57 protein-coding genes and 1 riboswitch (2 of these 58 cut by a window edge) are annotated in these 56,139 nt (G+C 46.9%); of the genes, 30 read left to right on the forward strand and 27 right to left on the reverse strand.

All coding sequences use genetic code 11. The features are described from left to right. Window positions 1–1,272, forward strand: the 3' portion of a protein-coding gene (locus IQE94_RS06485) for a macro domain-containing protein (protein WP_212716934.1). It extends 495 nt beyond the left edge of the window; only the last 1,272 of its 1,767 coding nucleotides appear in the window; its start codon lies beyond the left edge, outside the window; the stop codon is at window positions 1,270–1,272. Window positions 1,273–1,509: 237 nt separating this feature from the next. On the opposite strand, the gene IQE94_RS06490 is transcribed toward IQE94_RS06485, so the two are convergent. Both IQE94_RS06490 and IQE94_RS06495 read right to left on the reverse strand, forming a co-directional pair. After that, the gene (locus IQE94_RS06490; protein ID WP_223342944.1) at window positions 1,510–2,001 is read right to left on the reverse strand and encodes a transposase; all 492 of its coding nucleotides are present in this window, start codon (window positions 1,999–2,001) and stop codon (window positions 1,510–1,512) included. A gap of 41 nt (window positions 2,002–2,042) precedes the next feature. Continuing rightward, on the reverse strand, window positions 2,043–2,465 hold the full coding sequence (locus tag IQE94_RS06495; protein WP_370630537.1) for a transposase: 423 nt from the start codon (window positions 2,463–2,465) through the stop codon (window positions 2,043–2,045). Here IQE94_RS06495 and IQE94_RS06500 point away from each other — a divergent pair. Further along, window positions 2,426–2,602 carry a hypothetical protein gene (locus tag IQE94_RS06500; RefSeq protein WP_212716937.1) on the forward strand — a complete coding sequence of 59 codons (177 nt, stop codon included), beginning with the start codon at window positions 2,426–2,428 and terminating at the stop codon, window positions 2,600–2,602. The two genes, IQE94_RS06495 and IQE94_RS06500, sit on opposite strands and share 40 nt — an antisense overlap. Here the strand turns inward: IQE94_RS06500 and IQE94_RS06505 are convergent. Together IQE94_RS06505 and IQE94_RS06510 are read right to left on the reverse strand one after the other, a co-directional pair. Further along, a complete protein-coding gene (locus IQE94_RS06505; protein ID WP_223342945.1) occupies window positions 2,594–3,055 on the reverse strand; it encodes a DUF29 domain-containing protein in 462 nt (153 codons plus the stop codon). The genes IQE94_RS06500 and IQE94_RS06505 overlap by 9 nt on opposite strands. Window positions 3,056–3,101: 46 nt before the next feature. Next, window positions 3,102–3,563, reverse strand: a complete 462-nt coding sequence (locus IQE94_RS06510) for a DUF29 domain-containing protein (RefSeq protein ID WP_212716939.1) — start codon at window positions 3,561–3,563, stop codon at window positions 3,102–3,104. Window positions 3,564–3,742: 179 nt separating this feature from the next. On the opposite strand from IQE94_RS06510, the gene IQE94_RS06515 reads away from it, so the two are divergent. The 3 genes from IQE94_RS06515 (at window position 3,743) to IQE94_RS06525 (ending at window position 7,215) form a co-directional block, all read left to right on the forward strand. After that, window positions 3,743–4,708, forward strand: a complete 966-nt coding sequence (locus IQE94_RS06515) for a DUF362 domain-containing protein (protein WP_212716940.1) — start codon at window positions 3,743–3,745, stop codon at window positions 4,706–4,708. Window positions 4,709–4,985: 277 nt separating this feature from the next. Further along, the gene (locus tag IQE94_RS06520; protein WP_212722298.1) at window positions 4,986–5,366 is read left to right on the forward strand and encodes a hypothetical protein; all 381 of its coding nucleotides are present in this window, start codon (window positions 4,986–4,988) and stop codon (window positions 5,364–5,366) included. Then, complete coding sequence (locus tag IQE94_RS06525; RefSeq protein WP_212716941.1) at window positions 5,335–7,215, forward strand: ABC transporter substrate-binding protein; 1,881 nt, start codon at window positions 5,335–5,337, stop codon at window positions 7,213–7,215. Before IQE94_RS06520 ends, IQE94_RS06525 begins: the two co-directional genes overlap by 32 nt. Here the strand turns inward: IQE94_RS06525 and IQE94_RS06530 are convergent. The 3 genes from IQE94_RS06530 to IQE94_RS06540 all read right to left on the reverse strand — a co-directional run bounded on the left by IQE94_RS06530 (window position 7,187) and on the right by IQE94_RS06540 (window position 10,451). Continuing rightward, window positions 7,187–7,984 carry a hypothetical protein gene (locus IQE94_RS06530; RefSeq protein WP_212716942.1) on the reverse strand — a complete coding sequence of 266 codons (798 nt, stop codon included), beginning with the start codon at window positions 7,982–7,984 and terminating at the stop codon, window positions 7,187–7,189. The two genes, IQE94_RS06525 and IQE94_RS06530, sit on opposite strands and share 29 nt — an antisense overlap. A 264-nt stretch (window positions 7,985–8,248) precedes the next feature. Next, complete coding sequence (gene hemA, locus IQE94_RS06535) at window positions 8,249–9,532, reverse strand: glutamyl-tRNA reductase (RefSeq protein ID WP_212716943.1); 1,284 nt, start codon at window positions 9,530–9,532, stop codon at window positions 8,249–8,251. A gap of 133 nt (window positions 9,533–9,665) precedes the next feature. Next, window positions 9,666–10,451 carry an alpha/beta fold hydrolase gene (locus IQE94_RS06540; protein WP_212716944.1) on the reverse strand — a complete coding sequence of 262 codons (786 nt, stop codon included), beginning with the start codon at window positions 10,449–10,451 and terminating at the stop codon, window positions 9,666–9,668. 38 nt (window positions 10,452–10,489) lie between these two features. Here IQE94_RS06540 and IQE94_RS06545 point away from each other — a divergent pair, with 38 nt between their 5' ends. From IQE94_RS06545 to IQE94_RS06555, 3 genes are read left to right on the forward strand one after another with little or no spacing between them, the layout of a single operon-like run. After that, window positions 10,490–11,002 carry a Ycf51 family protein gene (locus IQE94_RS06545; RefSeq protein ID WP_212716945.1) on the forward strand — a complete coding sequence of 171 codons (513 nt, stop codon included), beginning with the start codon at window positions 10,490–10,492 and terminating at the stop codon, window positions 11,000–11,002. Then, a complete protein-coding gene (gene sppA, locus IQE94_RS06550) occupies window positions 10,999–12,825 on the forward strand; it encodes a signal peptide peptidase SppA (protein WP_212716946.1) in 1,827 nt (608 codons plus the stop codon). Before IQE94_RS06545 ends, sppA begins: the two co-directional genes overlap by 4 nt. A 23-nt stretch (window positions 12,826–12,848) precedes the next feature. Next, a complete protein-coding gene (locus IQE94_RS06555) occupies window positions 12,849–13,619 on the forward strand; it encodes an SDR family NAD(P)-dependent oxidoreductase (RefSeq protein WP_212716947.1) in 771 nt (256 codons plus the stop codon). 37 nt (window positions 13,620–13,656) lie between these two features. Here IQE94_RS06555 and IQE94_RS06560 read toward each other — a convergent pair whose 3' ends face one another. Further along, window positions 13,657–15,873, reverse strand: a complete 2,217-nt coding sequence (locus tag IQE94_RS06560; protein ID WP_223343205.1) for an MASE1 domain-containing protein — start codon at window positions 15,871–15,873, stop codon at window positions 13,657–13,659. 248 nt (window positions 15,874–16,121) lie between these two features. On the opposite strand from IQE94_RS06560, the gene IQE94_RS06565 reads away from it, so the two are divergent. The 3 genes from IQE94_RS06565 (at window position 16,122) to IQE94_RS06575 (ending at window position 17,960) form a co-directional block, all read left to right on the forward strand. Continuing rightward, window positions 16,122–16,754, forward strand: coding sequence for a response regulator transcription factor (locus tag IQE94_RS06565; protein ID WP_194013936.1), 633 nt, complete (start codon window positions 16,122–16,124; stop codon window positions 16,752–16,754). A 49-nt stretch (window positions 16,755–16,803) separates the two neighbouring features. Next, complete coding sequence (locus IQE94_RS06570) at window positions 16,804–17,088, forward strand: DUF427 domain-containing protein (RefSeq protein WP_190599342.1); 285 nt, start codon at window positions 16,804–16,806, stop codon at window positions 17,086–17,088. Window positions 17,089–17,213: 125 nt separating this feature from the next. After that, a complete protein-coding gene (locus IQE94_RS06575) occupies window positions 17,214–17,960 on the forward strand; it encodes an SDR family NAD(P)-dependent oxidoreductase (RefSeq protein WP_212716949.1) in 747 nt (248 codons plus the stop codon). 16 nt (window positions 17,961–17,976) lie between these two features. Here the strand turns inward: IQE94_RS06575 and IQE94_RS06580 are convergent, their stop codons facing one another. After that, a complete protein-coding gene (locus IQE94_RS06580; RefSeq protein WP_212716950.1) occupies window positions 17,977–18,900 on the reverse strand; it encodes a DNA adenine methylase in 924 nt (307 codons plus the stop codon). Between the two features lie 38 nt (window positions 18,901–18,938). Next, a complete protein-coding gene (locus IQE94_RS06585; RefSeq protein ID WP_223342946.1) occupies window positions 18,939–19,763 on the reverse strand; it encodes a hypothetical protein in 825 nt (274 codons plus the stop codon). Between the two features lie 240 nt (window positions 19,764–20,003). Here IQE94_RS06585 and IQE94_RS06590 point away from each other — a divergent pair, with 240 nt between their 5' ends. After that, window positions 20,004–20,882 carry a Tab2/Atab2 family RNA-binding protein gene (locus tag IQE94_RS06590; protein WP_223342947.1) on the forward strand — a complete coding sequence of 293 codons (879 nt, stop codon included), beginning with the start codon at window positions 20,004–20,006 and terminating at the stop codon, window positions 20,880–20,882. 218 nt (window positions 20,883–21,100) lie between these two features. Here IQE94_RS06590 and IQE94_RS06595 read toward each other — a convergent pair whose 3' ends face one another. Beyond that, window positions 21,101–22,306 (reverse strand): aminotransferase class V-fold PLP-dependent enzyme, encoded by a 1,206-nt coding sequence (locus IQE94_RS06595; protein WP_223342948.1) that lies wholly within the window; start codon window positions 22,304–22,306, stop codon window positions 21,101–21,103. Between the two features lie 111 nt (window positions 22,307–22,417). On the opposite strand from IQE94_RS06595, the gene IQE94_RS06600 reads away from it, so the two are divergent. From IQE94_RS06600 to IQE94_RS06610, 3 genes are all read left to right on the forward strand, one after another. Next, window positions 22,418–23,962, forward strand: a complete 1,545-nt coding sequence (locus tag IQE94_RS06600; protein WP_223342949.1) for a glycosyltransferase family 39 protein — start codon at window positions 22,418–22,420, stop codon at window positions 23,960–23,962. Between the two features lie 259 nt (window positions 23,963–24,221). Beyond that, a complete protein-coding gene (locus tag IQE94_RS06605) occupies window positions 24,222–24,650 on the forward strand; it encodes a deaminase domain-containing protein (protein ID WP_212716956.1) in 429 nt (142 codons plus the stop codon). A gap of 44 nt (window positions 24,651–24,694) precedes the next feature. Next, the gene (locus IQE94_RS06610) at window positions 24,695–25,429 is read left to right on the forward strand and encodes a hypothetical protein (protein ID WP_212716957.1); all 735 of its coding nucleotides are present in this window, start codon (window positions 24,695–24,697) and stop codon (window positions 25,427–25,429) included. A gap of 156 nt (window positions 25,430–25,585) precedes the next feature. Here IQE94_RS06610 and IQE94_RS06615 read toward each other — a convergent pair whose 3' ends face one another. The 3 genes from IQE94_RS06615 to IQE94_RS06625 form a co-directional block, all read right to left on the reverse strand. Beyond that, window positions 25,586–26,092, reverse strand: coding sequence for a DUF3368 domain-containing protein (locus tag IQE94_RS06615; RefSeq protein ID WP_212716958.1), 507 nt, complete (start codon window positions 26,090–26,092; stop codon window positions 25,586–25,588). Beyond that, entirely contained in the window at window positions 26,089–26,334 is a 246-nt protein-coding gene (locus tag IQE94_RS06620; RefSeq protein ID WP_223342950.1) for a UPF0175 family protein, read from the reverse strand. The genes IQE94_RS06615 and IQE94_RS06620 overlap by 4 nt, the downstream gene beginning before the upstream one ends. A 72-nt stretch (window positions 26,335–26,406) precedes the next feature. Then, window positions 26,407–26,619, reverse strand: a complete 213-nt coding sequence (locus tag IQE94_RS06625) for a hypothetical protein (RefSeq protein WP_223342951.1) — start codon at window positions 26,617–26,619, stop codon at window positions 26,407–26,409. A 134-nt stretch (window positions 26,620–26,753) separates the two neighbouring features. Between IQE94_RS06625 and IQE94_RS06630 the strand changes: the two genes are divergently transcribed. Further along, complete coding sequence (locus IQE94_RS06630; RefSeq protein WP_212716961.1) at window positions 26,754–27,005, forward strand: hypothetical protein; 252 nt, start codon at window positions 26,754–26,756, stop codon at window positions 27,003–27,005. Between the two features lie 411 nt (window positions 27,006–27,416). Here the strand turns inward: IQE94_RS06630 and IQE94_RS06635 are convergent, their stop codons facing one another. The 7 genes from IQE94_RS06635 to IQE94_RS06665 all read right to left on the reverse strand — a co-directional run bounded on the left by IQE94_RS06635 (window position 27,417) and on the right by IQE94_RS06665 (window position 34,836). Next, complete coding sequence (locus tag IQE94_RS06635) at window positions 27,417–29,201, reverse strand: hypothetical protein (RefSeq protein WP_223342952.1); 1,785 nt, start codon at window positions 29,199–29,201, stop codon at window positions 27,417–27,419. Between the two features lie 221 nt (window positions 29,202–29,422). Beyond that, window positions 29,423–30,943, reverse strand: a complete 1,521-nt coding sequence (locus IQE94_RS06640) for an AAA family ATPase (protein ID WP_223342953.1) — start codon at window positions 30,941–30,943, stop codon at window positions 29,423–29,425. 150 nt (window positions 30,944–31,093) lie between these two features. Then, window positions 31,094–31,303 carry a DUF2997 domain-containing protein gene (locus IQE94_RS06645; protein WP_212716965.1) on the reverse strand — a complete coding sequence of 70 codons (210 nt, stop codon included), beginning with the start codon at window positions 31,301–31,303 and terminating at the stop codon, window positions 31,094–31,096. A gap of 10 nt (window positions 31,304–31,313) precedes the next feature. Then, the gene (locus tag IQE94_RS06650) at window positions 31,314–31,697 is read right to left on the reverse strand and encodes a DUF1257 domain-containing protein (protein WP_212716967.1); all 384 of its coding nucleotides are present in this window, start codon (window positions 31,695–31,697) and stop codon (window positions 31,314–31,316) included. A 4-nt stretch (window positions 31,698–31,701) separates the two neighbouring features. Next, entirely contained in the window at window positions 31,702–33,294 is a 1,593-nt protein-coding gene (locus IQE94_RS06655; protein WP_223342954.1) for an Hsp70 family protein, read from the reverse strand. 3 nt (window positions 33,295–33,297) lie between these two features. Then, window positions 33,298–33,834: a nucleotide exchange factor GrpE gene (gene grpE, locus IQE94_RS06660; RefSeq protein ID WP_212716971.1), complete on the reverse strand. Its 537-nt coding sequence runs from the start codon at window positions 33,832–33,834 to the stop codon at window positions 33,298–33,300. 90 nt (window positions 33,835–33,924) lie between these two features. Next, window positions 33,925–34,836, reverse strand: a complete 912-nt coding sequence (locus IQE94_RS06665) for a methylenetetrahydrofolate reductase (protein WP_249213895.1) — start codon at window positions 34,834–34,836, stop codon at window positions 33,925–33,927. Between the two features lie 207 nt (window positions 34,837–35,043). Between IQE94_RS06665 and IQE94_RS06670 the strand changes: the two genes are divergently transcribed. Continuing rightward, window positions 35,044–35,163, forward strand: a complete 120-nt coding sequence (locus IQE94_RS06670; protein ID WP_010872352.1) for a photosystem II protein Y — start codon at window positions 35,044–35,046, stop codon at window positions 35,161–35,163. Here the strand turns inward: IQE94_RS06670 and IQE94_RS06675 are convergent. Beyond that, window positions 35,146–35,322, reverse strand: a complete 177-nt coding sequence (locus IQE94_RS06675; protein ID WP_212716975.1) for a hypothetical protein — start codon at window positions 35,320–35,322, stop codon at window positions 35,146–35,148. The two genes, IQE94_RS06670 and IQE94_RS06675, sit on opposite strands and share 18 nt — an antisense overlap. A 79-nt stretch (window positions 35,323–35,401) precedes the next feature. On the opposite strand from IQE94_RS06675, the gene IQE94_RS06680 reads away from it, so the two are divergent. The 4 genes from IQE94_RS06680 (at window position 35,402) to IQE94_RS06695 (ending at window position 38,408) form a co-directional block, all read left to right on the forward strand. Continuing rightward, window positions 35,402–35,659 carry a chlororespiratory reduction protein 7 gene (locus tag IQE94_RS06680; protein ID WP_212716977.1) on the forward strand — a complete coding sequence of 86 codons (258 nt, stop codon included), beginning with the start codon at window positions 35,402–35,404 and terminating at the stop codon, window positions 35,657–35,659. A 134-nt stretch (window positions 35,660–35,793) separates the two neighbouring features. Next, window positions 35,794–37,719 (forward strand): DNA topoisomerase (ATP-hydrolyzing) subunit B, encoded by a 1,926-nt coding sequence (gene gyrB / locus IQE94_RS06685; RefSeq protein ID WP_212716979.1) that lies wholly within the window; start codon window positions 35,794–35,796, stop codon window positions 37,717–37,719. Between the two features lie 148 nt (window positions 37,720–37,867). Next, window positions 37,868–38,146: a hypothetical protein gene (locus IQE94_RS06690; protein WP_223342955.1), complete on the forward strand. Its 279-nt coding sequence runs from the start codon at window positions 37,868–37,870 to the stop codon at window positions 38,144–38,146. A 70-nt stretch (window positions 38,147–38,216) separates the two neighbouring features. Further along, on the forward strand, window positions 38,217–38,408 hold the full coding sequence (locus tag IQE94_RS06695; protein WP_223342956.1) for an HNH endonuclease: 192 nt from the start codon (window positions 38,217–38,219) through the stop codon (window positions 38,406–38,408). A gap of 378 nt (window positions 38,409–38,786) precedes the next feature. On the opposite strand, the gene ispG is transcribed toward IQE94_RS06695, so the two are convergent. Together ispG and IQE94_RS06705 are read right to left on the reverse strand one after the other, a co-directional pair. Next, window positions 38,787–39,998: a (E)-4-hydroxy-3-methylbut-2-enyl-diphosphate synthase gene (gene ispG / locus IQE94_RS06700; RefSeq protein ID WP_212716981.1), complete on the reverse strand. Its 1,212-nt coding sequence runs from the start codon at window positions 39,996–39,998 to the stop codon at window positions 38,787–38,789. Between the two features lie 57 nt (window positions 39,999–40,055). Beyond that, a complete protein-coding gene (locus tag IQE94_RS06705) occupies window positions 40,056–40,655 on the reverse strand; it encodes a HupE/UreJ family protein (RefSeq protein WP_223342957.1) in 600 nt (199 codons plus the stop codon). A gap of 25 nt (window positions 40,656–40,680) precedes the next feature. Continuing rightward, window positions 40,681–40,824, reverse strand: a riboswitch (cobalamin riboswitch). 172 nt (window positions 40,825–40,996) lie between these two features. Between IQE94_RS06705 and IQE94_RS06710 the strand changes: the two genes are divergently transcribed. The 8 genes from IQE94_RS06710 to IQE94_RS06745 all read left to right on the forward strand — a co-directional run bounded on the left by IQE94_RS06710 (window position 40,997) and on the right by IQE94_RS06745 (window position 49,463). Beyond that, window positions 40,997–42,283, forward strand: coding sequence for a pitrilysin family protein (locus IQE94_RS06710; protein WP_212716983.1), 1,287 nt, complete (start codon window positions 40,997–40,999; stop codon window positions 42,281–42,283). 18 nt (window positions 42,284–42,301) lie between these two features. After that, window positions 42,302–43,609 carry a pitrilysin family protein gene (locus IQE94_RS06715; RefSeq protein ID WP_212716985.1) on the forward strand — a complete coding sequence of 436 codons (1,308 nt, stop codon included), beginning with the start codon at window positions 42,302–42,304 and terminating at the stop codon, window positions 43,607–43,609. Between the two features lie 184 nt (window positions 43,610–43,793). Continuing rightward, on the forward strand, window positions 43,794–45,152 hold the full coding sequence (gene murD, locus IQE94_RS06720) for a UDP-N-acetylmuramoyl-L-alanine--D-glutamate ligase (protein WP_212716987.1): 1,359 nt from the start codon (window positions 43,794–43,796) through the stop codon (window positions 45,150–45,152). Window positions 45,153–45,310: 158 nt separating this feature from the next. Next, entirely contained in the window at window positions 45,311–45,931 is a 621-nt protein-coding gene (locus tag IQE94_RS06725) for a 7-carboxy-7-deazaguanine synthase QueE (RefSeq protein ID WP_223342958.1), read from the forward strand. 388 nt (window positions 45,932–46,319) lie between these two features. Continuing rightward, window positions 46,320–47,276, forward strand: coding sequence for an RNA polymerase sigma factor, RpoD/SigA family (locus tag IQE94_RS06730; RefSeq protein ID WP_194013520.1), 957 nt, complete (start codon window positions 46,320–46,322; stop codon window positions 47,274–47,276). A gap of 159 nt (window positions 47,277–47,435) precedes the next feature. Next, complete coding sequence (locus IQE94_RS06735; protein WP_212716991.1) at window positions 47,436–48,023, forward strand: DUF1997 domain-containing protein; 588 nt, start codon at window positions 47,436–47,438, stop codon at window positions 48,021–48,023. 53 nt (window positions 48,024–48,076) lie between these two features. Further along, window positions 48,077–48,790, forward strand: a complete 714-nt coding sequence (gene sfsA / locus IQE94_RS06740; RefSeq protein WP_212716993.1) for a DNA/RNA nuclease SfsA — start codon at window positions 48,077–48,079, stop codon at window positions 48,788–48,790. Between the two features lie 58 nt (window positions 48,791–48,848). Further along, the gene (locus IQE94_RS06745; protein ID WP_223342959.1) at window positions 48,849–49,463 is read left to right on the forward strand and encodes a DUF3782 domain-containing protein; all 615 of its coding nucleotides are present in this window, start codon (window positions 48,849–48,851) and stop codon (window positions 49,461–49,463) included. A 169-nt stretch (window positions 49,464–49,632) separates the two neighbouring features. Here the strand turns inward: IQE94_RS06745 and pta are convergent, their stop codons facing one another. The 3 genes from pta to hemC form a co-directional block, all read right to left on the reverse strand. Further along, a complete protein-coding gene (gene pta / locus IQE94_RS06750; RefSeq protein ID WP_212716997.1) occupies window positions 49,633–51,726 on the reverse strand; it encodes a phosphate acetyltransferase in 2,094 nt (697 codons plus the stop codon). Window positions 51,727–52,375: 649 nt separating this feature from the next. Then, window positions 52,376–54,268, reverse strand: coding sequence for a GNAT family N-acetyltransferase (locus IQE94_RS06755; RefSeq protein ID WP_212716998.1), 1,893 nt, complete (start codon window positions 54,266–54,268; stop codon window positions 52,376–52,378). A 146-nt stretch (window positions 54,269–54,414) separates the two neighbouring features. After that, entirely contained in the window at window positions 54,415–55,377 is a 963-nt protein-coding gene (hemC, locus tag IQE94_RS06760; protein ID WP_212717000.1) for a hydroxymethylbilane synthase, read from the reverse strand. An 84-nt stretch (window positions 55,378–55,461) separates the two neighbouring features. Here hemC and IQE94_RS06765 point away from each other — a divergent pair, with 84 nt between their 5' ends. After that, window positions 55,462–56,139: the 5' portion of an AZOBR_p60025 family cell surface glycopolymer formation protein gene (locus IQE94_RS06765; RefSeq protein ID WP_223342960.1), read on the forward strand. Its footprint extends 543 nt past the window's final position; 678 of the gene's 1,221 nt are visible here — the first part of the coding sequence; its start codon is at window positions 55,462–55,464; its stop codon lies beyond the right edge, outside the window.

The following is a 56,139-nucleotide window of genomic DNA, read 5'->3' on the forward strand; positions in this document are numbered from 1 at the left end:
CATGGTTTAGCCCAACGGGGAGCTAGTACCACCACCCTGGGGTTAGGGGATGATTACAACGAAGATTTGCTAGAAGCCATGGCCCGCAGTGGGGACGGTAATTATTACTACGTTGCCGATGCGGAACAACTACCAACTATTTTTGAGCGGGAATTGCAGGGTCTTGTTTCTACCTATGGCAATGGAGTGACGTTGACGGCTACTTCCCAGGCCGGTGTGCAGGTTTTAGATCTGTTGAATGATTTTGAGTCGGACAACCAAGGCCGCTCCCAGCTTCCCAATCTCATTTATGGCAATCCCATTGATGTGGTGGTGCGGCTAAAAGTCCCGGCTCTGAAACAGGAACAGTCCCTGGGGACAGTGATGCTCAGTTGGATAAATGGAGAGAGGCAGGAACAGACTGTAACCGCTAGCTTCCAGTTGCCAGTGCTGACTAAAGCGGAATTTGAAGCCCTACCCCTCAACCAAGAAGTGCAACAACAGGTGGCATTAATGATGTCGGCCCGGGCCAAAAAGGAAGCCATGGAACGGGTGGATCGGGGAGACTATGGTGGAGCTGGTAAGGTGTTACAGTCAGCTCGACAGGAGATTATGGGAGCTAATTTACCGATGTCTGCCCCGGAAGCGGCGGCATTGGAAGATTTGGAAGAAAAGCTGAATGAGCGACAGTTTAAGTCTTACCGCAAGATGTCCAGTGCCCAGAATTATCGACGCAATCATAATCGTTCTGCGGGGCATTCTGACTTACTTTATGCTTTCCAAAAGGGCCCTCGCTTGGGGGATATTACCAAGGAAAAAGTGGAAGCTGTTATTAATTCTACGGATTGTAATTTGTCCGATAGTGGTGCTTTGTCCAGGGCTATTCATCGGGGGGCGGGGCCAGAATTGTTGCAGGCTTGCCGGGATTTACAGGGTTGTACGGTGGGCGGCGCTAAATTAACCCCTGGTTTTAATCTCCGGGCCAAGTGGGTGATTCATACTGTTGCTCCAAAATGGAAAGGGGGGAACCACGGTGAGGAAGAGTTATTAATTAGTTGCTACCAAAATTGTTTGCAGTTGGCGATGTCCCAGGGGATTCGTAGTCTGGCTTTTCCGGCGATCGCCTGTGGTGCCATGGGTTTTCCCCCGGAAATAGCGGCTCGCATCGCTTTAGAAACTGTTAGTAATTTTCTCCTTTCTAATCTGGCGATCGGTTTGGTGGCTTTTGTTTGTGCCGATAAGGAAACTTTGCGGTATTACCAAGAGGCATTTCAACGGGTTGTGGCTTGGTAAAGCCTAGCAACTATTCAATCGAAAATACCCAGTGTAAAATTTTACAAAATATAAACAAAGGTTCGCCAATTTGATCCGTCTTTTTAAGACTGGTATGGCATTATGGCAATTGGGCACAAAACGGCGATCGCCAAGGCTGACATCGCTACTATCCATCCAGGACTAGAACCATAAAATGTATTGTTTTTCCCTATCTTCAATTGATAAACACTTAGAGGTATACGGCGGATTTCGCGTCTAAGTATAATAGTAGCAACAATGAGTAAAATAGTTCCGTCTAATTGTGGCAGAATTTAAAATAATGCCGATTGCTGTTAAGTTTTCAACAGATTCTTTGTCTTGAGGTCTAAATCTCCGAATAAAAGCCTTGAGTTCCCACCAAAAATGTTCAATGGGATTAAAATCTGGGGAGTAGCGTTGTAAATAAATCACCTTGGCTCCTGACGCTTCGATCATTTCTTTGACTCCTTGAACTTTATGAGCATTGAGATTGTCCATAACAACGACAGCACCTTCCCAGAGTTGTGGGATGAGTTCTTCTTTGACAAAATCTATGAACAGTTCTCCATTCATAGATTTAGGTAATAATTTTAAGCATAAAATCCCCAACAAACTCATCGCTCCTGCATAGTTGAGACGGGTGCCCCTGTAGACAGAATCAAAGTCATAGGCTCTAGTTCCCATAAGACTTCTCGGCACATCTCGCATAATTCCCAGTAAGATGCCCATTTAGTCAAGAAATACTAAATTTTCAGGTTTCTCTTTCACAATTAAATGCCAATATTCCTTTCTTGTTGAACTTCTTCTGAGCTAGCTTTGCGATTCCTTTTTGTTTTTTTTCGTGTTAATCTCAGGGTTTGTAAGAAGCGACACATGGTAGATTCGCTAATTTTAATACCAGTTCTTTCTAGCCATAGCTCACAGTATTCTGAAAGAGTATAATCGGGATGTTCTGTCACCATTGCTATACCCTGCTCTTCTCTCCCCATCAGCTGACTAGGTTTCCCTCCACTTGGAGCTTTTGGACAAACTTGTCCCGTTTCTCGTTTTAGTTTAAGCAAATCCTGTACCGTTGTTTTGCTCACTTGAAACTGCTTTGCTACTTTTCTAATCGAGGTTTGACCGCCTTCATAGGTCTTGACTATTCTCTCTGATGTCCACTGATAGAGCAGGCATTTTACTTTTCGGTGAATTTTTACTTATGTTTGTCACCCATTTTACCACTTTGTCATGGAATCCGCCGTACTGGCATCATTCATTAAATAGTGGCTTCCGGCAATCTACAATCTTCAACCTACCCCAAAAACCCAACGGCGATCGCCTAGGGTAACCAATCTTCATCAATTGCCTGTTCAAGCGTAGCAATAGGGTGTTCGGGAAATGTACTAAGTGGAAGTTGGGAGTGTTTGGCCGCTAATTTTCTGCCTCTTTTATACCCCTCAGCTAAATAATCCCTTGCATAATTACGCAAACTCGGACTATCCTCCAATACTTGAAGAAATTGTAAGCGAAAATTTAAGATTTCCCTTTCCCAATGCTCTTGATTCCGAACAAGTTCTGCTTGCCAGTAAACAATCAAAAGGAGATGTTCAAAAATATGATTGAGAAGACTTTGTAGTTTATGTTTATCGCGCCGACTCAAGTCTTCTATCTCCTCAATCAAATTTTCCCAGTCTAGATCATCTAAGTCTTTATTCTTTAGTTTGGCAACGGTTTCCAAGACCCAAAGATTGTAATCGGCATTATAAAGATTTGTATTAGTTTTGCCGAGTTCAGCACCCATAACATCTACCTCATTGATTAGTTATAAACTTAATTCTAGTTTTCGTCTATTCCGGTAACCAATCCTCATCTAGTAAATCTTCCAGGGTCGTGATGGGAGCTTCTGGGAAAGTGCTGAGGGGAAGTTGAGAATGTTTGCTTGCCATTTTTTTTCCATCTAAGTAACAAGAATGAAATTTATTGTTCAGATAATTATTAAGACTAGGACTGTCTGCTAAAAGACAGTTAATTTGTTTACGATAATTAAAGATTTCCCGTTCCCAATGCCCCCTATTTCTGTACTTTTCTGCCTGCCAATACTGCAAAATTAGGAGGTGTTCAATTAATTTCATGAGCAGACTTTCAAGTTTTCGCTTATCTCGCCGGCCCAAATCTTCTATCTCCTCAATTAAATTTTCTAAGTCTAGGGCAGAAAATTCTTGCCTTTTAAGTTTTGCCGCCATATCTAACACCCAGAGGTTATAGTCGGTGTCATACAAAGTTTTGCTTTCGGTGAGTTCTACAACCATACTTTTCACCCCAATCAGTTAATCGATTATAAACGGGATTTTTGGTGATTATTAAGGGCTTATCGTTCTCAAAGTCCCGATATTAGAGACTGTCCCCCAAACTGGCATCTTGAGTCTGATGTGACTAGAATCGGAAATAGGTTTATGTTCACATTTGTTTACAATCACTTACCGCTACCATGGTCAAACCCGTTAGCTTGCTCCGTGCCCAATCCTACGAAGCAGTAAGTTTACTGGCTTCCCTGAGAACTTTGCTCGAACCCTTGGGGGGCATGGGCAACTTTGTTAAGCCAGGCGATCGGGTTTTGCTAAAGCCCAACTTGTTAACTGGCAACCGACCGGGCAGAGAATGTATTACCCGTCCCGAAATAGTGGCCGCCGTGGCCCAACTGGTGCAGGAAGCAGGCGGTAAGCCTTTTATGGGGGATAGTCCTGCGTTTGGGTCAGCCCGAGGTGTGGCAGAAAATAATGGCTATTTACCCCTATTGCAGGCGTTGGACATTCCCATTGTAGAATTCCGAGGAGGGCGCTACGCCACTGATAGTGATAATTTCAACCATTTACGTCTATCCAAGGAAGCGATGGATGCAGACGTGGTGATCAACCTACCCAAACTCAAATCCCATTCCCAATTGACCATGACCATGGGGGTGAAAAACCTATTTGGTTGCGTCCCCGGCAAAATGAAGGCTTGGTGGCACATGGAAGCTGGCAAGGATGCGAATCGCTTTGGGGAAATGCTGGTGGAAACTGCCAAGGCGATCGCCCCGGATTTAACTATTTTGGATGGCATTATGGCCCATGAAGGCAATGGCCCGATGCACGGTGACCCCAGGGAAGTGGGGTTATTGGCCGCTGGCCCCGATGTGTTTGCCCTGGATTTTGTCATCACCGATATTTTGCAACTAGACCCCGCTACTATTCCCACCATGGCCGCCCAGGAACGCCTAGGACTCAATCCCACCGCCGCTGAATTGACCTTTCCTCTCGCCCATCCCCGGGATTTCCTAGTGGAAAATTGGAAACTACCGGAAGTGTTGATGCCTATTGATTTTGGACTGCCCCGGGTATTGCGATCCACGTTCAAACACTTTTACATTCGCTTTGTCAAGGAACCCTTACATATCTATACGGGGAAAGCTTAGTTACGGCAACTTTCGTCAAATAGGCTACATAAAGCCCGCCGTTCCGGCCTTAACCTGAAGATAAGACATAAAGTCAATATCACCCTCCGATTGCTAGAGGTCGCCCATTGCTTCAGTGGCGGCTTTCTTTTTCGTGTTTATCCATGCTTTAGAAATGAACATTCATGGCTGAATTTGGGCTGAATTTAAATTTTTCGTTACTGCCCACTAGGGGCGATCGCCGTGGTGGGGGGCAGGGGTTTTGTTAAGATCCTAAAAACTTCAAATAGCGCTCCCCATGCTCATGGACTGGATTCCTTTCGAAATTCCCATCAATACGGCGATGATTGCCGGTGCTACCCTATGGGCATTGGGGCTTTACCTAACCTGGGGCGCCGGGCGTAATTGGCTGATTGAACAGTTGCAACGATGGTTTAATTTTGCGGAGCGTTCCCTCTACACTTCTGTGGAGGAATATGAGCGTACCAGGGAAGCGAGGGAAGCCCAGAATGCTTTCTATGCTTCGGTGATGAGTATTTTGCCCTTCCTCGTCCTGGGAGCCCTCTGTAATTGGGGCGTTAAATGGGGCTTAGGGGGGAGTTGGTCCATTAGCTTGGCCATATTGACGGTGTTCACGGGGGCAGTTTATGCGTTGGGTAAACAAAATAGCAATGAGTAGGGTGGTGGAGCAAAGAAAGACGGTGATCGCCAGGGAAAAAAATCCAGGCCAGCAAAATTATCCGTCCGGTCGGAGTTGGGGGCAAAAATTAATCAGTACGGTGTTGTGTTGCCTAGTCATGGCCTTTTCCCTGGGAGGGTGTTTTTCACCGGAACTGAAGGACCAGGTGGTTTTTTCCGTGCTCAGTGACCCCAAAACCTTCAACGCGGTGCTGTCCCAGGAATCCCCCAACGTTTTTGGTTATATCTACGAAGGGCTAATCAGGGAAAATCCCCTCACTGGGGAAAGAACACCAGCTTTGGCACAAAGTTGGGAAATTTCGCCGGATAATTTGACCATCACTTTTACCCTCAGGGACGGTCTACGCTGGTCGGACGGAGAACCCCTCACCGTCGATGACGTACTATTTTCCTACAATGATCTTTATTTAAACCCCAAAATTCCCAATAATTACCGGGACGGTTTGAAGGTGGGAGAAAGTCAGGCCGAACCGAAGATCACAAAAGTAGGCGATCGCCAGGTGGCTTTTAACATCCCAGAACCCTTTGCCCCCTTTTTAGACACAGCCCAATTTCCGATTTTGCCCGCCCATATTCTGCGGGAAACGGTGGAAAAGACCGATGAAAATGGTAATCCTTTACTTTTGAGCACCTGGGGCACCAACACTCCCCCGGATCAAATTGTGGTCAACGGTCCCTATAAATTAGCCCGCTACGTCACCAGCCAACGGGTAATTTTTAGTAAGAATCCCTACTACTGGGAAAAGGGCCCCAACGGTGAATCCCTACCCTATATTCCCCGGGTGGTGTGGGCCATTGTGGAAAGCACCGATACATCCCTGCTGCAATTTCGTTCTGGTAGTTTAGATTCCCTGGGAGTGCCGCCGGAATCCTTTTCCCTGCTCAAACAGGAAGAGGAACGGGGTAATTTCGTCATTTACAACGGTGGTCCTACCTACACCAGTACCTATTTAACTTTTAATCTCAACCAAGGTAAGCGCCAGGGCAAACCCCTCGTGGACCCAATTAAATCTCGCTGGTTTAATAATCTTAATTTCCGCCAGGCGATCGCCTATGGCATTGACCGGGAAAGAATGGTTAATAACATTTATCGGGGACTGGGGGAAAAGCAAAATTCCTTCATTCCTGTGCAATCTCCCTTTTTTAATCCCGATGTCAAAGTCTATAGCTATGACCCAGAAAAAGCGCAAGCATTACTAAAAGCCGGGGGGTTTACCTACAACAATCAACAACAATTATTGGATGATCAGGGTAACCGTGTCCGCTTTGTGCTCAACACCAACGCCGGCAATAAAGTGCGGGAAGCTTTGGGTACCCAAATTCAAGAAGATCTAAGTAAATTGGGCATTCAGGTGGACTTTAGTCCCATCAGTTTTGGCGTGTTAGTGGACAAATTAAGCAATAGTTTGGAATGGGATGCGGTGGTTTTAGGACTGACCGGGGGCAACGATCCCCATATACCTAATGTTTGGTACGTTAAGGGCAATTTGCATATGTTTAACCAGCATCCCCAGGCCGGCGCCCAGCCGTTGCAAGGACAAACGGTGGCTCCCTGGGAGCAGAACATTGCCAATTTGGCCCTAAAAGCTTCCCAAATTATTCCCCAGCAAGAACGCAGTCTGGTTTACGACCAAATGCAGATGGAGGTGCAGGAATATTTACCCTTTATTTATTTGGTGAGTCCCTATTCCCTTTCGGCGGTGAGGAATCGCTTTTGCGGCATTGAATATTCCGCCCTAGGGGGAGCGTTCTGGAATTTACCTTCCATTAGTTTTTGTGACCATCCACCACTGGCGGAGACTAGTTCTGCTGGGCCGGGGGAGGAGTAGGGGCTGGGGTCGGCACCACAATGGGGGGAGTTTGATATTCTTTGACCTTATCCTCTAGATATTTAAAGCGGGCTTGTAACTTATTGAGGCGATCGCTGCTCTGACGATTTTCTTGCCGTTGCTGATTTAGAGCAGCTTCAAACTCCCGCCGTAGGGCTTTCTGCTCCCCAATCAGTTGGGCAATGGTGTCGTTTTGACTTTTGATAGTGTTTTGTAAATCTTCCAAACGGGCCTTTTCTTCGATTACAAACGGCAGTCCCCCCTGGAGAAAATAGTATATTCCCCCCCCGCAAAGCACAGCCCCTGCAAAGATCAGACCCCCCATTAAAGTGCGGAAATAGCTCCTCTGCCGCCGTCGAAATTCCCCCAGCAAATTCAGCGCTTCTTCACAACTAGGGTCTAAAGATAGACATTGGCGCACCCGTAAATGCATTTGATCCGCATCCTGGCTACGGTGATGGTATTTCCACTTACCAAAGTGGGCCTGGGCGGAACAGAGCAAAAACTGGGACTTTCCCGGGTTAAAGGCGATGGCATCGTCCAACTCCGCAATGGCATCATCCCAATAGCCCAAACGCATATAGCCCTGGGCCCTGGTGAAATGGTCGGTTGCCTGTTTTTGGGCGGCCTGGATCTCCTCCGGCTCAATGCCCAACTCCCCGGCGATCGCCTCTAGTTCAGCGCTGGTGGGAATGCGCTGGGTGGATTGACTTAACTCGGTCACCCGTTGGATATAGTTCTCAATTACCCCGCTGTGAACCAATGCCATGGCCTAGTTGTCCTCGGCGCTAATCTAATGTCTTCCTCGATAATTCTAGCTTAGGAGTTTGGCTGGGCCTTTGGGACGGGGACCAAAAGGGAAAACGACTCCATGGAAGAACAGGGAGATAGGTTTTGGGTACTCAACAACCGGAAACGGGAAACAATTCGGGTTTAACCCCCCTGTAACCAACGAGTGGGGGAGTCTTGCAACTTTTACAAGCGGAAATTCCCCTTCCTCGCTTTACTAGGGAGGAATAGCTCTTAACAAGTTCTAACCAAACTGTTCTTCTACCTCCAAATCAAACAGCATTTTGAGGGAGCGCAGGCATTGTTTACGGGCTTCAATGTCTTGCTGGGCCCGCAGTTGCACCATGGGTTCGTGGAGAATTTTGTTGACAATGCCCCGGGTGAGGGCTTCAATCACTTCCTGGTGTTTTTCGGCAAACTCGCTACCTAGGCGGGAGAGCGCTTTTTCCAATTCCTGCTCCCGGATGTCTTCCACTTTACTGCGAAGGGAACTGATGGTGGGGACCGTTTCCAGCGATCGCCACCAGAGGTCAAAGGCGGCAATTTCTTCTTCCAGTAACCCCTCTGCCTGCCTGGCCATCTGCCGACGGCTGGCTTGGTTTTGGGCCACCACTTCCTTGAGGTCATCCACATTGAAAGCTCGCACTTGTTCCATGCCATGGACATCGGCCGCCACGTTCCGAGGCACGGAAATATCCACTAGCATTAAGCTCTTGCGGTTAACTACACAGCTAGTCAAGTTCTGGCAATCCAAAATTGGTTCCGTCGCCCCAGTGCTGGTGAAGACAATGTCCCCAGCGGTGATCGCCGTAAACATCTCGGTGAGGGGACAGAGGGTCAGTTGGGCTTGGGGAAATTGATTAGCTAAATCCTGGGAACGGCGTTGGGAACGGTTAACAATGGTGATGTCTGTAGCTCCCTTGGCCAACAAATGTTTCACCAGCAAGCAAGCCATTTTACCAGCCCCGATAATGACAGTTTTTTGGCTCGATAAATCTACCTGACGATGGACTAATTCCACTGCGGCGGAACTGATGGACACAGCCCCCGTACCAATATCCGTTTCAGTTCTGACCCGACGACCGGCGGTAATGGCCTGTTTAAATAGGCGATCGAGCAGACGACCCACCCCTTTATATTTCTGTCCTAACTTATGGGTAGTACGCACTTGGGCGAGGATTTGCCCTTCCCCCAGCACCAAACTTTCCAGCCCAGCGGCGACCCGCATCAAATGGCGGACCGCATCTTCGTGGAGGAGGGTAAACAAATAACGACGTAGGGTTGCCAGGGGAATATTGCCAGTTTCGGAAAGGAATTGGGTAATTTCCACCACCCCCTTTTCCGTGTCCGTCACCACCGCGTAAATTTCCAGGCGGTTACAGGTGCTAATGACAGTGACTTCTTCGATGTGGGGATAACTCCGCAGATGGGTTAACGCTTCCTCCAACTTAGCTTCTTGGATGCTGAGTTTTTCGCGAATTTCCACCGGGGCTGTCTTATGGCTCAGTCCCACAACGGCAATATTCATGGGTTCTCCTAAAGGATTCTCTAATAAGGTGGTGGTCGCAAAAATTACGACGTTTTTTGTTAAACAAGTTTCTCTAATCTTTGCAATGTAGTCCGAATGGCAGACCACAATCAAGGGTCAATCCCGCCGGGGCTCATGAATTTTTGTTAAGTAAAACTAGCTCCGGTAGCCATTGGGAACTTTGCAAAATCTTTTGTAGGGATAATTCTTTTTCCAGCAAACAGGCGTGGCCGCTGTGGGGCAATATTTTCACCATCGCCTTGGGAAGATGGGCCTGTAACTTGTGAGCTTCTTCTACGGAGGGCAGTAGTAAATCCCGACCACTGGCCAAAATTAAGCTGGGGGCACTGATTTTTCCCAGGTCCAATCCCTGTTGGTTGAAATTTTGCAATAGAGCTAACCGTTGGGCCACGATCGCCGGGGGAATGGAGCGCATGGCATTGAGCAATTGGCGACGATCCCGGGGCTGTAACCGTTCTACGGCGGCTAAAAAGGGTAACCCGGTGAGGGTAGTGACCGTTTGTAGAGCGCTGGGCAACCACTGATGGAAAGGAATGCCCCACTGTAACCAAGGACGACGGTCAAAGGCGGTGGCGGGATTGACCAAAATCAACTTGGCCACTTCCTGGGGATATAAACAGCTATAGGCCAGAGCTAGGCATCCCCCGAAGGATTCTCCACAGAAGTAGAGGGGCAACGTTAACCCCTCCTGTTGCTGGATTAATTGGTGTAATCCCTTGGCGATCGCCGACCAATCGTCTGGAAGAGGCCCTGGAGTCAGGCGCAGAGCTAGCAGGTTAAAGTAATCAAGCAACTCCGGCCGCTGCCGATAAAACAATTTACCCGTGCCATCCAACCCAGGTAAATAAAGCAAGCTTGGCCGTTGACGATCGGGGGGATGAAGATTAACTAACTGCATTTTCTGTTAGATTTGTTGACGTAATTCTCTCCCTACCTATGGACGTTACCATTTATCTTCGTTGGTCCGCCTACGCTACGATCGCCAGTTTTATTTTCATGGTGCTGGCCTTTATCTTCCGTTGGGGATTTCGCTTTCGCCTGGTGGGGGTGACGAGCTTCATGACGGTTTTAACAGTGGGTATTTTTGGCCTCGGTTTAGGCATGTTTGACCGCCCAGCGGTGGAAGGGTCGGTGCGCTTCAATCGGGTGTATGACAATGGTGCTAATCAACTTGTCATTAGTGTGCCGGTGACCGTATCCCCCACGGAAGTGGAAGCCACCCTCAAACAGGCCGCCAATAATTACTTTTCCCTCGGCCGCATTTCCACCGATGGCAATGAACAAATGGTCATTCGGGCTAGGACTTTAATCCATCCCCAACCTGGTTTAACCAAACCCCTCTATCTAGGCTCCGCCTACCGCACCCTAGGCACCAAGGAAAACGATCAAATTGAGATTAAACTTGACCGTAAAGCCCTCCAGGAATTAGCACGCAGTCAGCCGGCATGAAGAATTTTTTCCAGCAAATGGTGGCTAGTTTCTTGGGAACACTGGCGGCCATTGTGGTTCTGCTTAGCCTTGGGGCTAGCAGTTTGGTGTTGTTGTTCGTACTGATTGCGGCTGAGGCAGACCCCGTACTGGAGGAAAAAACTGCCCTCATTCTCGATCTAGCTACCCCCATTCGGGACACCAGCCCCACCCTCAATTTACAGCAGGGTTTACTGGGCAATCGGGAAGAAATATTGCCCCTGCGAACGGTGGTTAATGCCATTGAAAAGGCCGCCGGAGATGACCGCATTGTGGCTCTGTTAATTGATGGTCGTCGCAGTAACCAAGTGGAAGGTTATGCCAACTTAAGTGAAGTGCAACAGGCCTTAGCTAAATTTAAACAATCGGGCAAAAAGATTATTGCCTACGGCCTTAACTATAGTGAACTAGGCTACTATTTGGCTTCCACTGCCGACTCCATTTTAATTAATCCCATGGGTGGGGTGGAAATGAACGGCTTGGGAACCCAGCCAATTTTTTTTACTGGAGCGTTGGCCAAGGCTGGCATTGGGGTCCAGACCCTGCGGGTAGGTAGCTACAAAGGGGCCATTGAACCTTACACCAGGGAAAACCTAAGTCCAGAAAATCGCCAGCAACAACAGCTCCTGCTAGAGCAAATTTGGCAAATTTATTTAACCAGTGTTGCTGATAATCGTTCATTAACAGTGCCCCAACTCCAGGCGATCGCCAATGAAGAAGGTTTACTCTTTGCCGACATAGCCCTAAGGGAAAATTTGGTGGACAAAGTGACCTATTGGGATGAAGCTTTGGCGGAGTTAAAACAGTCAGGGGTTTGGATTAATGACTCCGATGAAGCGGACGAAGAAGAAGAACAGGAGTTTAGAAAAATTAGTTTGGCTGAATACCATCGGCTGCAAACATGGGAAGCCGAAAGCCACGACCAAGGCCCCAAAGTAGCCATTGTTTACCTAGAAGGTTCCATTGTTAATGGTAGGGGGACTTGGGAAAATATCGGCGGCGATCGCTATGGGGAACTATTACGGACCATTCGTCAGGATAATGACATTAAAGCGGTGGTACTCAGAATTAATAGTCCCGGTGGTAGCGCCAGTGCGGCGGATACTATCTGGCGGGAAGTGGAGCTTTTACAGGCCCAGAAACCAGTGATTATTTCCATGGGCAATGTGGCGGCTTCCGGTGGTTACTGGATTGCCACCGCTGGGGAAAAAATTGTTGCCCAACCCAACACTGTCACCGGTTCCATTGGGGTATTTAGCATTCTCTTTAACGTGGAAAATTTAGGCGATCGTCTGGGGTTAAACTGGGACGAAGTGGCCACTGGAGAGTTGGCCAATGTGGGTTCCAGCATTAAACCCAAAACCGAGTTGGAGTTAGCTATTTTCCAACGGGCGGTGGATAGAGTTTACGACGTTTTTTTAGACAAGGTAGGTAGTGCCCGCAATTTACCCTCCGTCGCCTTGGATTCCGTGGCCCAGGGGAGAGTTTGGACTGGGCTGGAAGCTCAAAAAGTTGGGCTAGTGGATCAACTGGGGGGACTGCAAACGGCTTTGACCTTAGCGGCGGCCCAAGCAGAGTTGGGAGAGCAATGGCAAGTAAAGGAATATCCTACTCCAAGGGGGCTAAATTCCCTCCTATGGAGCAATCTCAGCCATAGTTTCACCCAGAACTCCGTCGTCCTACCACCATTTCTGCAAAGCAATTGGCAACAGTTGGAGCGAGAATTGACAGAGTTGGCCCAATTCAATGATCCCCAGGGTATTTATGCCCGCTTGCCCTTTACCTTCCATTTCCTTAATCCTTAACCATTTTTTGGTTGGTTGAATCCATGGCAAACCAGAATTTTCCAGCCCACAATCATCCCCAAACGGTGGTCATAGTGGGGGCATCCGGGGGCATTGGTTTAGGTTTTGTGCGTTATTTCCTTACCCAAGTTCCCTTTCCGGTCAAAATTTGGGCCACCTACCGCCAGGCGATCGCCGAGTTGGAAAATTTAGCTAGGGAAAATCCTGACCGTTTAACCCTAGTGCCGTTGGATATTACTTCAGAAAGCCAGATTGCACAATTCAGCCAGCAGTTGGGCAAAACCGAAGTTAATTGGCTAATTAATTGTGTGGGCATTCTCCATGTGGAAGATAACCCACCGGAGAAAAGTCTGCGCCATTTACAATTATCCCAATTACAGCAATATTTTGCCGTTAACAGCATTGGCCCAGTGTTGTTAGCCAAACACTTTCTACCCCATTTTCGCCATGCTTCCCCCAGTGTTTTTGCCACCATTTCCGCTAAAGTGGGGAGCATCGGGGACAACCAGTTGGGTGGATGGTACGGTTATCGAGCTTCTAAGGCGGCGCTGAATATGTTCTTGAAAAATACGGCGATCGAATATCGTCGAGTTGCGCCCCAATGTGCAGTAATTTTGCTCCATCCTGGTACCACTGATACCTCTTTGTCCCAACCATTTCAGAAAAATGTTCCCCCGGAAAAGTTATTTACTGTGGAGCGCACTGTTAAACAATTAATGGCAATTTTATTGCAGGTAAAACCGGAAAATAGTGGTACATTTTATAGTTGGGATGGCACAACTTTGCCTTGGTAAGTTGTTAATAGAAGATCCCAATCAAAGATTCAAATAACTAAATTGCTAAGGGGAGGGTAAACCAAAAATGGGAACCTTGCCCCGGACTGCTGGTAACACCAATATGGCCGCCGTGGGCTTCGACAATTTGCCGGGACTGATAACACCCCAAACCAATACCGGTCAATCTTTGGTTATGGCGGTTGCGTAAATAGAGCCGGAAAAGATGCTCGCACTGGTCTTTGGCCATGCCTTTACCGTTGTCACTGAGGGTAAAGCGCACCATATTGCCCTCCGGTTGAACCGCCAGGGTGAGGGCAATACCTGGGGGATTATGGTTGAGAGCATTGCCCAAAAGGTTGTCGAATACCTGCTTGATGTAGTGGGGGTCTCCCTGGAGAGGAGGTATGGTCTCGTCACATTTTAGGTTGAGATTTACCTGATGTTGCTCACAGGCCGATCGCCATTGGTGACAAATTTGTTGCAAAAAGGGTTGGAGTTGCAGAGCTTGGGGGGCAAGATGGAGGGGGCGACATTCGGCAGTTTGTTCTTCACAGAGGGCATTGAGGAGAGTTAACTGGCGATCGCCACTGCGGATCAGACTATCGAGGAGATGGCGGGGCAGGGTTAGGCTATCCCCTTTGGCGGTTAATAAATTTTTCAGCACCATCAGTAAGCCCATGACGGAAGTGCGGAGGTCGTGGGAAATGGCCTGGACAAAGAGAGCTTTCATTTGCTGGAGATCCTGTAATTCCGCCATTTTGTCCTCTAACTCGGCGGTCCGTTGCCCCACTTGCTTTTCCAAATTGGCATTCAAGGTTTGTACCCGTTGATAAAGTTGGGCCTGCTGAATGGCGATCGCCACTTGGGTGGCCAATTGTTCTAGTAAACGCACCTCAGCCTTTTGCCAATGGCGGGGCTGTTGACAGTGATGAACCACAATCATGCCCAACCTGCCATCCACCGTAGCGAGGGGAATGGCCAGCAAGCTTTTCACCTGATAACGCAAAAAACTACGCCGCAGTGAGTCCCCCTTGGTCAATTGGTCAGGATGATGGACCACCATTGCTTCGCTAGGAATGGTTTCAATTATCATTTCCTCTGACTTTTGGGAAGCCCTATTCTGAGCATTGAGGGGGACGGTATAGTCAGGACTGCAGGACTCAGCCACCACTGCCAACGGACTATGCCCCTGCAAAAGAGCGATATAAACCCGGTCAGTGTGCAATAAATGGCGCACTTCCGTCACCGTAGTTTGGAAAATGGTGCCCAAATGCAACGACTGCCGCACCCGTAGGGCCACCTCCGCCAATAATCGTTCCCGTTCCCAACTGCCCCGCAATTGCTCTTCGGTGCGGCGCCTTTCCCTCACTGCCACCGATAACAATAGACTGGTGGTGCCTAAAACCAAAAAAAACATCTGCAGGAGAATCATGGCCCCGCTTTGGTCGGCACTTTGGACGTTAAAAGAGCCATGGCCCTGCACCGTAGCGGCGATCGCCAACAGGGCCAAGCCTGAAGTGGAGAGAATTCCCCCCCAGGCCGGAAAGCGAATGCTGGCCCAAACCACAACGGGAAAGGGTAAATACTCCAACCGTTGGGTATAGATGGCTCCCCGATCCGCCAAGGGAATGAGGTCATCCCCGGTAAAGATTAGCCTGGCTAACATCAACAAAAGACCAGCACAGACCAGGGCTTCCAAGCGTCGGAGCCGATCAATCTGGGTTGACCAAGGCCAAGTCCAGCGACTATATCTAAGCTTGAACAGCAGGGGAGTGGCTAGCAAAATGCCGGTGGCACTACCCAACCAGGCCAAAGCCCCTGTCCACCAAATACGACTATCCCCCTGCCAGAGAGATAACAACAGCGCGGCGATCGCCGTTAGAGTGGCCCCCAGCCCCACCCCCGCTAGCAAAAAGACCATGCCATCCTGGAGCCGTTGACCCTGGGGGGAAAACTCCAGCATATTCAGTCCCCAACCGGCTAACAGCACCACCACTGTGCTAATCATCCCTAGGGCCAATGCCAGGGGGGGATCTCCTAGTACTATCATAGGGGCAATGGTTAACCCCAAAGCCAGAGCCATAATGTTGGTGCCCTGCCACCAGAGCGCTAGGGCTATGCCCTGTCCCAAGCCCAAACTAAGCCATTGTTGCCCCCGGCCTAACATTCCGTAGGCTAATGCCGTGCACAGGCTCAGGGCGATCGCCAATGCTAAAGACGGCAAAGTTTTGGCCAGCCTCCGGCGGAGGGACTTGGGTAAGTAAATCAGCATCAATGAAAAATCTGACAATGGGCGACGGGGCACACTGTTTTATTTAATATGGTCAATATTTCTTCCCCCCCATGGGGATAATGCGACAGTGGGCAAATCCCCTTTCTGCATCGACACCCCTACCGTGATAGTAATCACCGATGAAGTACAAAGAATTGCTAAGCACTGGAGATTACTATCTAAACTTTGCCTACACTGGAATGGATTTTACTTCCCCCCATAGGGTGAAAATCGAGCCTTGCCCGCCTATGAAAATTTTGATCGTTGAAGATGATCCATTGATGCAATTAGGGTTAGAGCAAGCCTTGGGGGCCCATGAGCGTTTTGAAATTATCGGTCGAGTAGATAATGGCTATGGTGCGGTGCAACAAGCGGCGGCCCTAAACCCAGACTTGATCGTGATGGACATTGGTTTGCCTGGGCTAGATGGCATTGAAGCCACCAAACAAATCAAACAAGCTTCCCCTCAGATTCATATTGTGGTGTTAACTTCCCACACCCTGCCCAATGAGATTATCGCCGCTTTATCCAGTGGGGCCGATGCCTATTGTGTGAAAGGGGCCACCTTGGAGCGCTTAATTTTGGCGATCGCCGCCGCCCAGGATGGAGCCACCTACCTAGACCCCCAAATTGCCCGGGTAGTGGTGGAAAATCTCAAACCGCCAGTGCCGGAAGGCCAAGCCGACGTGTCGAGCCTCTCGGAAAGGGAAATTGACGTATTGAAATTGATTGTGGAAGGAAAAAGTAACCAAGAAATTGCCCAAACCTTATATCTAAGCACCAACACAATTAAAACCCATGTACGAGGCATCATGAATAAATTGTCCGTCGATGACCGAGTGCAGGCCGCCGTTATCGCTCTGCGTTCCGGTTTGGTTTGATTGCAGAAAGGGCTATAATCCAAGGCGTTTACTTTACCCGTCCTAAACCATGGCCAAAGCAATCTGGAATGGGGTCGTCCTCGCTGACAGCGATCAATGTGAAGTGGTGGAAGGCAACTACTACTTTCCCCCCGACAGCATCCATCCCCAGTATTTCCAGCCCAGCAACACCAACACCGTTTGCGGTTGGAAAGGCACCGCCAGTTACTACACCGTAGTGGTGGACGGCCAAACAAACCCCGATGCAGCTTGGTATTACCCCGATCCCAAACCCAGGGCGGAAAACATTAAAGGCTACATTGCTTTTTGGCGGGGTGTAAAGGTTGAAGCCTAAATTATCTTCCATTTATTGGCAATTATTTTGACTACATAGCCATGCACAATGGCAAATTTGTTTTTGTGTCTGCCCACCCGACTCAGTTTGTAATCGCCCAAGGCTCAGGAATTTAACTAACTACGATGGAATTAACTGGAAAAACAGCCCTGGTCACCGGGGGAGGCATAAGGGTTGGTCGGGCCCTAGTTGTGGCACTGGCAGAAGCGGGGTGTAACGTCTTCATTCATTACGGCAATTCACAAGCAGGGGCCCTGGAGGCTCAGCAAGAGGTGGAGGCATTGGGCCGGAAAGCTTTTGTCTATTCTGCTGACTTGAGCGATGCCCAGGCGACCCAAACGGTTATTCCCAAAGCTCAGGAAGTATTTGGTCAGGTGGATATTCTGATCAACAGTGCCTCGGTTTTTCCCCTGGAAGATAAATTCTTTCAAGTGGATCTCGATCTCTGGGAATGGATTTTTGCGGTTAACCTCCGGGCTCCCTTTCAGTTGTCCCAGGCCTTTGCCCAGCAGGTATCCGGCGATCGCCAGGGGAAAATTATTAATATTAACGATGCCCGTATTCCCCGACCCCGGCCAGACCATTTTGTTTACCGTCTCACCAAACGGGGTTTGTGGGATATGACGGAAATTTTAGCCCTGGAATTAGCCCCCAATATCACCGTCAATGGCCTCGCCCTGGGGCAGATTTTAGAAGCTCCGGAAGCCCCGGATCCGGAACAGTTTATGCGGGATTATGCGGAGCGACGTATTCCTTTAAAAATGACCGGCAATCCCAAAGTAGTCACCGATGCGGCGCTATATTTACTACAACAGGATTTTCTCAGTGGCACCACCATTCGTTTAGATGGAGCAGAGTATTTGAAGTTTTAAGGAAGATTGACAAGACTTAGTAGTTGGTAATTAACAATTCGTTGAGTTTGCCCCGTTTATCTGCTTGACTGTTAATCATGCGGGCGGCACTGACTCTTTCAATACGAAAATCTTGGTATAATTCTTCGAAAAAATTATCATTCTCATCTACATTTTTAGGATCGGAATTGCTCAACATGAGCTTGGCTTTCTTGTCACTAAGTACACGAAAATAATCCACCAATCTTGATTGTTCCTGATCGTTAAAATCTCCCTGGGCATAGGAAGTAAAACTAGAAGTTTTATTTAAGGGACGGTAGGGCGGGTCAAAATAAACAAAAGTTGCAGAATCAATAAAATTGTTGCTCGCCCTGAAATCAGCAAATTTTATTTCTGTTTTTGCAAGTAAACCAGCTACTAATTGAAGATTTTCAGCATCACAAATCTTGGGATTTTTATAATCCCCAAAGGGTACATTAAATTCTCCTTTGGAGTTTACTCGAAATAAACCGTTAAAACAAGTGCGATTTAAAAATATTAGTAAGCCAGTTTGTTCTATCCACAATTTACTAAACTTCTCTAAATTTATTTCGGCAACATTCTTATTAAATATTAATCGCTGCTGATAAAAAAAATCTTTTCTTTCATCTTGATCGAAACAATAATATTTCTGCTGTAACTGATTTAGAAAATCAACTAGATCATCAACATTTTGCTGAATAGTTTTATAAGCCAAAACTAATTGCTGGTTGCAGTCAGAGATAAAGAATTTTTCTATCTGGGGGTAATGCTGAGCAACATAAAAATACAACGCCCCACCACCAATAAAAGGCTCCGCGTATTTAGTCAATTGACCAGTGGTGATTTCCGGGGGAAAGAAATTAACCAATTGTTCAATTAACTTTCCCTTACCCCCAGCCCATTTTAGGAATGGCTTGGCAATAGTTTGCTTAATTTTCACATTCTCCAACCAATTTTCTCGTCACCATTAAAGTTTCTCTAGGGAACAACGGCCAAACGCTGGGTAACCAACACCATACCTTCTGGAGTGACTAATAGAGCGGACAACCACTGGGGATCATCGCCGGCGATCGCCCGTTTGAATAACCCCCCGGCCTGCAATAATTCCAATTTCACCTGGGAAGGATCAATGTAGTTATTAGGGTCTATTTTTTGACTAAAGGCCGTGCCCGCCAGGAGGTCATCCCCAATGGGTTGCCGCAAAATAACATCGAAATCGAATTGTTGGCCCGCCTGCACTTGCTGGGGCAGATTAACGTCCACTTCCGGTGGATTTTCCCCGGCAGTGAGGGTCATTTTTTCGGTCAACACTTCCTGGCGCAGCAATTTGTTGTCCATAAAGGTTTGGCGGGAAGTAATTTCTCCATTCAGTTGGGCAGTGCGACCCAGCCAAGGCCGTTCACCCTTGATGGTAGTCAAAGTTTCCACCACCACTGCTTGCCCATCCTGTTTCCAGCTTTTTAGTTCAGTGCTGTAGGTCAAATTGCCATAGGTTTCCCAGAGTTGTTGCAAGGTTGTTTCCATTTGGGCAAAGGTCAGACCGTCGCTGTTGCTAAATTCAGGGCTGTAAATTTCCCCCAGGCGATCGGTGTCGTGCTGGTTGGCCACCGCATCAAATTGTTCGATCAAGGCGCGGACTTGGCGTTCTGTGACGGTGCCCTGGGCCATGGTGACCGCCGTTACCGGTATTGACCCCAACGCCATTAAACCTACGCCCCAACCCAACACCATTAACCAACGGGCTGGGAAAAAACGGAAAGAAGAACGGTTAAGGCGGGCAAATCCTTGGGGCTGGGAGATCATATTTGGTAAAGTTCTAGGGCGATGGAGGACGAAAACAGAGGCAGTGGAATAATTGTGCAGAGCTTGGATGACTTACCTCCTGTTTCCCAAGATATCTTAAGCTCAGTGGCCTTGGTCCGACAATGGTGATGAGGGCAGTTATAGGCCTGGGCCATGGAACGATGGCAACCCGGGGACAATTGCTTGATAGGATAGCGGTTAGCTCTTTTGGGCTGGCTTTGACAAACATTTAATTGATATATGGGCGTTACCTGGGAATTGGATTTTTATTCACGGCCGTTGTTGGACGATGAAGAAAAAAAGGTGTGGGAAGTACTAATTTGTGAATCTCCCCAGTCCGTGCAACAGTCGCCAGGGGATTTGTTCCGCTATAGCCAATATTGCCCCAGTTCCACCGTCAATTCCGTTTGGCTCCGGCACGCCATCGAAGCGGCGATCTCCGAAGCGGGTCAGATGCCCCAAAAGATCCGTTTTTTCCGGCGGCAGATGAGTAACATGATCAGCAAAGCCTGTGAAGAAGCTGGCATTCCCCCGGCCCCCAGCCGTCGTACCTATGTGCTGGAGCAATGGTTGGGCGATCGCCTAGAAAATTTTTATCCCCAACAACCGGACTATGACCCCAAGTTGGCCTCCTCCACGTCGGTGCAGTATCCAGAACTCAATGCCATTGCCTTACCCGATGCAGTGCGGGGCGATCGGGGTGACCAGTGGGCCTTGGTCAGTTTAGCCGCCGCCGATTTCAATGATTTACCCGATTGGGAAATTAGCTTTGGGGAAAGTTTTCCTCTCTCTCCCTACAAGTTGCCCGCCGATTGTCGCATTCCCGGTCTGATCCTTTTTTCCCCCAGGGCCTTACCCTTTGCGGCTTGGTTATCAGGATTGGAATTGGGCTATTTGCAATACAACACCAACCCCCGACCCATTATGCGCCTAGAAACCGGAGCTAGCGATAGCTGGATTGTGGCCAATGTCACCGATAAAATCAGTGAACAGGAAGCCCAGGGATTTGAACAGGCGAAAAAATTAGCCCAGGGCATTCACTTTTTAGCCATTCAAGCCAGCCCGGACAGTGAAGCTTTTGCCGGCTTTTGGTTGTTGCAGGAAACAGGACAAATTTAGGGTCTTTCCCAAAAGCGTTCCTAATCTGCAAGTTTCGGTAAAAGTTCGTCATTATTGCTTGAGTGGGCTGATTCGAGCACGGAATCAACGGGGTCTTATACCAATTAGTTAAATTCCGGCGACGGCTCAAGATATATCCCCCCTAGCCCCCCTTCTTAAGGGGGGAAGCCGATAGGCGGGGGATTAGGAATCGTAATCTATCATTTTAAGATTTAGTATTAGGGGGTAAATTCAGCTAGTTTGCTCAATAAATGCTCAATTTCCTCTTCATTGGTGATGTAGTGGCAACAGGCCCGGATGCAGTCAGGGTCAGCAATGGTGCGGAGATAAATGCGTTGCTCCTCCAGTTTCTGGACGATCGCCCGGTGGCCTAGGGGAGAATCTACCGTGAAGGAGACCAAACCTGCTTGGGGAGCCGATGTGGCCAAACAACGAACGTGGGGTAACTGGTTTAAGCCCTGCCACAGTAGTTGACTGCGTTGACAGATTGCTTGGTAACGCTCCTGGGCGGTGCCTTGCCGTTGGTGTAACTGGAGAGCGGCTAATAGACCGGCATATTGGGGATAGGCGGAGGTGGCCACTTCAAACCGTTTGCCCCCTTCGGCCCAGCCAGTGGGTTCCCCTTTCGTACCATAAGTAATACTACGCCAGCCCACATAGGTCGGGTTAATTTCCCCCAAGCGTGCGGCGATCGCCATGCCTTTGGCATCGCCATGGATATACAGCCCCCCCACTCCAGCGGGGCCGGCAAACCACTTATGGCCCGTAAAGGCGTAATAGTCCACCTCTAGCTGGGAAAAATCTAGGGGTAAGGAACCAGCTGATTGGGCTCCGTCCACTAAGACCCGCACTGGATAATCCCCTTGGTGGCGGCGGCAAACGGCCATGATTTCTGCCAGGGGCAACACCTGCCCCGTGTTCCAAAGTAAATGGCTGAGAATGACCAAGCGGGTTTTTGGCTCCAAATGATCAGCTAAAACTGCGGTTGCATCCCCCTGGTTTAAGGTCTCTGCCACCGGAAAAAAGCGGTATGTAATGCCAAACCGAGCGGCGATCGCCTGGACAATGGCAATGATGCCGGGATGTTCACAGTCGGTGAGCAAGATTTCATCGCCCTGGTGCCAGTCAATGCCCCAAAGCACAATGTCACAGCCAGTGGTGACGTTATCGGTGATGGTGATTGTGTTGGGATTAACGTTAAAAGTTTCCCCCAAAGCTTGGCGGAGTTCGGCAATTAACTGCTGAATGTACTGGTTAGCCGCAATGGAAAAGGGGCCATTTTCCTGGAGATAGCCATACATGGCCATAATTGCTTCTAAGGCTACGGTGGGTAAAATACCCTGGCCGCCAAAATTGAAATAGGTTTTATTTGTTAAGCCGGGGAATTGGTGGCGATCAGGCATCAGGTTCACAGGGTCAGCCATTGGTTGGGGGTAACATCAACAAAATACTTTAACAAAACCCTAAAGTTCCCCCAAGAACATGGGAAAATGCCCCCCAAGTCCAATCGTTAATAATGCCCCCAAATTCCGCCCTTGAACTTTCCTGCCCTTAATAATGATCGCAAATATTTACTGCTACTCACGGGAGCGGCCCTGATTCTGGCGATCGCCGGCTTGGGTAATGTGCCCCTGCGGGATTTTGACGAAGGTTATTACGCTACTACAGCCCAAGATACTTACCTCAGGGGAGATTGGCGTTTTCCCACCTATCTAGGACAACCCTTTTTATCCAAACCACCTCTGATTACTTGGTTAGTGATGGGCAGTTACCATCTGCTGGGCATCAGTGAATTTACCTCCCGTTTACCATTGGCTCTGGGGGCAGCCCTGGCAGTGCCTTTGTTATATCTAGTGGGTAAGGAAATTTTTTCTGCCCCTAAAGCGGCCTTGTGGAGCAGTTCGATCTTGTTAACCCTGCTTCCCACTGCTCGTTTAGGTCGTTTAACCATGTTGGATGGGGTGATTAATACCTGTTTGCTCTGGTCCTTACTTTGTTTGCTGCGGGGACGGAAACAGCCCCATTGGTTAGCGGGCATCGGCATTGGTTTAGCATTAATTGCCTTAGCGAAAGGATTGTTGGTGCTGGCCTTGGCCATGTTGTTGGGAATTTTAATTCTCTGGTTGGGGGCCGGTCAGATTTTTCAACGCTGGCAATTGTGGTTAGGGCTGGCGATCAGTTTTGCCCCCGTGTTGTGGTGGTACCAACTGCAATTTGCTCAGTATGGGGAAACCTTCTGGCAAATTCATTTTGAGTTCCATAGTTTTAACCGAGTTACCCAGGAATTAGAGGGCAATACGGGCCCCCCTTGGTATTACCTGCTAGAAATTGCCAAATACACTGCGCCTTGGCTATTTTTCCTAATTCCCGCCATGGTAATGACCATCAAACAATGGCGAGAGGACTGGGCTAAGGTAGCCATCATTTTTGGCTTGGGCTTTTTGGCAATTATTTCCGCTATGGGTACTAAATTGCCTTGGTACGTCCTTCCCTGCTATCCCTTTTTTGCTCTCATGGGGGGGCACTATCTGGCGGATTTACAAAATCGTCAGCGTTACCCTCTGCTAATTGGTTATCTACTGGCTTTCACCGCCGGGGTCGGCTTGGTGGGGGGGCTATACGCTGGCCTCACTGAGCGAAGACCAGTGATCATCATCATGGGACTAGCGTTATTTATCGGCGTGGGATGGAGTGCCAGGCAATATCTGAACCATTCTGCCAAATTTGTTAAAACCTTGGTGGTGAGTTTATATGTAACTCTCCTATTTCTTTTTTCCAGCCCCCTCTGGAATTGGGAAGTGAACGAGGCTTTTGCTGTTAAACCGGTGGGGGAATTAATTAAACAGGCGACTTCCGTGAATACTCCCGTTTATACTTCCTTTGCCTATAGCCGCCCCAGTTTAGATTTCTACGGCGATCGCCAGGTGATTGCGATGAATGATGACCAGTTACGCACCAAGGCGGAGGAAGGAAATTATTTATTGCTCGACCAAGATGCCCAGGGACGGTTGGCCCTGCCTGGTCTACAACCACGGGGGCAAGCGGGGGACTTTAGTTTATTTTTTAGTCCTGGGGAATAGTGGTCATTAAGGCGACGAACCTATCGCTAAAATCCCCCCCCTCCATTAAACGACCCTTGAAGTAAGGAATTACAAAGGGTAGACCATAAATTATTGATGATGTTATTTATGTAGTGAAAAATTAACGATAAATTAAGTATTTTATGCCCCTGTTTTCATTGCTTGTATAACACTACCGACAAGTATGACTTATCAAATTGTCTAGTTTATCGACTAGGTGTTGATCATATGACATGTATATTTTTGTTAATAGTCCTCGATGACACAACAAGACATAGCGGAAGATGCCGCTCTTATCCGTCGCATTTATCTCGATCGGGATTTTCCCGCAGGAAATGTAGCGGTTGCCGAATTATACTTTCCTGATGGTAGATGTTTTGGGATGGGAGCCACATCAAGAGCGATGAGTCCAGCACCAAAGCCTATCCCACGCTCCCAAGGGGGAATTTTTGAACCCAGTATGGATTCCCACAGTGATCGCATAATGGATACTGATGCCGAGTATAAGGTTCTGTCGGCAATTGCTGATGTTTTGGAGACCCATTACAATCAAGATATTCAGGGTAAGCTTTATCTGTACACGGAGAGGCAATCCTGCGAAAGTTGTCAACAGGTGCTCCAGCAGTTCAATCAGAAATTTCCTAATATTGAGGTTGAAATTGAATGGAGCTATCCTTATCCTCCCTAAATTTCTATTTAAGCTACATTGATCTATCTACCAGTTAGTAAATAATGACGGCTATTTTAGTTCGTTCTCATCAATCAGAAGTAAAGTATTTCCAGCAAGTGCCTGATGGTTTGCAGGTCGCTATTCAGCAGGTCAGCGAATGGCGTTACCGAGAGTTGTATGAAGAGAATCCAACCCCAGGACTCAGTCTAAAGGAAGCTTTAAGAACTGTTTTAGAGAAATTAAATCAATTTAGTCAAAATTCCCGATTTAGTTATTTTTGTTTGGCGATGATTTTGGGATTAACAGTTCGACCTACCGTACGCTGTTATTTACCTAATGAAAGTTTTACACGACTTTTTTTTCAAGAATTATTTCACAGTTTTTTTGAACAAAAAAAAGTTGAGGATTTTAAGGGCTACTATGAACCTTTTTTGGGGAAATATCAAGCATTGGATGAAGCTATATTGGTATTGGAGAAAATGTTACAGGTCAGTGATCCGTTACAAGCCGGTAGCAAGTTACTCGATATATCAGAAATTTGTTTGGAAGGTTATGCTATTTTTCCTGGGTCAGCCGAGCGACGGAAGCTCTTTGATTGGTGGTTATTAGAGGCTATTCCTGCGGCTTGTTTACAAATTTTTCCAAGTCATATTTACACAATTAAGGGTTTGGGACAGAGGCAGGAGTCGCTAAAACGGTTACGGTCTTATTTCTGGGCTGTAGTTCGTCAGGAGCGAGAAAAAAAATTAAATGATAGTGGCTCTCTGGAAAATTTATTGGCCTTTATGGCTGGCTAGGATTTTTTTATTGTACTCCCAGACTGATTTGCCTAGCGAAGATGGAATTAGAATTGACTGAATTACCGAATCGCAAGGTTGATTTGGAAACGGCAGAGGATCTAAGTCCCCATTTTGCCAAGAAATTATAGCATCAGCAATGAGGCAATATGTTTGTCATTGATGACCGTACTTTTCTTCTGCTGTATTTAAAATATCGACATACAAATCCTGACTGACTCGAAAACCAGCTTCCATAATTAGTGCATCCATCACCGGACGAACCAATGGAATTAATCCTCGGTGTTTTGCAACTAATAAAATGCCTAACACTCCAGTAATTGCTAATCCCCGGCGGGTGGCTTCGCGCCGTCCTAAACGTTCATCAATCAACAATTCATTTGCGTTAATTTCCAATGCCAAAGCGATCGCCTCTGCCTCTCCCCGATCTAACAAATAATCATTTCGTAACTCGACAATAAGTTCTAGATTTGTAGACCGCTGAACTTTAATCCAATCTAAGGACAACACCGCAGTAATTCGCGAATCTTCACCTTCAGCTTTGGATAACTTATCTGCTACTGCCTGGGGAATCACAACAGTGTTGTAAATCTCCTTCAACAAAAATAAACAATCTACCAATGCCAAATTGCTCAGAGGAGAGGTGTCACTGATTATAATCATAACCAGCCTTTTTTCTGGAGATACTGTAAATCTTCCTGAAATTCAGCCACATCATAGTGGACACAGATACGGCGATCGCCAAGTAAGCGTTGCAACCGAATTTGGTTTATCCCTAATAGTTCGCTTGCTTTTCCGAGGCTGATTTTATCTTGCTGAAATAACAAAATCACAATTTCCAACAAAAGATCGAATTCAGTCAAGCCACTGGCCTTCAGAATTTCATCTGAAATTACTAAACTCATACTTGTTTTGCTTCCTTTGCTAAATAATAGGCTTTTGTCTCTACCATAGCCGAAAACCCGAGAATAACGATCCTAAGCATCGGCGATCGGCCTCCTCTTCACCAAACAATTGAAGCTGAGTACAAGGCGATCACCAGCATAATCCCTAGCCTTTTTATCCTTATGTTGGGGGCCATCAATCTGGAGAATGACACACTTACCCTGATGGAAGATCAAAAAGTCAACTTGCCATGGGGAAAAACTCCGCTTCCGCCAAGGGGACATACAAATCCGGGAATACGTCATCGAATGTCGCATTAACGCTGAAGATCCAAAACAAAACTTCCGGCCTCACCCAGGCAGAATCAGCGGGGCAACAAATAGATTTATTTCTTGGGCAGATCGCATAGGCTAGTAGTGTTCATCAACACTCAAAAAAAATGTTTTTTCTCGAAAATCTTGAAACTCATGAGTTTATCACTCTTAACAAGGTTAGAAATGATGATGGCTTTTTTAGTCTTGCCTTTCCCAATGGAGCCTTAGTTTACAGGTCTGAGTATAGCCCAGATAACCGCTTGGACTTCAATCAGGTTTTGGTTGCCCTGGGTGAAACTGCAAGGGAGCCGTGGCAAGATGATGAGGTCAGTTATGGTTTCCATTCCCAAGACCTGTTGTCATATTTCCTAGTCTAAACAATATGCAAGGACGGCTATAAATTATAGCCAGTTATGATCAAGTGCTTCATTTAAAGAGGTTTTTATTCGGTCATTTTTATTTTGCAAGCTTAAATACTGTCGTGCAATTAGGCTATCCAAAACTATAAATTCCACTGTTTGGCAATAGGGACATTTTCTTTGTAGATTCATTGTTTGTCCACACTGTAAACATAAAAATAAGCTTGATGATTCCGCTGAAGGAACATTTTTAAATTCAATACAAATAAGTCTCAAGACTTTAATGATTTGTTCATGAACAGGGTGCTGATTTTGAAATTTAATTAGGGGCATATGTCTTATTTGAACTATAATGCAGTGGTTTACAAATTTAAACTAATAGAGTTTAATTAATGATATGGTCTTAAAAGAGTGATTTCTAATATCATATCATTCAATTTCAATGTTGAATGTTTCATCACTGTTAAATTCGTACAAATCTGATTCTATTTCAATATCAAAACTAGAATTTAGTACAAGTAAGCTATATATAAAATTTAGCCATTCTTTTTCGTTACTGGTGTACATTCCCGAATTTAAATGCCGTTTAATAACATCAGCTTTACTTGGATTAATCTTATTAATTGGGCATAACATAGAGTCTATATTTAGCGTTATTTTTTCCCTTGTTTCATTGTTTTTAAAGATAATCAATCTTGAATCATCACTTATTCCGTCTACGTTGAAATTTAGATCAATATCAATTTCTATTTTCTCTGTATGACAGATTTTATTATTTTCAATATTCAAAAAAGTAACGTCTAAATAATGACCTTGATCTAAATAATGACAGAATAATATTATAAAATTTTGACATACTCTGATCGACCAAACATTATTAACAATATCGATTTTTTTATTATACTTTAAGTACTGTTTTGTATCTACATTATAGATAAATAATACCGTGTCAATGAAAATTAATAATCTTTGATTTTCTGACCAAAAAAAATGTAAGTTTTCAAACCCATATTTCAAGTTGACTGAAGTTCTAGTTTCTTCATTTTTTTTATCTGTTAAATTTTTCTGAACTAACATTGTTACTTTAGAAGTTCTTGAGCTTTTTATGTAATACCCTCCATAGTCATATTCATAATCATAATGGGTTATTTTTTTTGTTTCTATACTTACCTCATCTATAATTGATGCTGTGTATATGGATGTTTGAGAATCTTTGTTTTTATCCCATACATCTTTCGTAGATCTTAGATGTAGTAGCTCCATTTTTTTGAAAGATACTGGTATTTGATAAACCAATTTTTCGTTAGTTGTGACTACTTTATTGTATGTGCCGATACAAATGAAGGGTATTTGATTTATATCAAAAGACTTTATTGATATTTTCATCGCTTGTTCACTGAGATTCATGAATTGTAAATTTGTTAGAATTTTTAAACCATTTTTGGTTGGCTGCCAATTGTTTTCTTTGAAGCAAATAAAAACTAGATACGAGACCCATGCCGGAGCTTGGTAAACTAACTGCAACATTTCTGAAAACTGTCGATTATCTTTTAAATGATTTAATGTTGCATGCCATTCATTAATTACCATCCTATCTTTGTCTTTTGAAATAAAGTTTAGTACTTCTACCCAGCCTAATTTTCTGGCTTTTCTTACAATATTTTTACGAACTAATAATTCAGACGACAAATACACTGTTTCTAAAATTGATTTATCAAAATCGATTTGATTGTATTTATCCCATTCTTCTCGAAGAAAATGAAACAATGTTCTATACTCAATATTTGATGATTGATAATTAGCTTTTTGAATGCACTGATATGCAACTTGGTTGTTTTCAACTATATAAAGATAGAATAAATAATCAATAATTTTTTGATTAAAAAGAGCGATACTTATATTTCTAGCTCTTTGAGCGATTTCTCTATCTTGATCGTCAAAAAGATCTAATATCAATTTTATTAACTGAGGATTTTTTTGGATATTTTCTTCGATTTTGTTAACCTTTAAAAATGTTAATACTCTGATATTATCTGGGCGAGTAGCTACATATCCTGCTTGAACTAAAATTTTTGTTAATTGTTCATTTCTTGTTTCTGCCCATTTTTGACAAAATAAATTAATTGCTTCGTCAGAACTTAATTTTGTAAGTAATTTGGAAGCATATTTAAATTGAGTTTTTTGCGATATTACAATATTTATCAAAGAATCCATATCTGATTCTGAGCCGTTGTTTGCTTCATTAAAAAAAATCTAATTTTCTCTCTTGGTTGTGTAAATGTGCACCATATAACTATATAAAATAGTACAGGAATAACGAATATTATCCAACCACTTTCAATTAGAGCTGCAGTTAGAAATAGTGTAAATATTATTAGGAAAATTAAACATCCACATCCTAAGCAGCCAAAAATAACTTCCATTACATTACCTGTCTAAATTTCTAACTGTAAAGGAACAAAAGCCTGTTCTGCTTGGTGAATTTCTTCAAAGGAAGCAGACTGGGCTCGACCTTCCCGGAGCCAATCCCGCAGATTACCAATGACTTCTTTTTGGGAAACGGATAGGGGAACTTGGCGTTTCAGCGCCGTCAAAATATCTGTTGTTGTCACTTCCCGCCCTTGGTTAAAGCCTACGTACATTCCATCAATAATTGCCTGTTCAATTTCTGCCCCCACATAGCCCTCCGAAGCCATGGCTAAATTAACAATATCTAATTCCTGGGGAAAGCGGTTGCGTTTGCGGAGATGGACAGTGATAATTTCCTGGCGCTCTGCCAAAGTGGGCAAATCCAAAAAGAAAATTTCATCAAACCGTCCTTTTCGGAGTAATTCCGGCGGCAACTGGGAAATATTATTGGCGGTGGCTACCACAAAACAAGGGGCAGTTTTTTCCTGCATCCAAGTCAGAATGGTGCCAAATACTCTGGTGCTCACTCCCCCATCTAGACCACCAGAGCTAAAAGCCTTTTCCAACTCATCAATCCAGAGAATACAAGGGGCTACCGTTTCTGCTAGCTCCAATGCCTTGCGGGTTCTTGCTTCCGATTCCCCCACCAAAGAGCCAAATAAAGCTCTGATATCAAGACGCAATAGGGGTAAACGCCATAGCCCCCCAATCATCTTGGCCGTTAAACTTTTCCCCGTGCCGGGAATCCCAATCAAAGCAATGCCCTTGGGGGCCAGAAGTCCATAATCCTGGGCCTCTTGGGTAAAAGCTCGTTCCCGTAAGCGTAACCAATCCTTGAGCAAACCTAGGCCCCCCACATCAGACGGGGTTTCCTGTACCGAGAAAAACTCCAATGCCTGACTTTCGTTGATGATTTGCTTCTTCTCCGCCATCACCAGGTCAATGTCCCGTTCATCAAGCACCCCATTACTGACGATCGCCTTAGCAAAGACCCGTTGGGATTGGGAAGCTGTTAAACCAAGGGCCGCTTTGACTAACTTCTCCCGCCCCAGTTTGGTCAAATTCACTTTCACCCCCGGAGTTTTAGCCAAATTTTCTAGTACCAGATCCAACTCCGGTTCCTTGGGCAAAGGAAACTCAATGATCACCGCCTCATTCTTCAGTTCTGCTGGTAATTGTCCTGTGGGGCAAGTAATTACCATGGACTTTTTGGTGAACTTTAACCGTTGGGCAACACTGCGTAACTTGCGCTTAAATTGGGCATTGCCCCAACAATCATGGAAATCTTTGAGTACAAATAAAGCGTTGGTTTCCACCTTATCAATTTGATCGAGGGCGGTGAGAGGATCTTTGGCCGCCGGTAAAGAAGACTTTTGTTGGGTCAAAGATTGGAACCCATCCGCCACATCCCAGGTAATGCAAGGCCTCTGACTATGTTCACAGACGTCCTTTACAGTTTGCAGGGCCCTTTCTTCCTCCGAAGTGATTAGCACAATCAAAGTAAAACGGGAGCGCAGATAAATATCGAGTTCCTTGGCAAAGGCCATGGCTAGGAAAAATGTTCAGGTCAGTGCTCTGCATTGCACCCTAGTAATTTATCCTTAGTACGAATTTTTTAGATTGCCTTAAGATTTATTTTATTTGTCAAGGCCGATTCCATAGACATATCCCAAGAACGGATTTTGAAGGCCTTTCCCTCAACCCCATTGCCATTCCTGCTCCTGTTGCGACTCCTGTTGTTCTACTTGATGAGCTTCACTGGTCAATTCCCTTTTGATTACTTCTCCCCCCAGTATTGCCTCCAACTCCTGGGTCAAATCCAGACAACCCATGCCCTTCACACCATTTATATCTAGGATTACTTCGCCATTCTTGTCGATGAATACATTAATTTCTTGTAGTTCCATGGTGTTCTCCCTAAACAACACGACGGAGGACAAGGTGAATACGGCCAGTTTCCTCCACCTCTTCACTGACAAGGGAAAAGCCCTGTTCCGCTAATTTGGCCGTGGCGGCATGGTAAGCATAGCGTTGATTAAGGGACTCAACAAAAGTCTGCTGATTAATTTCCCTAATTCCCCACCAATCCGCCACCATCTCGTAGCCCTCACCATTTTTGCGAAAGCCAATGTCATAGCTGGCATTTTGGGTCAGTACTTTTATCTCAGCCGTGGTTTTATTACCTTGATAACCATCAATTTGCAGATTGCCTTCTTGGTAGCTATGCCCCAAATCATCTAGGGCTTGTTTGAGATAGGTTTTCTCCACAATTTTGGTTTTGAGGGTGGTGAAATGGGACATGGGTTTAGCTTAATTTAACAACTGGATAATTTTGATGGGTCAGCTTATTAGCCTTGAGATCCCGGGCCGTCATCAGCAATCTTTTGTTGGCATCAATGGCAAATTCCACCCGAAAACAAGCATCTCCCTTCTGGACAGGGGGAGTAGGTTCCAGAAAAGTAGGACTGTTTTCATTCATCCAAAAATAATTGCGTTCCTGTGCCGTTTCCGGCGAAAGATTACTCAGGCGGGCGGCCCCAGAGGGGTCAAAGACCAATTCCACATTCGTCTGCTCAGAGCGGCGGTAGGGGGTTCCCACTTCAAAAATAGCCAGTCCTAATTGGTTTTGTTCATCATAGGAAGCTTTAATAGTTAAGCTTGCTAAAGGTTTTTCACTGGGATAGGCTGTTCCCCTACTTACCAAAGGACGGTAATCAAATTCCCCTGTTTGGCCATTGCGGAAACGAATGGCATAGTCGTGCTGGATATGGTCAAAGAAATCTACCCCAGCCACAAAGGCGGCGGCTCCCCGAGCAACGGCATCCAGGGGACGATGGAGCAACACTCTATCTTTACCAAAAATACGTTTGACAGTACGTTGAATAACTGGAATTTGGCTACTGCCCCCCACCATCAGCACCGCTTTAATCTGGTCTTCTGTATAACCCCTTTCCCTGGCATCATTGAGGGCCCGTCGTAGGGTCTGGTCAAGCAAAGAAAGGGCCTCCTTCTCATCAAGGAGTTCTTCAAACTGACTGCGACTAAATTCCGCATCCACAACGGCCCCGGTATTAGGATTAAAAATAGAAATGTCCGCCCGCTCTTCCTTGTAGAGGTTAATCTTCGCCTGTTCACATTCCACTAGAATGGCTTGACTGATAGAGCGAATAGTATCATCAGCATCGCTATAACCGCTTTGGCGGAGCACTTCTTGAAAAAGCCATTGGTCAATGGTGGTGCCCCCCAGGTCTAGGCCAGCTTTCCCCAATATGCGGCAACGGCGACTACTACCCGTATCATCTTCATCAATTAGTACTACCGCCACATCCAGGGTTCCCCCGCCAAAATCAAAAATGAGATAAACATCATTGGGCTGAATGTGGGCCCCATAACCGAGGGCGGCAGCGGAAGGCTCATCAATTAAACGAATCCGGGCCATGCCAGACTCTTGGGCCACGTCTGTCAACCAACTCTCATAATGTTCATAGGCTTCCACCGGGACAGTAAAAGCAACCTCGGCAGTGGGGTCTAAATTTAGGTCATTGGCGGCAAACAGCAAAATAGTGGAAAGAAAATCTTTACCCGCTTCAAAGTGAGAAATGTACCTTTCCCCCAAACGACGTTTGATTTGGTTTCGATTACCGATGTAATGTTTCATCCACCGGAAAGTGCGTTCACTTTTCTGAAGACTATTGGTAATGACTTGATGCCCAATCCATTGCCGTCTGTCCTGGGTGTAGTGAATTAGGGAGGGGATAATTGAAACAGTTTCCAAGCCTTGCCGTTGCAAATAGCCGTAATCCGTCAAATGAAAGGGAATACCGCTAGCCGTGGCTTCATCCCAGCGGGCCAGCACAGTATTCGAGGTGCCAAAGTCAATAGCAAGTTTTCCCGGCATAGTTTAGGCAGTGGGTTCAACGAGGGCCTTTTTGAGCAGTTTTTGCTGATAGGCCAGGGCCGGCATTTTTACAATAACGGGGGTACCGAGCGGAATTTCCATGGTACTGCTGAGGGGCTGATGATAGTTGAGATCAAAAGGAACGGTTTCACCAACAGGGACAACAATGCTTAAGCCCTGGGTTTCTAGGGTACTGACAAGGCGTTTAGTCACTGTCAAAATATCCTGCGGTTGAACCACTGTGCCTTCTTGTTCCACTAGGTAAGTTTGGGTCAACAGTTGACTAATGGGGGAAGCTAATTGACTCAGCATATTTTCGATTTCCCCCTGGCGGGCTGTTTTCAAGCGGCTATCTTCCTTTTGCCTTTGTTGCTCCAGGTCTTGTTTGAGGGCGGTAATGGTTTTGTCCCGTTCCGCTAGTTCCAACCGTAAGCTCTGAAGTTCGGCGGAGTATTTGAGATCATCGGGGTCTACTGGAGCCGTAGCTAGATTGGAAGGAGGATGCGGTGGCTGGAATAGAGTTTTTAGCCAGGTAAGCATATGGTAAATTCCCGGAAGAGAGCAACTTTAGTTCACGCACTGAACATTTATAAGCTAGTTATCGACTATGGCAAGGTCTCTACCCATCCTTCAGGATTGGGGATTAATGCTCTTTAGGGGGGCAATGCCAGCCTGGTCGAGGATTTCGGGAATTAATTCCTCTTTTTTAATTGCCATTAAATGGACTCCCTGGCATAGTTCTTGAGCTAGTTTTACCTGTTCGGCGGCGATCGCCACCCCTTCCTTTAACGGATCTTCGGCCCGGGCCAGGCGATCAATTAAAGAATCGGGAATATTTACCCCCGGCACCACTCGCTTAATAAAAGCCGCATTTTTAGCTGATTTGAAAAGAAATATGCCCGCCAAAATTGGTTTGCCACATCCCACAGCCACCTGGGTCATAAATTTATCCAGGCGATCAAAATCCGTGATCAACTGACTTTGGAAAAACTGGGCCCCGGCTACGAGCTTTTTTTCAAACCGACTTTGCAAACCGGACCAACTCTTTGACTGGGGATCCACTGCCGCTCCAGGAAATAAATCTAGCCTGCCATCCACCAAGGGAGCTTGGTTGAAATCTAGCCCCTGGTTGAGGGAACGGATTAAACCCAACAGCCGCACCGATTCCAAATCGTAGACGGCCCTAGCTTTGGTATGGTCTCCTGCTTTGAGCGGATCGCCGGTCAAAGCTAAAACATTGCGTAAACCGAGGGCATAGGACCCCATCAAATCCGCCTGCAAACCAATTAAATTGCGATCCCGGCAGGTCATCTGACAAATGGCTTCAATACCCCGTTGTTGCAACAACACACAGGCTGCAATGGAGGACATACGCAACACCGCTCGACTGCCATCGGTGACATTTACCCCATGAACCCTGCCCCGCAACTTTGCCGCCACCGCCAACATCCGCTCTGGATTGCCGCCTTTAGGGGGGGTAACTTCTGCGGTAATTAAAAATTCCTTTGCTTCGGCCGCCTGACGAAACCGGCTAATGGTCATTACATCCAATGGTGACAACGGTGGTTTGAGTTCCGAGCGGTGACTTCCTCTCTGACAGGAGATCTTAACAGAATTTTTCCGGTTTACTGGTTGGGGCCATTGCCCCCGACCCTCGGCCATGTTTCCCTTCCCAAGGGATCAGCATTAGGATGTAAGATTGAAAGTGTTCAAAAAATTTATATTCTTTTAACAAAACGAGGTACAGCAATGGATTGGCGTGTAATTGTAGTTGTTAGCCCCCTTCTGATCGCCGCAACTTGGGCCGCTATCAATATTGGGGCCGCCGCGATCCGGCAGTTACAGGACGTTTTAGGTCGCGAAGCCTAGGCCACAACGTCTCGGCGATCGCCGATGAATCGAGAAAGTATTGTGCAATGGCCCTTCCTGGCTCTGGGCCGGGGGGGCTACTCTTTTCGGGGTTACCTGGTTACTGCAAAGTTTTTCCACCGCAGAAGTTTCTAGAGAAATTTTAGATTGGTGCCCCATCAGGAAACGCAGAAAACCAAATCCCCACTTGATTAGCCAGTGTCAACCTCCACCTCAACAACAGTTTTTAGCAATTGCCATGGTCGATCCACTGATGTACCAAGAAGAAATGTTTGTGTTCTTGGCGGACCAGGAACCAGAAACATTCCTAACTCCGGCGGAAATGACTGCTAAGTTGACGGAGATTTTGGCTGAATACGATCTTCCCCTCCCCCAAGGGCTGGATAAATTGGCCACTTTGGCGGCAAAAGCGGAACATTTACGGGACAACTACTGCGACCTCGACCGGGGGGATGGCGGTACTTGGCAATGGTATGTGGTACGCCTGGAAAAATAGCTTGATCGATCCCATCTCCAAATCAGTTCTCAGTCCCCGATATTAAAGCCTTTAACCCTTTTGTGCTAAGATTTTGAGGGCTTTTGCCATCCCACAGCAAAGATGCCTAAGCTCAGCCTGATTTTGGAGTGACCATGACGACCACGAACTACGGTGCCGATCAAATTCAAGTCTTGGAAGGGTTGGAACCAGTCCGTAAGCGCCCAGGGATGTATATTGGCTCCACGGGGCCCAAGGGTCTGCATCACCTAGTGTATGAAGTGGTTGACAATGCCATTGATGAGGCTTTGGCCGGCTATTGTACCCATATTGAAATTGACATTAATGCCGATGGTTCCGTCACCGTAGTGGACAATGGCCGGGGCATTCCCACGGATATTCACCCCACCACCGGGCGGTCGGCCTTGGAAACGGTATTGACGGTGCTCCATGCTGGAGGAAAGTTTGGGGGCGGTGGCTATAAGGTATCCGGTGGTTTACACGGGGTCGGGGTTTCCGTTGTTAATGCCCTGTCTGAGTGGGTGGAAGTGAAGGTTTGGCGCCAGGGGAAGGAACATTTCCAGCGCTTTGAGCGGGGCAATCCCATTGGCATACTGGAAGCTATCCCCAATGAGAAGCATTCCACCGGCACCCAGGTTTCTTTTTTGCCGGACACCCAAATTTTTAAGGATGGCATCGAGTTTGACTACCACATCCTAGCCAGTCGTCTCAAGGAGTTGGCCTACCTCAATGCTGGGGTGCGTATTACCTTTGGCGATCGCCGGGTGGATTCCCTCAAAGAGGAGCAGTTTTATTATGAAGGGGGCATTAGGGAATATGTCACCTACATGACCACAGACAAAACCCCGCTCCACGACGAAATTATCTACACTTCCGGAGAAAAGAATGACGTTCAGGTGGAAGTGGCTCTGCAATGGTGTGTGGATGCCTACAGTGATACTCTGCTAGGGTTTGCCAACAATATCCGCACCATTGATGGGGGTACTCATTTAGAAGGTCTGAAAGCGGTTTTAACTCGTACCCTCAATTCCGTTGCCCGTAAACGCAATAAATTGAAGGAAGGGGATAGTAATTTAGGCGGGGAAAATATTCGGGAAGGCCTGACCGGTGTTATTTCCGTTAAAGTGCCCGATCCAGAATTTGAAGGACAAACCAAAACTAAATTAGGTAACACGGAAGTCCGGGGTATTGTTGACACCCTAGTGGGGGAAGCTCTAACGGAGTTTTTGGAATTTAATCCTGGGGTTGCCGACTCCATTATAGAAAAAGCAGTACAGGCCTTTAAAGCGGCGGAAGCGGCGCGTCGCGCCAGGGAATTAGTACGCCGTAAATCAGTTTTAGAGTCTTCAACTTTACCAGGCAAACTAGCAGATTGTAGCTCCAAAGATCCCTCGGAATCGGAAATTTTTATCGTCGAGGGCGATAGTGCCGGCGGAAGTGCAAAGCAAGGAAGAGATCGCCGTTTTCAAGCAATTCTGCCTTTGCGAGGCAAGATTTTAAATATTGAAAAAACTGACGATGCCAAGATTTATAAAAACACTGAAATTCAAGCCTTAATTACAGCCTTGGGTCTGGGCATTAAAGGGGATGATTTTGATATAGCTTCTCTGCGCTATCATAGGGTCGTCATAATGACTGACGCTGATGTCGATGGGGCGCACATACGCACTCTTTTGTTGACTTTCTTTTACCGTTATCAGCGGGATTTAGTAGACCAAGGTTACATCTATATCGCCTGTCCACCGTTGTACAAACTGGAGCGGGGTAAAAACCACTTCTACTGTTATTCTGACCGGGAATTGCAGGGGCAAATTAGTCAATTTCCTCCCAATGCTAATTACACTATCCAGCGGTTTAAAGGTTTAGGGGAAATGATGCCCCAACAACTTTGGGATACCACAATGAATCCAGAAAGTCGCACCATGAAGCGGGTTCACATTGAGGATGCCGCTGAAGCCGATCGCATTTTTACGGTGTTGATGGGTGATCGGGTTGCTCCCCGGCGGGAATTCATTGAAACCTATGGCACTAAGTTAGATCTGACCGATTTGGATATCTAACCCTTTTTTCCAAGGACTTTAGGCATAGTTTCGGCGCTGTGCCTAGGGTCAGGGGTATTTCATTAACGAACAGAAAAAAGCAAGGTCGACATTGGCGATCACCAAAAGTGTCTATGGTTGATTTACCATCATCCAGTGAAGGTTAAGCATGCAAATTACCCTAGACATCCCCGACGACATTGCTCAACAGCTTCAACCCCTCCAGGGAGAATTGCCACAAATATTGGCTCTCGGCATACAACAACTAAACGCTAATCCCAACACAGGCTTGTCTGGACTTACTGAAGTTCTCGAATTTTTGGCCCAACTCCCCAGTCCTCAACAAATACTTGATCTACATCTTTCTCCCACCCTGCAGGCCGAGATCGAAACTCTTCTAGAGAAAAATCGCACCCAAGGTCTAGATCCTAAAGAGCAACGCCTTTAGCAACAATACGAATTTATGGAACATCTTGTGCGACTGGCAAAAACCCAAGCCCTACTGAAACTCCGGACTGATGAGTAAAAGCTATATTTCCCCATCCCTACGGCGTATTGTTGGCGATCGGGCTAACGATTGCTGTGAATATTGCCTCATCCCTGAAGCTCTATTGCTGTCTTCCCATCATGTTGATCATATCATTGCCGAAAAACATGGCGGCCACAGTACCCTTGAAAACCTAGCCCTTGCTGTGCCCTCTGTAACCTAGCCAAAAGCAGTGACATCGCTTCTATCGACCCCCATATAGGGGAAACCGTTAGACTCTACAATCCAAGAAAAGATATCTGGACAGACCACTTCACCCTTGAATCTGTAAGCGGACTCATTCAACCCAAAACGACGATTGGGCTAGCAACCGCCAACCTGTTCCGTATCAATTCGGTTAGAAAACCTTACTGTCCGCTAAATCTTGGCAAAAATAGGGTAAATATGACTCAAAAGAAGTGGACATTCCAGATTGAAACTTTTCATCGGCTATTTCCTTTCCTCCCGAAAATCACTAATTAATACCTAATAACCAAAATCAAGAATAGACCCGCTGGCGAGCCTTGCTTAATTTTTTGTTTGGGAAGTTTCGGAGATTATTTTAAGGATCAACCCAACGGTCATCGGCCTTGATCAGGTTGATTAATTCCTGTACTCCGTCGGCTTCCGGCACCCGTTTAATTTCCTCTCGACCACGGTAGAGAGCAATGTAACCAGCTTGTTTACCCACATAGCCATAGTCGGCATCGGCCATTTCCCCAGGACCGTTAACAATGCATCCCATGACGGCAATGTCCAACCCTGTGAGGTGCTTGGTGGCTTCCCGTACCTCGTGCAACACATCTTCTAAATTGAACAGGGTGCGCCCACAGGAAGGACAGGCCACATATTCCACCATGGTTTTTCGTAAACCCAAAGCCTGGAGAATGCTGTAACAAACGGGAATTTCTTTTTCGGGGGCTTCAGTGAGGGAAACTCGGATGGTGTCGCCAATGCCATCGGCTAACAGGGTAGCAATACCAGCGGTGGATTTAATCCGGCCATATTCCCCATCCCCAGCTTCGGTGACTCCCAAATGGAGGGGATAATCCATCCCCAATTCATCCATGCGCTTGACCATGAGACGATAGGCCGCCAACATCACCGGCACCCGGGAAGCTTTCATGGAAATGACCAGATTACGGAAATCTAAGGATTCACAAATTTTGATAAATTCTAGGGCCGATTGCACCATGCCCTCTGGAGTATCCCCATAGGTAAAGAGCATCCTCTCCGAAAGGGAACCATGATTAACGCCAATGCGCATGGATTTCCCCTGATCCCGTAGGGAAACCACTAGGGGCTCCAATGTTTCGCGAATTTTGTCACCAATGTCAGCAAATTCTTGGTCGCTGTAGCCTTCCCGTTGGGCATCGGGCTTTTCAAAAACGTATAAGCCTGGGTTAATACGCACCTTATCGACGTGTTTGGCCACTTCTAGGGCAATTTTCATGCCGTTGTGGTGTACGTCCGCCACCAGGGGCACTCTTTGATAGGTACTCTCGAGCTTTTGTTTAATATCTGCTAGGGCTTTGGCGTGGGCCATGCTGGGCACCGTTACCCGGACAATTTCACAACCAATTTCATGGAGGCGACGAATACCGGCCACGGAACCATCCACATCCAGGGTGTCTTCATTGATCATGGATTGCACCACCACGGGATGACCGCCGCCAATGGTAACTGGCCCCACGGGCACAGGACGGGTTTTGCGGCGATGGATGGTGGTGTCGAACTCGGGCTGGACAGGGGTCGGCAGGGAAACGGTTACCATGGGAAAGTTTAGTTTTTAGCAAAAAACTGTAGGCAACCTAAATTATCCCACAACCAATTACCCCAACAAGGCGCCGGAGGTGAAGGCTAGTCCTACCCCTGCTAGCAGAAAGCCAATAAATCTCAGATTGAGCAAGGCTTCTTGGTTTTCATACCAGCCCTTGGCCAAAGTGTAGGCTCCCATGGCGATCGCCAGTTGAGTGAGAGAAAAACCGAACAGGTAAGCCGCAATGGGATTCATTTGCGCCCCCACAATAGCTTCTCCGTAGGCATAACCATGGAACGCACCGGCTATGGCGGCTAAAACCATTACCACGGGGGATGATAGGGGACGACCGATCGCCAAGAGTAGGCCAAATAGGAGGACGGAACCGGCAATAACCAATTCTGGTTGGGGAAGATCGGTGCCAATTAAATGCAGCCTTGTGCCGGCGATCGCCGTGGTGATAAAAATGAGGGGCATCAGCCAACCATGGCGCAATCCAGCGGCAATGAGGCCCACGGCAATGACAAAGGCAAGATGGTCTAAGCCGATGACGGGGTGCCCTAATCCAGAAAGAAAACCTTCGAAGAAATTATCCGGCGTAGTCCCCCCAAAGGGATGATGCGCTATTATCCGGGGGGAAGTCAGTAAATTAGATAAACCTGTAACATTCACAATCTGTACCTCGCAGATTTGATTAAAAGAAGGGGTAATGGTTGGCGGGCATCCTGACTTAGGGCGACTGGGCCCATCACAGTTGCGGGACAGTATTGGCTTTGCACCAGCTTTTCCCCGTTACCTCCACTGGCTGTTATCCGCTGGAACCAACTGAACTCAGTTCCCAACCCTAGCACGGATTTTCCTCGCTTTTTTAGGATGATTTGATTGGTCTTTATAAACTAAAGAACGATATCCTACTCCACTAATTGGTGTCCTTGTCACGAAAATTCTACAAATTAGGGCGGTTAACCAACGGTTAAGGCGGCGATCACCTAGGATAGAAGTCATAGACCCCAATGGATATGAGCCTTGTGTCTGTGCAACCATGCCCAACCAAACCAAACTTTCCGGCCAAAATTTTCACCTTTGACCGGGGGTTGACCCTGATTCACCAGGACTTGCCCTCCGTTCCCGTGGCGGTGGTGGATGTGTGGGTGCGAGCCGGGGCGATCGCCGAGCCGGATGCTTGGCCTGGGGTAGCCCATTTATTAGAACACATGATTTTCAAGGGGACTAAACGGGTCCCACCGGGGGCCTTCGACCAGGTAATTGAATACAATGGGGGCATGGCCAACGCCGCCACTAGCCATGATTATGCCCATTTTTACCTCACCACTGCGGCGGATTATTTGCCCAGAACGTTGCCCTACCTAGCGGAAATTCTTTTGCAGGCAGAGGTGCCAGAAGAATGTCTCTTTTATGAGCGGGAAGTGGTGCTAGAGGAAATTCGTGGCAGTGAAGATGACCCTGATTGGCTTGGATTTCAAGCTCTCTGTCAACTACTCCATCCCCGCCATGCCTATGGCCGCTCCGTGCTGGGGGACGCCATTGCCGTACAAAACTATACTGCCAATCAGTTGCGTTGTTTCCACCGCACCCATTACCAGCCGGAAAATATTACTGTGGTGATGGTGGGGGATATCCGAGAGCAAGCGGCGATCGCCTACATTGAAGATGTTTTTGGCCATTTTTGCGTACGCTCAGAATGTCCCCCCACAACCCCATCGGCAAATCACCCAATCCAGACCGTTAAACGGGAAACCCTCCGCATACCAGAATTGGGGCCCAGTCGTTTGACCATGGGTTGGAATGGCCCAGGCATTGACCGCCTCCAGGACAATATTGGTTTGGATTTATTGGCCATGGTGTTGGCCGGTAGTCATTGCGCCCGGTTGGTGCAACGCCTACGGGAAGAACTGGGGCTGGTGTTTGACATCCAGAGTTGTTTTTCCCTGCAAAAAGAGGCCAGTTTATTCACCATCAATGCCTATCTGACCTCAGCCCAGGCAGAAACGGTGGAAAGGGAGATTTGTGCCGCTATCCAGGTTCTACAAACCACCCCCATTAGTGCTAGGGAATTGGCCAGGGCCCAACGTTTACTCTGTAATGAGTTTATTTTTTCCACCGAAACTCCTGCCCAACTAGCCGGCCTTTACGGTTATTACCAAACCTTGGCCACCGCTGAGTTGGCGATCGCCTATCCCCGGATCGTCGGTCAGTATCGGCCCGAGGCCCTACAAACCTTAGCCCAGCGTTACCTATCCACCGAGGCCTATGCCTTGGTACTCCTAGAAGCGGCCTAATCCTAGCCTTGGCAATCTATGCGCAATCATCAGTCCATCCATCGTCTCATTCTCGACAACGGCATCACCCTCATCTGTACAGAAAATCCCGCCGCAGACTTAGTGGCAGGAAGGATTTTTCTCAAGCAAGCAGGGGCCTGTTGGGACTCTCCCCAAAAAGTGGGGCTTTCCCATCTCATGGCCACAGTGATCACGAAGGGCACTAAAAGGCGCTCGGCTTTGGCCATTGCTGAATTTGTGGAATGCCTGGGGGCCCACCTCGGGGCTGATGCGGCCAGCGATTATTGGGCTTTGAGTTTAAAAACTGTCACCGCTGATTTTCCGGTCATCCTCAATTTAGCGGCGGAAATTTTGCGTTATCCCACCTTTGACGTGGGGGAAATTGAACTGGAAAAACGCCTAATTGTCCAGGCAATTCAGTCCCAGCGGGAACAACCCTTCAACGTCGCTTTCCACCAACTACGCCAATCCATGTATCCCAACCACCCCTATGGTTACTCCATTTTGGGTAGTGAGGAAGTGGTGCCCCATTTTACGGCCCAGGATCTGTGGGAATATCATCAAGCCTATTTTCGCCCCGACAATTTGGTGATCAGCTTGGCGGGACGGTTAACTCAAGCCCAGGCCAGGGATTGGGTAGAAACTAGCTTTGGGGATTGGGCTATTCCCGAGCAATCGATCTTTTGCCCGATTCTAACGCCGCTAAATGTTTCCCCCCAGGAACATCTCACCCCCCAGGCGACCCAGCAATCAGTAGTACTTCTGGGTTATCTAGGGGTCGGCGTTAAGCATGAAGACTATGCACCGCTAAAATTACTCAGCACTTACCTAGGCAATGGTCTCTCTAGTCGTTTATTTGTGGAACTGAGGGAAAAACGGGGTTTAGCCTACGATGTTTCGGCCTTTTACCCTACCCGGTTAGGGTCTTCCCAATTTGTCACCTATATGGGCACTGCCCCGGAAAATACGGCGATCGCCATTGCCGGCCTGCGAGCGGAAACGGAGCGATTATGTGCCCAGGCGTTGGAGGAAGAGGAAATCACAGCGGCCAAAAACAAACTGTTAGGCCAGTATGCCCTGGGGAAACAAACCAATGGAGAAATAGCCCATCTATTTGGCTGGTATGAAACCCTCGGTTTAGGTTTGGGTTTTGACAGCGAATTTCAAGAATACGTTAAAGCTGTGACAGCGACAGATGCCCAACGGGTGGCCCAAACCTATTTGGCGGAACCCTACCTTTCCGTGGTGGGGCCGGAGGAAGGTTTAGCGAGATATTTAGGCTGGACTTCAGAAACAGAAAGCCAAAACTCGGCTGCCCTGGTATAAAGCTGAACCAAAGTTAAAATCAGCTTAAAATACCCCAAAATCATTTAAATTTCCCTACGGAATAGTCTGGGTTGGTTGGCGACAATCCCCCTCAAAGCTACAATGGTGCGACATCGATGCCAGCGGGATTCCTTTTGGACCCGTCACCCCCATTCGTTAGTTTTCCACAGTAAAGTCAAATTATATGCCCCAGGCTTGTGTAATTGGGTTAGGACGTTCCGGTATTGCCGCAGCTCGAGTTTTGCATCGGGATGGCTGGGAAGTAACGGTATTCGACCAGGCGGATAGTGAAAAACTGCGGGCCATGGGACAAACCCTAATCCAGGAGGGCATTAGTCTAAAGTTAGGTGATCGCCTGGAGCCAACCATGACGACTTGGCCCGAACGCATTGTGGTTAGCCCCGGGGTAACTTGGGACATGCTTCTGTTGGTGGCCGCCCGGCAAAAAGGGGTGGAGGTGATGGGAGAATTGGAACTAGCTTGGCAGTATCTCCACGCCGTGCCCTGGTTGGGGATCACGGGCACCAATGGTAAAACCACCACCACATCCTTGGTTCATGCCATTTTCCAAAAAGCGGGTCTAAGGGCACCAGCCTGCGGCAACATTGGCTATGCGGCCTGTGAGTTGGTGCTACAAAATCAAAACTACGATTGGATTGTGGCCGAGATCAGTAGTTACCAAATTGAATCTTCCCCCACCCTAGCGCCCCAAATTGGTCTCTGGACCACCTTTACCCCCGATCACCTCAACCGCCACAAAACCTTAGAAAATTATTTCAACATCAAAGCTAGTTTGCTTTCTCGGTCTACCATTCAGGTGCTCAACGGTGATGATCCCCACCTCTATGGCCATGGCCCCGGTTTATATCCCCAAGCCCATTGGATCAGTACCCAGGGAGCTAATCATCTGGCCGGTCTTTGTGACCCCAAACAGGGGGTTTACCTGCAGGACAATTGGGTCAATGCCTTTGGGGAATTGATTGCCCCGATTAATTTATTCAAAATGCCTGGGCAACATAACCAACAAAATTTGCTAATGGCGATCGCCGCTGCTCGCTTAGCTGGCATAGACAAAAAAGCAATTACAGAAACCCTGTTAAGTTTCACCGGAGTGGCCCACCGCTTAGAACCCATTTGCACCGTCAATGGAGTGCAATTTATCAATGACAGTAAGGCAACTAACTATGACGCGGCGGAAGTGGGCCTATCTTCCATGAAAGGCCCCACCATTCTGATTGCCGGAGGGGAAGCCAAAGAAGGGGACGACCAGGCTTGGTTAGCCCAAATTAAACAAAAAGCAGTGGCAGTACTGCTGATTGGGGATACAGCCCCCAACTTTGCCGCCCGACTCAAGGCAGTGGGCTATGGAAATTATGAAATAGTGGAAACCATGGGCAATGCTGTTCAGCGGGGATTGGAATTGGCGGGCACCAATGGGGCCACTGCAGTGTTGCTCTCGCCAGCCTGTGCCAGTTTCGACCAATATAATAGCTTTGAAGAACGAGGAGAAGATTTCCGTGCCTGTTGTTTGGCGTTGGTTTAGTAGTTTGGTAACTGTTGGTTAATTGTCGGCTGACCCAATCTTTCCCCTAAATCTCTTCACTCAAACTGGGGCAAACGCTGGACTGGGGTGAAAACAATCCTCCACCGTGGGAAATTGGGGAATTTTAGTGAAAAGTTAGTTTTGAAGCGATGTAAAGTATGAGCCCTATCTCTGGATCGTTAAGTGTGACCTATCCTATTGCGGAAACTTTCCATTCCCTACAGGGAGAGGGGGCTTGGGCTGGAGCTAATGCTTTTTTTATTCGCCTTGGGGGTTGCGATGTTCATTGCCCTTGGTGTGACCAAAAGGAAACCTGGCCTACCCAACATCATCCCCGAAAAACTGTGACAGAACTGGTGCAACAGGCGGTTACAGCTAAACCTAGCTTTGTGGTGATTACGGGGGGAGAACCCCTCATACATAACCTCCAATCCCTATGCCAAGCCCTGAAAAACCAAGGTTTACGTCTCCATTTGGAAACTTCTGGCGCTTATCCACTAACGGGTCAATTTGACTGGATTACCCTATCCCCCAAACCCTATAAACTACCCCAGGCAGAAATTTACTCCCTAGCCAACGAATTAAAAGTGATTATTAGCCAGGAGGAAGATTTTAGCTGGGCGGAAATGGCCGCAACCAAGGTCAAGGTAGATATCCCCCTCTATCTCCAGGCTGAATGGGGCACCGAAACGGCTAATGAAAGAATTTTTGACTATATTCTCTCCCACCCCCAATGGCGCTTGAGCATGCAAACCCATAAATATTTGGGCTTGCGCTAGTCTGAGGTTATTTGGCGGCCTTATTTTCAGTAATTGTGAAGTTCTCTCATAATTAAGCTTAAAAACTTCTAAACCCAGATTAATCAAGCTTTCCGAGGCAGATTTTCCTGTTTTGATTGCTTCCTGATCCCTGGCGATCGCCCTTGATTGAGTATACACTTCACAAAAAACTTTACAAAACTTAAAGAATTGTTTAGTATTATTAGTGGATTGATCCCAGTCATTCCCTCCATAAATCTTCAGTTTCCAATTTGGCCCAAACGCCCCCATCGGACAGGCATTATCCGTCATTTACTTAGCCCAGTCCGTCTCGGATATTACTAACGTGGCGTTCCCTGGGTTTATTGGTCTACCACTGCGATTCTCCCACTGCAATCCTTAATCCAAGATGACTGCCAGAACCAGCCCCGATTCCGTCCGTGCCTATCTCAGAGAAATTGGTCGTGTGCCCCTGCTCACCCATGAAGAAGAGATTGTTTACGCTAAGCAAATTCAACAGGTTGTTAGTCTCAACGAAATCAAGAAGTCTTTAGCCGAAGGCAAGGATGGCGAGCCAGTTTCCCCCAGCGAGTGGGCCAAGGCTGCCGATTTGTCCATTCAAGAATTAGAGAAAACGATCAAAGAAGGGGAAAGGGCCAAGCGCAAAATGGTGGAGGCTAATCTCCGACTGGTAGTATCCGTCGCCAAAAAATATCTCAAGCGCAATCTAGATTTACTCGACCTCATCCAGGAAGGCACCATTGGTATGCAACGGGGGGTGGAAAAATTTGACCCTACCAAAGGCTATCGATTCTCTACCTATGCCTATTGGTGGATCCGCCAGGCCATTACCCGGGCGATCGCCGAGAAGAGCCGCACTATTCGTCTACCGATCCACATTACGGAAAAGTTAAACAAAATTAAAAAAGCCCAACGTCAACTTTCCCAGGAAAAAGGCCGGGCCGCTTCCATTGCGGAATTGGCGGAACATTTAGAGTTAACGCCCAAACAAGTACGGGAATATTTGGAACGCTCCCGCCATCCCCTTTCCTTGGATCTAAGGGTAGGGGACAATCAAGATACGGAGTTGGGGGATTTGTTGGAAGATGACGGTCCTTTGCCGGAGGATTTTGCCACCTATGCCTCCCTACAGTTGGATCTCGATAGCCTGATGGCGGAATTAACGCCCCAACAACGGGAAGTTTTAATTCTTCGCTTTGGTCTTAATGATGGCCAACCCCTCACCCTGGCAAGCATCGGCTCCATGCTAAGCATCAGTCGGGAACGGGTACGGCAGATTGAACGGGAAGCCTTGAATAAATTGCGCAAACGCAAGTCCATGATCCAAGAATACTTAGCTAGCTAAAGAAAAGCTAACTTTCATTACATTTCTTCTGGTTTTCCCCAGATCGATGCCCTAAAAACCGTATAATCCCTACCAGCATTTTTAAGAAATGTAAAAAATTTTAACAATTGTCCTTTTCAGCAAACCTCACCCTCGGAATAAAAGAGATAACAATAAACTATGCGAGTCACCTTTGCCGCCACCGAACAGTTACAACTTCAGCAGTCTGACCCCCTGCCCAGTTTGCAACACTATCTGCGTCAACCTCAACGCCTCGTTCAGACGATCGCCGACCCGAAATTGATGGAAGTGTTACCAGGCGATCGGTTTAGATTGAAAATGCGGCCGCTCAACTTTTTAGATATTTATCATTTTCAACCCACAGTTGTGCTTAAAGTGTGGTCCAATGCCACCGGCACGGTATTTTTAGAATCGGAAAGTTGTGAAATCCGGGGCATTGACTACATTAATCATCGCTTTAGTTTGCAATTAAAAGGTCGTTTGGCTCCCTATCGCCAAGATGGCCATACCCTCCTTCAGGGCAAAGCGGATTTGCAGGTGGGTGTAGATTTACCCCAGGCGCTGTGGTTGACCCCAAAACCTTTGCTAGAAATGGCGGCTAATGGTCTATTGCGGGGAGTTTTAGCCCGCATCAAACAACGACTCCAAGGACAACTATTGGCAGACTATCAACAGTGGTTGGCCCAGCAAAATGGTAGCTTAGTAATCCAGGCTTCTCCCGCCGCTGAAGCTTTGGAACCAATTTAGTTGGAAAACTTTTTGCAGACGATCTCATAACTGGGCGTAATTAAACAAAATTAATGGACTTTTTCTATCCCTATCCGCCCTTAATTGCCGGCATTTTGGTAAAACGTTACAAGCGTTTTTTGGCTGATGTGGAGTTGGATAACGGTGAGATAGTTACAGCCCATTGTCCTAACACTGGACCGATGACAGGGGTGTGCCAAGTTGGAGCGAAAGTTTATCTCTCTAAGAGTGATAATCCCCAACGTAAATTGGCCTATACCTGGGAAATCATCGAAATTGATGGTACCTGGGTTGGGGTAAATACCGGTTTACCTAATCGGGTCATCAAGCAAGCTTTCGCTGATAAAATTTTTCCCAATTTAACAAATAGCTACGATGCCTTTAAACCCGAAGTTGCCTATGGTAAGGATAAAAAAAGTCGCATTGACTTTTTGCTTACTAAGCCAGAACAAAAATCTATTTATGTAGAAGTAAAAAATACCACCCTAGCCCAAGAAAAATTGGCTCTATTTCCCGATACAGAAACCACTAGGGGGCAAAAACATCTCCAGGAGTTGATAGATATTCTCCCCACCGCCCGGGCGGTGATGCTTTACTTTATCAATCGGGGGGATTGTACTCATTTCTCCCCTGGGGATGCCTACGATCGCCGTTATGGGGAACTATTCCGTCAGGCGATCGCCGCTGGGGTGGAGGTGATGCCCTGCCGCTTTGAGGTCAGTCCAGAGGGGGTCAAGTTTTTAGGCATGGCGGAGTTGATGGCTTGACGATTTGTTCGGAGGGTTAAAATAGACTATCTCCCTAGTTTTAGTCCCTCCTACTACCATGGCCACCACTGCCGATGACGTCTGGCAAATATTAGCTGAACTTGCCGCCTCCCAAAAACAGACCCAGCAAAATTTGCGTGAGACCGAGCGCCTCTTTAAGGAACAAGGCCAAGAGCTTGATCGCCGCTTTCAAGAGACAGAACGCCGTTTCCAAGAGACAGAGCGTTACATCAAACGAGTTAGCAAGAATGTGGGTAAACTCAGTAATCGGTTAGGGGAATTTGTGGAATGGCAAGTTAGACCCGCTGTAGTGGGCCTGTTTCAGGATAGAGGCATTGACGTCCATGAATTTCATCCTGGCGTATCGGTACAACGGGAAGATGGAGGATTAGAAATTGACCTGTTAGTAGTCAATGAAACCCAAGCCATTTTAATTGAAGTAAAAAGTAAGTTAACGGAAAAGGATGTGGATGAGCATCTGGAGCGATTGGGTAAATTCAAACAGTTTATGCCCCGTTACCGCGATGTCAAAGCTTTAGGCGCAGTGGCCGCCATGGTGTTAAGTCAAGAGGTGGTTAACTATGCCTATGGTAAAGGCCTGTTTGTGTTAGCTCCGTCGGGGGACACATTGGTAATTTTAAATGATGCCAATTTTCAGCCTAACTATTGGTAGATTAGGGAACAATATTAATGTTAAAATTCCCCTCTTATTTCCTTAATTTTGGTGATAAATCAGAGAAAAAAATTTGCTATTTGCAGAGCTTTAGTGAACAGCTTTAACAGTAAAATTGCCAGTTTACAAACAAATTTTAAGGGGAAAACTTAGCTGGTAATAAGTAAAATTATTTAACTTGTAGAGCCGTAATTACCACCGTATTGATAATATCCTCCACCAAACACCCCCGACTTAGATCATTAACTGGTTTATTTAATCCCTGTAAAATGGGGCCAATGGCAATCGCCTTTGTTTCTCTCTGCACTGCTTTATAGGTATTATTCCCCGTATTTAAATCGGGAAAAATAAACACCGTTGCTTTACCGGCCACTGCCGACCCTGGCATTTTCTGGGCCGCCACTGTGGAATCTACTGCCGCATCATACTGAATGGGGCCTTCCAGCGCTAAATCCGGTTCCCTTTCCTTGGCGATCGCCGTGGCTTGACGAACTTTTTCCACATCCGCCCCCTGTCCAGAAGAACCAGAGGAATAGGACAATAGGGCTACCCTGGGCTCAATGTCAAAATTCTTGGCCGTAGCGGCAGAAGTAAGGGCAATTTCTGCTAACTGTTCCGCATTGGGGTCGGGGTTAACAGCACAATCTCCATACACCAAAACCCGGTCGTCCAAACACATAAAAAAGACTGAAGAAACTAGGGAAAAACCTGGCTGGGTTTTAATGATTTGTAAAGCAGGGCGCACCGTATGTTGGGTGGTATTGACGGAGCCAGAAACCATGCCATCTGCTTCCCCCAAATGCACCATCATGGTACCGAAATAGGAAATATCAGTGAGGGTATCCCTGGCCATGGCCAGGGTTACGCCCTTATGTTTACGTAGCTGGTAATAGGTTTCGGCGTAGCGTTCCCGATCAGGGCTAGTTTTGGGGTCAATGAGGCGAACGTTGCCCAAATCCAGGCCAATGTGATGAATTTTCACCGTTTGCTCGATCGCCTCAATGTTTCCGAGTAAAGTCAAACGGACAATGCCATGGTTAATTAAACTGGCGGCGGCTTTGAGAATGCGGACTTCTTCCCCTTCTGGGAGAACAATGTGTCGTTGGGTGGCGGTGGCTGCCTGAACTAGATTGTAGAGAAAGAGTTTGGGAGTAATGCCCTGACTGCGGATCGTTTTGAGATAATTGAGTAATTTTTCTCCATCAATTTGTCGTTGAAACAGGGCAATGCTGTGGCGAATTTTATAGTTATCAGTGGGGCTTAGGGCGGGGTGGAGAGCTTCTAAACGGGAAGAAGTTTCGTGGGTGTGGGTGCTGGTTAGCAATAGAGGAGGGGCATCGGGTAAGCCCTCAATTAATTTCATAATGGCCGGTTCGGGATGGTAGTCCGCGGTGAGCAAAATACCGGCAATGCTGGGGTAGTTGAGGGAGCGGTGGGCCTGCATCGCCCCCAAAATAATGTCTCCCCGATCGCCAGGGGTGATAATTAAAGTATTTTTTTCGTGCAACCAATGGAGGGCATGGGAAATGTGCATAGCTACCACCAAGTGCTGATAAACCAAGTTATCGAGCAAATCCGCACCGCTCAGCACTTGAGCATTTAAACCGGTGACAATTTCCCTCAGACGTAGGCTTTTCAGCATGCTGTCCTGGGGAATAGTGCCCAATACCATCGGGAGATCGCCATAATGCTGTTCCAGTTGGGCTTGAATTTCTGTAGCTAATTCCGGCTGGACTCGGTTAATAATTACTCCCACTACCTGACAAGACTCCTCTTCATAGGAATTCAGGGCCATATCAATGGGCTGCAAACTATCGGCAATGGTGTTACCCATGGCATTACCCAATAGCAAAATGGGACAGTTCAACATCTTGGCGATCATGGTATTGAGGTTAAACTCAAAAGCCGACTCCTCCCCCAAATAATCCGAGCCTTCACAGAGGATAAAATCTACCTGATCCGCCAAATGGCGATATTTAGCCAAAATTCGGTCTAATACCTGATCAATGGCCCCATCTGAGGCTAAACTTACCGCTTCGTAGAAATACAAACCAAAGGAATCAGTATAGGTTTGTTGGAGACGAAAATTTTCCAGCACCAGAACAATATTGTTATCATGTTTGCCATTAACTGGGTCTTGGATAATGGGACGAAAATAGGCAATACGGGTAGTTTTTTTGAGAATTAAGTCTAAAATACCCAATACCACCAGGGATTTACCACTGCGGGCTTCGGTGGTGCTCAAATATAGGGAACTAGTCATAATTTAAATAGCCTCAACATAGCTAGTAATGGTTTTATCCAGAAAAATTCACTAAAACTGTTTCCCCGGAGAACCTGATCCGCAATTGAGTATTAACCATTACAAATTACTCTTTTTCATTGCCCCACATACCTAATTAGTAACTCTTTTTCCAAAGGAATAAATTATAATTTAGTAAAGTTTTATGAAGCAAATCCAGTAGATCTAAAGACGTATTTAAAAAGCCAAGAAAGATTTCATGACCTCTATCATCAATCTAGTACATCTCTAGCTTAAAAAGTTGCGTTTTGCAAAAAAGCCCCTGTGATCAAGAGTGGTAAAAAAATGCTAATATTTCATAGGCTGGATACAAAACCGAAAAAATATTCCCCTGCATTACCCATTTATGAATCGAACAGGTTTTAGAAGGAAGAGTTTATCCAGCCATAATGGCCATGGGGGTTGTGATCACACCCAACATAGCCAATACACTGATAATTTTGAGAAAAAGATTAAAGAATATCGATTTCTATTCACTCCTAAATGACTTTGCCATTCAGTTTAGCCCGATTTATGGTGGATTTCAGGATTAATCAGGTCAAAAGGGTGGCCAACAGTGAGACAGTAAAAATAAAACTAGCTGAAGACGTTGGAATGACGATCAAATCTGCTAATTGAAAAACATTTTTAATGCATAAACCCCTTCACTCATACGGCGTTCTAGGCGAAAGTTCATTTTCTCGAATAGGTGCAACATGGCCCGATTTTCCAGCAAAACATCGGCGGTAAAACCAAGTAAACCTTGTTTTTTGGCCAATTGGGTCAAATAATTCAACAATAAAGTACCAATGCCCTGTTTGTGGTAGTCATCCCGCACAACAAAGGCTACTTCCGCTGTGTGGCTATCTTCGTTAAGGGCATACTGACCGACTCCGACAATGACCTCTTGATGTTGTTGTTTGACAATCGCCAGAATAATTATTTCTTCGTTGTAGTTAATCACCGAAAATTGTTGTAATCTCTGGTGGGGCATATCAGTACGTACCGACATAAAACGTCGCACCAAACTTTCATCGGAAAGGGCATAAAAGAAATTTTTTAAGTTAGGTTCATCGTTAAATTTCACTGGTCTAAGCCATAATTCCAACCCGGTGCGGGTGGTGCGATAGGTTTCCAGATGTTCAGGATACTCCCCTTGTTGCCCGGTAATAAAAGCCTGGTCAGCATAAATTAAATGATGCTTTTTCGCCTGCTCAATTAACCAAGGACGAAATTTGGGATGGGCGATCGCCGTTAACTGCATGGCCCGTTCCCGAATATTTTTACCATGGAGATAGGCAATGCCATACTCTGTGACCACGTAATGAATGTCCCCCCGATTAAGGGTAATGCCCACCCCTTCCCGGAGAAAAGGCACAATGCGGGAAATGGTGTCATTTTCGGCGGTGGATTCCAGAGCTAAAATGGTACGCCCCCCTTTGGCCATTACTGCTCCCCGCATAAAATCTGCTTGGCCACCGATGCCACTGTAAAAATTGCTGCCCAGGGATTCGGCGGTGGATTGTCCTGTCAAATCAATTTCTAGGGCACTATTGATGGCCACCATATTGTTGTGGTTGGCAATGGTAATGGGATGATTGGTGTAATCAACGGTGCGAAATTCCACAGCGGGATTATCGTTTAAATAGTCGTAGGTATCCCTACTACCCATGCAAAAAGTTGCCACCACTTTGCCCCGATTTCTCGTTTTTTGACTATTATTTACCGCCCCACTTTTAAGCAGTTGCACCAGCCCATCGGAAATTAATTCCGTATGCACCCCCAAATTTTTTTTGTTACTTAAATAACTCAACATTGCATCGGGAATACTGCCATAACCCACCTGAATGGTGTCCCCGTCCTGGATTAGACTGGCGACATATTTACCAATGCGTCCGGCGAGAATATTGTCCCGCTCCATTTGATATTCCAACAGCGGTTCATCATGGGCAATGATATAGTCCAATTTTTCCAGGGCAATGAACCCATCCCCATGGATTCTTGGCACTTTGCTGTTCATTTGGGCAATGACTAAAGACGCCTGCTCCACTGCCGCTTTGACAATATCCACACTCACCCCCAAATTGACATAGCCATGGTCATCGGGATAGGAAGTTTGAATTAGGGCCACGTCGATGGGCACAAATCCCTGCTCAAATAATCCCGGTACTTGGGAAAGAAAAATGGGGGTATAGTCTGCTAGGCCTTCATTAACGGCGCTACGGGTGTGGTGGCCGATGAAAAAGGAATTATGGCGGAAGTTTTTGGCAAATTTGCTATCGGTATAGGGCGCTAAACCGAGGGTCCAGACCTGGAGCACTTCCGCATCAAATAAGGATTTGGGATGGGCTTGTACATAGTTAACCAACTCCTGCACCAGGTATTGAGGTTCACCACAGGCCGTGCTGATAAATAGGCGATCACCCCGGTGAATATGGCTAAAAATTTCACTGTTGGATGCAAACTTTTGGGGATATTGGTTTTTTAATTGGGCTAATCGTTCTTGACGATCAGAATTAACCATGGTGCTTGACCGGGAAGAGTAAGGACAAGTATCTCGTCACCGAAGATGTTGCCGTTAATAAAGGTGAGGGTGTATCCCCCCATCAACAACGGGCAACTTTGTTTCTCCAAGTTTACAGGCTCACCCTCCAGCCAAGGTTAGATCGCCTATCCTCGTCCGACTTCTGCCAAGATTTCCGCTAGAATTTCTCCTGCTCCCTGTTCCCGGAGTTTGAGTGCAAGATCCTGTCCCAATTTTTCCGCTTCGTTCCGGGGGGCACTGAGGGCATCCTTAATCAACCTTTGGCCATCCAAACTGGCTACCATGCCGGTGAGAGTCAGATTATCTCCGTCTAAATGGGTATTAACACCAATCGGCACTTGGCAACCCCCTTCCAATTGGCGCAGAAAGGCCCGTTCCGCTAAGCAACGATCCCGACTATCTTCGTCTTCCAAAACTTTTAGGAGGCTGAGAATTTCCCCATCGCCGTCCCGACATTCAATACCCAGGGCCCCCTGACCCACCGCATGGAGGGAAATTTCCGGGGGAATGAGTTGATCAATGCGATTGGCCATGTCTAAGCGCTCCAGACCAGCGGCGGCCAAAATGATGGCATCGTACTCATTGCTATCTAATTTGGCCAAACGGGTATTAACGTTGCCCCGCACATCCTTAAAAGTTAAATGGGGAAAGTGGTACCGCAGTTGGGCCAGGCGGCGGAGGGAAGAAGTTCCAATTACAGCCCCTTCCGGCAGGGAAGCCAGGTCTTTGCCTTGGTGTTTGGCGTTGAGAACCAAAGCATCGGCGGGGTTAACCCTTTTGGTAACGCAACCGAGCATCAAGCCCGCTGGTAAATTGGTGGGCAAATCCTTGAGGGAATGGACGGCTAAGTCGGTTCTTTTGGCCAGCATGCCGTCTTCCAATTCCTTGGTGAACAGTCCTTTATCACCAATTTTGGCCAGGGCCACGTCCAAGACAATGTCCCCTTGGGTATTCATGGTTTCGACATCAAATTGGCGATCGGGGAAGTGCTTTTGTAATTCTTCCTGCACCCAATAGGTTTGCACGAGGGCTAGTTGGCTTTTCCGTGAGCCTATCCGAACTGTGGGAGCAGAGGTCGAAACAGTCATGAAACTTAAAAAATATTGTTAAAAATAGACTCGATCTAGCATAGCATCAGAGGCTATCGGCCTTGGTTCTCCTTCTGTAAAGCAATGGGGAAACTAATTAACTCTGGCTGTTGCCGTTACTATCCCAACCCGATCGCCGTGGACAATATTTCTCCCCAGGTCAGTCATAAAACTAAATTTCCCTTTGGGCCGATGTTGGTGGCCTTGGGGCTGGCGATCGCCGTGGCGAGCTATTTTTATTGGGCTAAATTTGACGGCCAGATCACGGGATTTTTCCGCATTGGGTCGGTGTTGCCCCTGTCCCCGTTGTTGAACCCGGCGGAAACGTTAATTTATCAAGGGGAATTGGGTTACGACGGCCAGCAATTCTTGACCATCGCCCTGGATCCGGGCTTGCAAAATGACGGTTCCATTGCTGCCTTAGACCATCCCAGTTATCGTTATCGCCGCATTCTTTATCCCCTGCTGGGCTACCTACTAGGTTTGGGCAATCCAGTATTAATTCCCTGGGCTTTGATGTTGATTAACATTTTGGCGATCGCCGTTTGTACAGGATTAACGGCTATATATTTGCAACACGGGAAATATCTGGGAACACAAGCCTTGGCGCTGCTGGCAATTCCGGGGGTGTGGATGGTGTTATTTCTCTCCACAGCGGACTTACTGGCCAGTGTTTTTAGTTTGGGGGCAGTGGTCTGCCAAGCAATCTTTCCCCCCTATCAAAATAAAAAGTGGTGGTTGGTGCCCTTTCTCCTTGCTTGG

Source organism: Synechocystis sp. PCC 7339, assembly GCF_019924095.1.
GTDB lineage: Bacteria > Cyanobacteriota > Cyanobacteriia > Cyanobacteriales > Microcystaceae > Synechocystis.

Bases quoted from the DNA above. Each gene is read 5' to 3' on its own strand.
- IQE94_RS06490 (WP_223342944.1), bottom strand. From the start codon at position 2,001: ATGGGCATCTTACTGGGAATTATGCGAGATGTGCCGAGAAGTCTTATG.
- IQE94_RS06500 (WP_212716937.1), top strand. From the start codon at position 2,426: ATGTCCACTGATAGAGCAGGCATTTTACTTTTCGGTGAATTTTTACTT.
- IQE94_RS06505 (WP_223342945.1), bottom strand. From the start codon at position 3,055: ATGGGTGCTGAACTCGGCAAAACTAATACAAATCTTTATAATGCCGAT.
- IQE94_RS06510 (WP_212716939.1), bottom strand. From the start codon at position 3,563: ATGGTTGTAGAACTCACCGAAAGCAAAACTTTGTATGACACCGACTAT.
- IQE94_RS06515 (WP_212716940.1), top strand. From the start codon at position 3,743: ATGGTCAAACCCGTTAGCTTGCTCCGTGCCCAATCCTACGAAGCAGTA.
- IQE94_RS06520 (WP_212722298.1), top strand. From the start codon at position 4,986: ATGCTCATGGACTGGATTCCTTTCGAAATTCCCATCAATACGGCGATG.
- IQE94_RS06525 (WP_212716941.1), top strand. From the start codon at position 5,335: ATGCGTTGGGTAAACAAAATAGCAATGAGTAGGGTGGTGGAGCAAAGA.
- IQE94_RS06530 (WP_212716942.1), bottom strand. From the start codon at position 7,984: ATGGCATTGGTTCACAGCGGGGTAATTGAGAACTATATCCAACGGGTG.
- hemA (WP_212716943.1), bottom strand. From the start codon at position 9,532: ATGAATATTGCCGTTGTGGGACTGAGCCATAAGACAGCCCCGGTGGAA.
- IQE94_RS06540 (WP_212716944.1), bottom strand. From the start codon at position 10,451: ATGCAGTTAGTTAATCTTCATCCCCCCGATCGTCAACGGCCAAGCTTG.
- IQE94_RS06545 (WP_212716945.1), top strand. From the start codon at position 10,490: ATGGACGTTACCATTTATCTTCGTTGGTCCGCCTACGCTACGATCGCC.
- sppA (WP_212716946.1), top strand. From the start codon at position 10,999: ATGAAGAATTTTTTCCAGCAAATGGTGGCTAGTTTCTTGGGAACACTG.
- IQE94_RS06555 (WP_212716947.1), top strand. From the start codon at position 12,849: ATGGCAAACCAGAATTTTCCAGCCCACAATCATCCCCAAACGGTGGTC.
- IQE94_RS06560 (WP_223343205.1), bottom strand. From the start codon at position 15,873: ATGCTGATTTACTTACCCAAGTCCCTCCGCCGGAGGCTGGCCAAAACT.
- IQE94_RS06565 (WP_194013936.1), top strand. From the start codon at position 16,122: ATGAAAATTTTGATCGTTGAAGATGATCCATTGATGCAATTAGGGTTA.
- IQE94_RS06570 (WP_190599342.1), top strand. From the start codon at position 16,804: ATGGCCAAAGCAATCTGGAATGGGGTCGTCCTCGCTGACAGCGATCAA.
- IQE94_RS06575 (WP_212716949.1), top strand. From the start codon at position 17,214: ATGGAATTAACTGGAAAAACAGCCCTGGTCACCGGGGGAGGCATAAGG.
- IQE94_RS06585 (WP_223342946.1), bottom strand. From the start codon at position 19,763: ATGATCTCCCAGCCCCAAGGATTTGCCCGCCTTAACCGTTCTTCTTTC.
- IQE94_RS06590 (WP_223342947.1), top strand. From the start codon at position 20,004: ATGGGCGTTACCTGGGAATTGGATTTTTATTCACGGCCGTTGTTGGAC.
- IQE94_RS06595 (WP_223342948.1), bottom strand. From the start codon at position 22,306: ATGGCTGACCCTGTGAACCTGATGCCTGATCGCCACCAATTCCCCGGC.
- IQE94_RS06605 (WP_212716956.1), top strand. From the start codon at position 24,222: ATGACACAACAAGACATAGCGGAAGATGCCGCTCTTATCCGTCGCATT.
- IQE94_RS06610 (WP_212716957.1), top strand. From the start codon at position 24,695: ATGACGGCTATTTTAGTTCGTTCTCATCAATCAGAAGTAAAGTATTTC.
- IQE94_RS06615 (WP_212716958.1), bottom strand. From the start codon at position 26,092: ATGATTATAATCAGTGACACCTCTCCTCTGAGCAATTTGGCATTGGTA.
- IQE94_RS06620 (WP_223342950.1), bottom strand. From the start codon at position 26,334: ATGAGTTTAGTAATTTCAGATGAAATTCTGAAGGCCAGTGGCTTGACT.
- IQE94_RS06625 (WP_223342951.1), bottom strand. From the start codon at position 26,619: ATGACGTATTCCCGGATTTGTATGTCCCCTTGGCGGAAGCGGAGTTTT.
- IQE94_RS06630 (WP_212716961.1), top strand. From the start codon at position 26,754: ATGTTTTTTCTCGAAAATCTTGAAACTCATGAGTTTATCACTCTTAAC.
- IQE94_RS06635 (WP_223342952.1), bottom strand. From the start codon at position 29,201: ATGGATTCTTTGATAAATATTGTAATATCGCAAAAAACTCAATTTAAA.
- IQE94_RS06640 (WP_223342953.1), bottom strand. From the start codon at position 30,943: ATGGCCTTTGCCAAGGAACTCGATATTTATCTGCGCTCCCGTTTTACT.
- IQE94_RS06645 (WP_212716965.1), bottom strand. From the start codon at position 31,303: ATGGAACTACAAGAAATTAATGTATTCATCGACAAGAATGGCGAAGTA.
- IQE94_RS06650 (WP_212716967.1), bottom strand. From the start codon at position 31,697: ATGTCCCATTTCACCACCCTCAAAACCAAAATTGTGGAGAAAACCTAT.
- IQE94_RS06655 (WP_223342954.1), bottom strand. From the start codon at position 33,294: ATGCCGGGAAAACTTGCTATTGACTTTGGCACCTCGAATACTGTGCTG.
- grpE (WP_212716971.1), bottom strand. From the start codon at position 33,834: ATGCTTACCTGGCTAAAAACTCTATTCCAGCCACCGCATCCTCCTTCC.
- IQE94_RS06665 (WP_249213895.1), bottom strand. From the start codon at position 34,836: ATGACCATTAGCCGGTTTCGTCAGGCGGCCGAAGCAAAGGAATTTTTA.
- IQE94_RS06670 (WP_010872352.1), top strand. From the start codon at position 35,044: ATGGATTGGCGTGTAATTGTAGTTGTTAGCCCCCTTCTGATCGCCGCA.
- IQE94_RS06675 (WP_212716975.1), bottom strand. From the start codon at position 35,322: ATGGGGCACCAATCTAAAATTTCTCTAGAAACTTCTGCGGTGGAAAAA.
- IQE94_RS06680 (WP_212716977.1), top strand. From the start codon at position 35,402: ATGGTCGATCCACTGATGTACCAAGAAGAAATGTTTGTGTTCTTGGCG.
- gyrB (WP_212716979.1), top strand. From the start codon at position 35,794: ATGACGACCACGAACTACGGTGCCGATCAAATTCAAGTCTTGGAAGGG.
- IQE94_RS06690 (WP_223342955.1), top strand. From the start codon at position 37,868: ATGCAAATTACCCTAGACATCCCCGACGACATTGCTCAACAGCTTCAA.
- IQE94_RS06695 (WP_223342956.1), top strand. From the start codon at position 38,217: ATGAGTAAAAGCTATATTTCCCCATCCCTACGGCGTATTGTTGGCGAT.
- ispG (WP_212716981.1), bottom strand. From the start codon at position 39,998: ATGGTAACCGTTTCCCTGCCGACCCCTGTCCAGCCCGAGTTCGACACC.
- IQE94_RS06710 (WP_212716983.1), top strand. From the start codon at position 40,997: ATGGATATGAGCCTTGTGTCTGTGCAACCATGCCCAACCAAACCAAAC.
- IQE94_RS06715 (WP_212716985.1), top strand. From the start codon at position 42,302: ATGCGCAATCATCAGTCCATCCATCGTCTCATTCTCGACAACGGCATC.
- murD (WP_212716987.1), top strand. From the start codon at position 43,794: ATGCCCCAGGCTTGTGTAATTGGGTTAGGACGTTCCGGTATTGCCGCA.
- IQE94_RS06725 (WP_223342958.1), top strand. From the start codon at position 45,311: ATGAGCCCTATCTCTGGATCGTTAAGTGTGACCTATCCTATTGCGGAA.
- IQE94_RS06730 (WP_194013520.1), top strand. From the start codon at position 46,320: ATGACTGCCAGAACCAGCCCCGATTCCGTCCGTGCCTATCTCAGAGAA.
- IQE94_RS06735 (WP_212716991.1), top strand. From the start codon at position 47,436: ATGCGAGTCACCTTTGCCGCCACCGAACAGTTACAACTTCAGCAGTCT.
- sfsA (WP_212716993.1), top strand. From the start codon at position 48,077: ATGGACTTTTTCTATCCCTATCCGCCCTTAATTGCCGGCATTTTGGTA.
- IQE94_RS06745 (WP_223342959.1), top strand. From the start codon at position 48,849: ATGGCCACCACTGCCGATGACGTCTGGCAAATATTAGCTGAACTTGCC.
- pta (WP_212716997.1), bottom strand. From the start codon at position 51,726: ATGACTAGTTCCCTATATTTGAGCACCACCGAAGCCCGCAGTGGTAAA.
- IQE94_RS06755 (WP_212716998.1), bottom strand. From the start codon at position 54,268: ATGGTTAATTCTGATCGTCAAGAACGATTAGCCCAATTAAAAAACCAA.
- hemC (WP_212717000.1), bottom strand. From the start codon at position 55,377: ATGACTGTTTCGACCTCTGCTCCCACAGTTCGGATAGGCTCACGGAAA.